We start from the raw sequence: 54,018 nt of genomic DNA, 5'->3' as shown, positions 1-54,018 counted from the left end.
TCACCCACCTGGGGCTGATGCTGTTCATCGCCGCCCAGAGCTGGCTCGGCCAGCTCTGCCCCCTGACCGTGTGGGAACAGGGCCTGCGGCGCATGGCCGGACAAGCCGCCTACCGGGAGAGCTTCATCGAACACTGGCTCTCGCGCCTGCTGTACTGGGACCTGCCGTGGTGGGTGTTCGTGGCGGCGTACACGGTGTTTGCGGCGCTGGTGGCGGGGGTCTGGTGGTGGGTGCGGCCGGTGGCGCGCACCCGTGACCGTGGCTGAACCGGCCCGGGCTCAGGGGCCTTCCATCAGCCCCTGCGCCAGCGCCTCGAACACCACCCGCATCGGTCGCGAGGTGCGCAACTCTCGGTGGGTGACCAGCCAGATCGGGAAGCGCACCGCCGGCACCTCGTCGAGCACGCGCACGATGCCCGGTGTGTCGCGTGCGATCTCTTCCATCATGGCGCCGATGCCCATGCCCTGGCGCACCAGCGCCCAGTGCGCCACGGTGTGGTCGCAATAGCAGCTGAAGTTCGCTTCGCTCACGGGCAGGCCGTGCGCCCGCAGGTAGCCCAGGTACTGGCCGGAACGGTCGGAGCCGACGAAGGGCAGCTGGGCGGCGTCTTCGCTGTTGCGCGGGTGACCGTGGGTCTTCACCCAGGCCTCTGACGCGTAGAAGTGGGCCGTGGCCTCGCGGATGAACCGGGCGATCAGGTCCGGCTGTTCGGGCTTGACGTGGCGGATCGCGATGTCGGCCTCGCGCCGCAGCAGGTCGCTCAGCGCGTTGGACGGGATCACCTCGATGGTGATGCCCGGCTCCTGCTCGCGCAGCTGCTGTACCAGCGGGGGCAGCAGGAAGGCGGCGACCGCATCGGTGGCCGAGACCGAGACCACGCCGCCCACCGCCTGCGAACGGCCGGTGGCGGCAAGCCCAAGGGCCTCGGCGGCCGCGCCCATGGCGCGCGCGTGTTCCAGCAGGTCCAGCCCGGTGGGGGTGAGCGCCATGGCCTTGCCCACGCGCTCGAACAGGGTCACGCCCATCTGCCGCTCGATGGCGGCCACCTGGCGGCTCAGCGTGGGCTGGGTCAGGCCCAGCTTGCGCGCGGCCGCCGAGAGCGAGCCGGTTTCCGCGGTTTCGAGAAACGCCTTGAGCTGGTTCCAGTCGAGTTGATTCATGCAAAAACGTATATGTTCACTGCAATTTAGCGCAATTCCCTGCGGCGATGTGCATGGATAGCATCCCACCCATGCCGCTGTCCACCGCCACCCCGACCCCCGACGCCACCCGCCCGCCGCAGGCCGGCGACCCGGCCGCCCGCAAGGCCCGCTTCTGGGACCGCATCGCCCGCAAGTACGCGGCCGACCCGATCGCCGACATGGCGGGCTACGAGGTCACGCTGCGGCGCGTGCAGGGCCTGCTGACCATGGAGCAGAACGTGTTGGAGATCGGCTGCGGCACCGGCAGCACCGCGCTGCGCCTGGCGCCGTTCACCGGGCGGCTGCTGGCCACCGACGTGTCGTCCGAAATGATCACCATCGCCCGCGAGAAGCTGGCGGCGAAGCCGGTGCCGCAGCTGGTCTTTGCCGTGGCCGACGCCGACGCGCTGGTGGCCCGGCCCGGCGAGCACGACGCGGTGCTGGCGTTCAACCTGCTGCACCTGGTGAGCGACCTGGACCAGACCCTGGCGCTTGCGGTGCAGGCCTTGCGGCCGGGTGGCCTGCTGATCTCCAAGACGGCCTGCATCTCGGAGATGAACCCGCTGATTCCCTGGCTGGCGATTCCCCTGATGCGCGCCATCGGCAAGGCGCCCCATGTGCTGTGTTTGGACGCCGAAACGCTGCAGGCCGCCATGGTCCGACAGGGCCTGGAGATCGAGGCGGTCGAGCGGCACGGCACCAGGGGCAAGGACATCCGCGTCTTCATCGTGGCCCGCAAGCCGGGCTGAGTTTCCCCTTCCCTTCCACCGACCGGGTACCGACCCAGGCGGGGCGCCGTTCGCCCTGCCGGCCGGCGCTCGCCCGCGTTTTCATCCCGACCAACACAGGAGTTTTTCATGCCACGCATTCGCACGCTGCCCGGCCTTGCACGCCGCCCCGCCGCCACCCTCACGGTGGTCGCCGCACTGGCCCTGGGGGCCTGCGGTGGCGGGGGCGACGACGCGCCCGACGGCGGCTCCGGCGGGCCCACGCCGTCAGCGTCCATCGAGGCGCTGGCGGGCGACTGGGTGCAGAAAGGCTGCGTGAAGACCGGCGGCCAGTCGTTCAAGAAGATGCTGCGCGCCCGCGTCACGGGGGCGAACACGCTCGACTACTCAGAGGGCGTGCTGAGCTTCGGCGGCAACGGATGCGAAGGCGCGTCGGTGCTGGCCGGTCCGTCCAAGCTGGGGACCGTGAGCTTCGACCGCTCGGAGGCGAGCGGTGGGCTGGCCGCGCACTGGGGCGTGTTCCGCACCGTCACCGGCACCCGCTTCGGCGCCATCTGGACGCTGCGCTCACCGCCGCTGCTGTGCCTACTGGGCGACGAGATCCCGAGCATCCAGCCCTCGCTGTCGGCGGTGTCCGCCAGCCTGGGCACCGTGCCCACCGACAACTGCTTTGTCCGATGAACCCCATGAACCCCACGGAGCCTTTCATGCCCCTTCGATCCTTCGTCACACACTGTGCCCCCCTGGCGGCGGTCCTGGCCCTCGTGGCCGGGTGCGCCGCCACCATCGACCAGGACGGCCTGGAGCAACGCACCGCGCAGGCCATTGGCCGGTCCGTCGGCCAGTTCACCGTCACCGACCGCTCGGAAGAGACTGGCGGCCGCATCAACTACACCGCCAGCACCCGCGACGGCAAGACCTACCGCTGCTACCTCTACGGAGCCACCGGTTTCCAGAAGGCGATGAGCTTCGGGCAGACCCCGCATTCCGACGCCATCTGCACCGCCATGGTGGGGGGATCGGGCAAGGCCCTGCCGGCCCAGCCCGCTGCCGGACCCAAGGGCGCCAGCGCGGAGTGCAACGCCTTGCTGCGCGCGGCCGGGCGCTGCTGAAGCTGCCACAGGAGCAACCGATGAACCTCAAAACACTCACCACCCTGGCCCTGCTCGCGCTGGCCAGCGCATCTGCCGTGTCCGCCGAGCCGGACGCCGGGGAACGCAAGTTCATCCGCAAGGGCATGGGCGAAGGGGAGGTGGTGCTGAAGATCGGCCCGCCCGACCACGAAGCCCTGCACCGCGCCGTCAGGGGCCAACCCGAAGAGAAGAGCTGGACCTACTTCCCCCACGCCCGGGACCCTCAGACGCTGACGATCCTCCGCTTCCACGCGGGCCGGGTCGCCGAGATCGAACGCAAGATCGCCCGTTGATGCCGATGTGGGGGAATGTCTCTGTTTGGTGGATCGTCCCGTTCACGAGAAGGAGTCGACTGGAAGTGCGTCGGCGGCCTGCGCGGCTGGAGCTGGGTGCTGGATTCGGTTGGCGGACCACCACACGGTTGGATCGGTACCCGATCCGGATGGCGGTTCGCGGCCAAAGGCCGACATTGCGTTGTCAGATCCTAGGACGCGCAGCAGCCGTCTCCGCCTTGCCGAGCTCTTTGCGCTTGGTCCGCTGGAATGGCCAAGTTTTCGAGGATCGTGCAATCGACTGCGGGTCCGCCAACGCATGCCGATTCGCAACTGCACACGAAGGCGCAAAGGCTGGCTTCCAGCGCCTTGAGTTCGTCCAGCTTGCGCCGCACCTCGAAGAGGTGCAGCGCCGCGATATCACGCACCTCTGCGCAGGGCCGATCAGGCTCATCGACAAGACCCACCAATTCGCGCACCTGATCGATCGAGAAGCCGAAGTCCCGGCACCGCCGGATGAACGCAAGGCGGCGAATCGTCCCCTCATCGAACTGCCGCTGACCAGCCTCTGTCCGGTCGGCCGGCTGCAGAAGCCCAATGTCCTCGTAGTAGCGGATGGTGGGTACCGTGCAACCGGCCTGGCGGGCAACAAAGCCAATCGAAAGTCTTGCGTTCATGACGCCATCCTAGTCATCTGCATGCGCCGGGTGCGCAGCCGCAAGTCTTCGGCGCGGCATCCTGCGTGGGGCCGATGGGTAAAGCGCAGACTGCAGCTTGCCTGGCATGCCCCTCAGCAACCCGATGCGATGGTTCTGCGCGTTGCTGGCGCCTGCGCCAAAAAATGACGCCACCGCCCACCGCCGCGAGCGCCAGCAGCACGAACGCCAGAGGCGCGAACTCGTGGGTGGAGGCCAGCAACGCAGATCCCGCCGCACCCAAGGTGGCAGAGCCGATGGTCAGGGCAGCAGCACCGCCGAGAAGAGGAACAGCACAGCAGGCAGCACATGCTGCACCAACGCCAAGAGCCGCTTTCCAAGGTTTCATGTCGAATCTCCGATGCGTGGGCACAACGCCCACACCGACACGGTAGGACCTCAAGTGGCTTGAGGGTCAAGTGGCCATTGACAATCTCCGCATGGATCTTCTCAAGACATTCTTCTTGTTCGTCTTTACCGCAGTGGCCGAAATCGTCGGCTGTTACCTGCCGTATCTCTGGCTCAAGCAGGACAAGTCGGCGTGGCTGCTCGTTCCGGCGGCATTCAGTCTGGCGCTGTTTGCATGGCTGCTTACGCTGCATCCGACCGCAGCCGGTCGCGTCTACGCGGCCTATGGCGGCGTTTACATCGGCGTCGCGATGGTTTGGCTGATGCTTGTGGACAAAGTACGCCCCACCCCATTGGACTGGGTCGGCGTGGCGGTCAGCTTGTTGGGGATGATGATCATCGTGCTCGGGCGGCAACCTGAGTGAGTAATGACTGAGCGACAGATGTCTTGAAATTTCTTGGCCAATCGAAGTCAAAGACTGCTATGGGTCGAAATCAGCCTGTCAGCCCCCACCAACCCGCCGCGCCTCCACCTCAAACGGGTTGTCCCAATAAGCCCGTCTTCCGCGCGCCCACTGCCACGCCCCCGCCAGCAGGTACGCCGGCAGAAACAGCGGCCCCCAGCGCTCGCACTGCTTCACATGCACTAGTTCATGCGCGCGCAAGCGCTCCAGTTCCTGCGCGTGGGTGCCCACGATCACGTGGCCGAAGGTGATGGCGGCGAAGGGCCAGCGGCGCCGGGGCCGCTGGCGCAGGGCGGCGATTTCGAGCACGCCGTCCACGCGCCGGAAACGGGCGCCCAACGGGAGCAGCAACACCCCGAACAGCAGACCGATGAGCGAGTTGGGCGAGGCCCAGAGCACACGGGCCCAGCGCAGCAGGCGCGGGGTTTGCCGGGGCGTCGACAGGCCCAGTTCGAACGGCTGCGGTCTCACGACACGATGTAGGCGCCCGAACCGCAGGACAGCAGCTTGCCGTCCGCCCCGCGGAACTCCATGCGCGTGGACGCGACGCGCGAGCCCAGGCGCAGCACCTCGGCGCTGAGTTCGAAAAACTCGCCGATGCCGGGGCGCAGGTAGTCGATGCGCAGGTCGATGGTGCCGAGCTTGCCGAAGCGGTGCAGGCGCTGCTCGGGCGTTTCGTCCATGTGGCGCGCGCCGATGGCGGCCATGCAGGCCAGGCCGCCCATGGCGTCGAGCCCGGCGCTGATGACACCGCCGTGGATGCGGTTGTGGCTGTAGTGGCCGATCAGCTCGTGCCGCATGTCGATGCGCGCGGTCACGCGGTCGGGCAAGAGGCGGGTGATCTTCAGGCCGAGCACCTGGTTGAAGACGATTTTTTCCTCAAAGATGGCCTTGAGGCCGGCGATGAATTCGGGCTCGAATTCGGCGGGAACGGGGGGTGTGTTTCGCATCGGCCTATTGTGGTCGATGCGCCCGCTGCGCGGGCGTTCAGGCCGTCTGCGGCCCCAGGGTGAAACCGATCTGCGTCACGCGGTCTTGCGAGCGCGCGATGGTGTCGCCGGCGTGCATGCGGGCGATGGCCGCGACGATGGCCAGGCCCAGGCCGTGGTGGTTTTCGCTGGGGCAGACGCGCGAGGCCTCGGCGCGGAAGAAGCGGTCAAACAGGTGCGGCAGGTGCTGGGCTTCGATGGCGGGGCCGGTGTTTTCCACCACCACCTGCGCGCCGCTGCCGGCGACGCCGGTGCCCGGCTCGATCTTCACCTGCACGGTGGAACCGGGGTCGGCGAAGCGGGAGGCGTTGCCCATGAGGTTGGACAGGGCGCGCTTGACGAGCGAGGCGTCCACCGCCACGCGGGCGTCGCCCACCACCGAGAGCCGCAGGCCCGCTTCGTCCAGCACGCCTTCGTGGAACTCGGCCACCTGGTGGGCCAGCTCGGCCAGGCTGACGGATTCGCTGCGCCGGGCCACGGCGCCGCGGTCGGCCCGCGAGAGGAAGAGCATGTCGTTGACGATGGCCGAGAGGCGCTGCATTTCTTCCAGGTTGGAGGCCAGCGTGTCGCGCAGCGAGTCGGCGCTGCGCTCGCGCGAGAGCGCCACCTCGGTCTGGCCGATCAGGGCCGTGAGCGGCGTGCGCAGCTCGTGCGCCACGTCGGCGTTGAAGGCTTCGAGCTGCGCATAGGCGCGCTGCACCCGGTCCATCAGGGCGTTGAACTGAGCCACCCATGGGTCCAGCTCTTCGGACGAGCGCTCGACCACCAGCCGCTGGTCGAGCCGCTGCGGCGAAATGCCGTTCATCTGCCGCGCCAGCGACAGCAGGGGGCGCAGCTCACGGCGCACCAGCCACTGGATCGCAAAGCCCGCGACCGCCGCCCCGAACAGGGTGGTGACGAACAGCGTGATCGCCGCCTCGCGCATGATCTTGCGGTCATGGGTGGTGTCCATCTCCAGCGCGACGCGCACCTTGCCGCCGGCCACGCGCTCGGCCGGCACCTCGAACGCAAGGCCGCGGCTGTGCGCGAACGGCGGCATGTCGTCGCGGAAGAGCACGGTGCCGTCACCGCGCCACATCTGCAGGCGGGTGGACGAACGCACCGGATCGAACAGGGTCATGCGCTGGAGCAGACCGGCCTCGCCGTTCTCGCAGGCGACCCCGATCGCGTGCGCCAGGTACTGGCGCTTGTCTTCCAGCGTGGTCTGCTGGTCCACGTCCATGCGCATGGCAATGGCGGAGTACTTGGCCACGCTGAGCAGGCCCAGGCCCACCAGCATGAACAGGGCCATGGCGCGCGAGAGGCGGCGCGCGATCGACGGCCCGCACGGCAGGGGCAGGCACCGCTCGGCGGGCGCGGTGGCGGCGGGGGTGGGCGGGGTGCGGGGCTTCATTCGGCGCGCTCCTCCAGCACATAGCCCATGCCGCGCACGGTGTGCAGCAAGCGGGTGGGGAACGGGTCGTCGAGCTTGGCGCGCAGGCGGCGCACCGCCACCTCGACCACGTTGGTGTCGGAGTCGAAATGCATGTCCCAGACCTGCTCGGCCAGCGTGGTGCGCGACAGGATCTGGCCGCGCCGGCGGGTCAGCAGCGCCAGCAGGTTGAACTCCTTGACGGTCAGGTCCAGGCGCTGCTGGTCGCGCGTGCAGCGGCGCGACACGAGGTCCACCTCCAGGTCGGCGAGGCGCAGCACGGTGGCCGACTGCGGGCTGGCGAAGGCGCCACGCCGCAGCAGGGCGCCCATGCGCGCGAGCAGCTCGGAGAAGGCAAAGGGTTTGACGAGGTAGTCGTCGGCGCCGCCTTCAAGGCCCTTGACGCGGTCTTCGATCTTGTCCCTCGCGGTCAGCATCAGCACCGGGGTCTTGTTGCCCTCGGCACGCAGGGCCGACAGCACGCCGTAGCCGTCCACGCCGGGCAGCATCACGTCGAGCAGCATGAGGTCGTAGCTGCCGCCCGTGGCCAGGCGGCGGCCTTCGATGCCGTCGCGCGCCACGTCCACGACATAGCCGTTTTCGCTGAGGCCCTGGTGCAGGTACTGGGCCAGTTTGGGTTCGTCTTCGACGACAAGGACACGCATCGCTGAGCTCGTGGGGTGAAACCGATCAGGTGGGAATGGTCTCACACAGGCCGGCGGGGCTGGATGACATATTTGTAATCTGGCGGTTCGGAAAACGTGATTTTGGGTCTTGAGAATTCATCCCCAGGGAAGGCACAACGGCTTTCCCGTCGAAGCCACCCCGGATTCGATCCAACCCGTTTCACCGCCCTCCAAGGAGTTTCACCATGAACCGCAAGCACATCACCGCCATCGCCGCCGCCCTCATCGCCCTGTCCGCCACCCAGGTGTTCGCCGCCGACGGCCCCAAGACCCGCGAACAAGTGAAGGCCGAGCTGGCCGAAGCCGTGCGCACCGGCAACGTCCCCGCCGACAACGAAAGCGGCCTGATGCTCAACCAGGTGCGCCCGGACCTGTTCCCCAGCCAGGACCGCTCGGCCGGCAAGACCCGCGCCGAAGTGAAGGCCGAGCTGAACGAAGCCGTTCGCACCGGCAATATCGTGGCCGACGGCGAGTCGGGCAAGAAGCTCAACGAGCTGTACCCCCGCCGCTACGCCGCCAAGGCCGCCGTCGACGCGCTCACGGCCTCGCGCTGATCTCCCCGCCAAGGGCCCACCGCCCTTTGCCCAGCAAGCCCCGCCCCACCGCGGGGCTTTGGTCGTTCAGAGGCCCAGCTGCCGGGCCGCCAGCTCTTTCATGATCTCTTCGGCCCCGCCGCCGATCATCATCACCTTGACCTCGCGGTAGACCCGCTCGCTCACGGTGCCGCGCATGTAGCCCATGCCGCCGAGGGTCTGCACCGCGGCGTCGGCGCAGAACTGCATGGTCTGGGTCGAGTGGTTTTTCAAAAGACAAACCTGCGCCACCCAGTCCGACCCCTGATCGCCCGCGTCAGCGCGCGCGGCCAGCGCGTCCACCCAGGCCTGGGTGGAGCCGATGCGCATCTGCATGTCCATCAGCCTGTGGCGGATCACTTGGCGTTCGATCAGCGGCGCGCCGAAGGTCTGGCGCTGGCGTGCCCAGGCCAGCGCTTCGTCCCAGCAGGCCTGGGCAAAGCCCAGCGCCATGGCCGACATCGCGAGCCGCTCGCCGTTGAAGTTGCCCATGATGATGCGAAAGCCCGCGCCCTCTTCGCCCAGCAGGCAACGCGCCGGCACGCGCACGCCGTCGAAGCGCAGCTGCGCGGTGTCGGAGCAGTGCCAGCCCATTTTCTGCAGCGGGCTGCGCGAGAGGCCGGCGGCATCGCCCGGCACCACGATCATGGAGATGCCGCTGGCGCCCTTGCTCGCCAAGCCTGTTCGGACGGCGAGCGTGATCCAGTCGGCCCGCATGCCGGAGGTGATGAACACCTTTTCGCCGTCGATCACGTAGTCGCCGCCGTCGCGCCGCGCGGTGCAACGCAGGGCGGCCACGTCGGAGCCGCCGCCGGGCTCGGTGATGGCCAGCGCCGCGATGCGCTCGCCGCGCAAGACCGGGGGAATCACCTCGGCCTGCAGCTCGGGCGAGCCGTGGGCCAGCACGGGCGGCAGGCCGATGTTGAGCGAAAACAGGCTGGCCATCACGCCGCCGCTGCCGCCGTACCGCGCCAGCGTTTGCGAGAGCGCGTTGCGCGCGCGCCAGGGCGCGGGCGTGCCGCCCAGGTGCTCGGGGTAGCCCAGGCCCAGCAGGCCCAGTTCGGCGGCCTGGCGGTAGAGCGCGCGCGGGAACTCGCCCGCCGCGTCCCACGCGTCCACGTGCGGGCGCACCTGTTCGGTGGCGAAGCGGCGCACCGTGTCGTTCAGGGCTTCGACGTCGGCGTCGGTGAAGCCGTGGTCTGTGGCGCTCATGCTGCGGCACCCGCTTCGACCGCGAAGGTGACGAGCCGCTGGCCGGGCGCGAGCTGCTGGCCCACGGACACATCGACGCTCTCGATCACCCCGTCGCGCGGCGCGGTGAGCGTGTGCTCCAGCTTCATCGATTCGATCACCAGCAACGCCGCGCCGCGCTGCACCGCCTGGCCCAGCGCGGCGTGCACGGCGACCAGCTTGCCGTTGAACGGGGCGCGCAGCTCGCGCGCGGCCGCCGCCCCGCCCGCGCGCTCGCGCGGCGCGAAGCTGCGGTCTTCCCGCTGCAGCTCAAAGCCGCCCTCGGGTCCGCTCAACTGCACCTGCCAGTGGCCGGGCAACGCCAGCCGCTGCGCGCGGGCGCGCCAGACGCTGCCGTCGAACACGATGCGGCGCTGCCCATCGGCGTCGGCGCTCACGCTGGCGGCGTGTGTCAACCCGTCAACCGCCAGCACCACGGCACCCTGGCCGGTTTCGCGCACGCTGGCGACCCACACCGGGTCCCCGGTCTGCAGCGCACCACACAGGCGCACGCTGCGCGCGAACGGCGACGGCAGGGCCATCGCGGGCAGGCGCTCGGCGAAGGCGATGGCCAGCGCCGCCACGCACTCGGCGGCGGCCGTGGCCCGCAGCCCGGCCCGCAGCGCGTCGCCCTGCTCGGCGAGAAACGGGATCGTGGCCTCGCCCGCGCGGAACACGGGGTGGCGCAGGCAGGCGGCGAGAAAGGCGCGGTTGGTGGGCAGGCCCAGCACCTGGGTGTGGTCCAGCACCTGGGCCAGCCGGTCCATCGCTTCGCTGCGCGTGGGGGCGTGGGCGATCAGCTTGCCCAGCATCGCGTCGTAGTGCGGGCTGACCTCGGTGCCGGTGGCCAGCGCGTGGTCGAAACGCAGGCCGGGGCCACGCACGTCCGGCTCGCTGAAGTGCGCGACCCGGCCGGTGTGGGGCGTGAACTGCTCGTCTTCGGCGCAGAGGCGCACCTCGATGGCGTGGCCGTTCAGCCGCACCTGGTCCTGCGTGAGCGGCAGGGGCTCGCCGCGCGCCACGCGGATCTGCCACTCGACCAGATCGAGCCCGGTGAGCATTTCCGTCACCGGATGCTCGACCTGCAGGCGCGTGTTCATCTCCATGAGGAAAAAGCGCCCCCACGCTCCGCCGCTTCGCAGGTCGCTGCCCCCCGAGGGGGCTGTTTCGCCTTGGGGCGGCCCGGCGGCGAATCCATGCCCCCACGCTCCGCCGCTTCGCGGGTCGCTGCCCCCCGAGGGGGCTGTTTCGCCTTGGGGCGGCCCGGCGGCGAAACGGTCCTGCGCTCCCTCCAGCAGAAACTCCACCGTGCCCGCCCCCACATACCCTGCCCCTTGCGCCAGCGCCACCGCGCAGCGGCCGAGCTCGGCGCGCAAGGCGGGCGACACGGCTGGGCTGGGCGATTCTTCGATGATCTTCTGGTGGCGGCGCTGCACCGAGCAGTCGCGCTCGCCGAGGTGGATGCAGTGGCCGTGCGCGTCGGCAAACACCTGCACCTCCACATGGCGCGGCGCCAGCAGGGCGCGCTCGATCAGCAGGTCGCCGCGGCCAAAGCCGGACAGCGCCTCCGAGCGCGCGCTCCGCAGCGCGGGCAGCAGCTGCTCCGCGCTGTGCACCAGGCGCATGCCGCGCCCGCCGCCACCGGCCACGGCCTTGACCATGAGCGGGAAGCCGATGCGCTGCGCCTCGGCGGCGAAGGTCGCGTCGGATTGGTCCGCGCCGAAGTAGCCGGGCAACACCGGCACACCCTGCCGCAGGGCCAGCGCCTTGGCGGCCGACTTGCTGCCCAGCGCGTGGATCGCGGCGGGCGGCGGGCCGACCCAGATCAGGCCCGCGTCGATCACGGCCTGGGCGAAGTGGGCGTTCTCGCTCAGGAAGCCGTAACCCGGGTGCACCGCGTCGGCGCCACTGGCGCGCGCGGCGGCGATCAGCTTGTCGACGCGCAGGTAGCTGTCGGCCGAGGCCGTGCCACCCAGCGCCACGGCAGTGGTGGCCTCGCGCACGTGCAGGGCGTCGCGGTCGGCGTCGGAGTACACCGCCACGGTCGCGATGCCCATGCGCTGCGCGGTGCGGACGATGCGGCGGGCGATCTCCCCGCGGTTGGCAATGAGCAGCCGGTTCATCGCGCGGCGTTGTTCTTGACCCAGGGCGCGATCTGCTTGCGGGCGAACGCCATCAGGCCGGTCGCGGCCTCGTTGCCGCGCAGGGCGCTGGCGAAGGCGATGGCCGCTTCGTCCCGCAGGTCGGGCACCGGGCCGCGCAGGCGCTGCAGCAGGCGCTTGGTGGTCGCCGTGGCGCCGGGCGCGGCGCGGCTGAACTTCAGCAAGGTGTCGTGCAGGGCCTCCTCCAGCTCGCCGTCGGCCACCACGTGATTCACCAGCCCGAACTCGCGCGCTTCGGCCGCCCGGTAGTGGCGCCCCGAGAGCAGGCACTCGCGCGCCGCGCGATCGCCCAGGCGCTGCCAGACGAAGGGCGCGATCTGCGCCGGCGGCAGGCCCAGCGTGACCTCGGGCGTGGCGAACACCGAGCGCTGCGTGGCGAGCACGACGTCGGCGCAGCAGACCAGCCCGAAGCCGCCGCCCATGGCCGGGCCATCCACCGCCGCGATCAGCAGCTGGGGCAGCTCGGTGAGCGCGTGCAGCACGTCGCCAAACCCCCGGTTGAGGGCGATCAGCGGGTCGGTCTCACCGGGCGGCAGCAGCTGGCCGATGGCGCTGGCGAAGCTGCCCAGGCTGCCGCCGGCGCAGAAGGCGCCCGCCGCGCCCGTGAGCACCACCGTGCGCAAACCCTTGTCGTCCTTCGCGCGCAGGCAGGCCTCGAACAGCGCGATCACCATGCTGTCGGACAAGGCGTTGCGCGAGGCCGGCTCGTTGAGCGTCCAGCGCTCGGTGTCCCCTTGTCGAACCACCAGAAAGTTGCTCATGATCACCTGCAAAGTTGGAGTGAAGTGTCTGGCTCAGTGGTCGCCGAAGATCCGGCTCTGCCGGTCCAAGGGCGACGCCCCCCTGGGGGGAAGCCGCGTCAGCGGCGCAGGGGGGCTTTCTGTACCCCCATCATCTTGGTGAGGATGCCCAGCATCACCTCGTCCGCCCCACCGCCGATCGACGCCAGCCGCCCGTCGCGGAACATGCGCGAGACCTTGTTCTCCCAGGTGTAGCCCATGCCGCCCCAGAACTGCAGGCAGGTGTCGGGCACCAGGCGGTTCAGGCGCCCGGCTTTCAGCTTGGCCATGGTCGCCCACTCGGTCACGTCCTCGCCGGCCAGGTAATGCTCGCAGGCCATGTAGGTGAGCGCGCGCAGGCTCTCGACCTCGGTCTTGAGCTCGGCCAGCTTGAACTGCACCCACTGCTGGTCGGCCAGCGTGGCGCCGAACAGCTGCCGTTCCTGCGCGTAGTCCACGGTCCACTGGATGCAGTTGGTCAGGCTCTGCAGGCAGCTCGCCGCGCACCACAGGCGCTCCTCCTGGAACTGCTGCATCTGGTAGATGAAGCCCGCGCCCTCGGCGCCGATGCGGTAGCGCTGCGGCACGCGCACCTCGTCGAAGAACAGCAGGCCGGTGTCGCTGCTGTTCATGCCGATCTTCCTGATCTTCTGGCCGACCTCGAAGCCTTTGACCGGCTTGCCGTTCTCGCGCAGCGGCACCATGACCAGGCTCTTGTTCTTGTGCGCGGGGCCGTCGCTGGTGTTGACCAGCATGCACATCCAGTCGGCCTGCAGGCTGTTGGTGATCCACATCTTCTGGCCGCTGATGACGTAGTCGTCGCCGTCCTTGCGCGCCGTGGTCTTGATGGCCGAGACGTCGCTGCCCGCGCCGGGTTCGCTCACGCCGATGCAGCCCACCGCGTCGCCCGCGATGGCCGGCGCCAGGAACTGGGCGCGCAGCTCCTCGCTGCCGAATCGGGCCAGTGCGGGGGTGCACATGTCGGTCTGCACGCCGATGGCCATGGGCACGCCGCCGCAGTGGATGTGGCCCAGGGTCTCGGCCATGGCCACGCTGTAGGAGTAGTCCAGCCCCATGCCGCCGTCCGCCTCGGGCTTGGTCAGGCCGAGCAGGCCCAGATTGCCCATCTGCTTGAAGACCTCGTGCGCCGGGAAGATCTCGGCCGCCTCCCATTCGTCCACGTGCGGGTTGATCTGCTCGTCAATGAAGCGCTTGAGGGTCTTCTGGATCTCGCGGTGTTCGTGGGTGAACTGCATGGGGGGTCTCCTGTCTTTTGGGGGTCTGTTGGGATCACATTCGCGCGACGCCGAACTGCATGCGTCTGGGCTGGCGTTGAGCGGCCTCTGCGATGGTGTCGAGGCAGAAGCTCAGCACGGCTCGGGTATCGCGCGGGTCGATCACGCCGTCGTCCAGCACCAGGCCGCTGGTGCTGAAGGCGTCGGCCTGCGACTCGAACTTCTGCACGATGGCGTCGAACTGGTTTTTCATCTGCGCCTGCACCTCGGGCGTGTCGGTGGCGATGCCTTTGCGCGCCAAACCTGCCTCGGCCACGATCTGCATGGTTTTGGCCGCCTGCTCGCCGCCCATGACGGCGGTGCGAGCGTTGGGCCAGGTGAAGAGAAAACGCGGTGCGTAGCCGCGGCCGCACATGCCGTAGTTGCCCGCGCCGAACGACGCCCCGCACTGGAGGGTGATCTGCGGCACGGTGGCGTTGGTCACGGCCTGGATCATCTTGCTGCCGTGCTTGATCATCCCGCCCTGCTCGCTGTCCTTGCCCACCATGTAGCCGGTGGTGTTCTGCAAATAGACGATGGGGTGGCCGAGCTGGCACATCCACTGGATGAAGTGCGTGGCCTTGTTGGCGCCGGCCACGTCGATGGGACCGTTGTTGCTGATGAGGCCGACCGCGTGGCCGCCGATGTGCGCCTGGGCGCAGACCGTGGCGGCGCCGTAGAGCGGCTTGAATTCGAGGAGGTCGGATGCGTCGGTGATGCGCAGCATGACCTCGCGCATGTCCACCGGCTCGCGGTGGTGCGGGGGCATGAGGGCGAGCAGGTCGTCGGCATCGAAGCGCGGGGGTTCGGCGGGTGTGGCGGGCCTTGCCTGCCAGCCCGTCTGGTCCACCACACGCCGGGCGATGCCCAGCGCCTCCCGGTCGTCTTCGGCCAGGTATTCACCGAGGCCGGAGATGCCGGTGTGCATCTCCGCGCCACCCAGTTCTTCTTCCGTCGCCACCTCGCCGGTGGCGGCCATGAGCAGCGGCGGCCCGGCCAGGAAAGCCCGCGAGCGGCCGCGCACCATGATCACCACGTCGCTCAGGCCCGGCATGTAGGCGCCGCCCGCCGTGCCCGAGCCGTGCTGCACCGTGATGACCGGCAGGCCCGCGGCCGACAGGCGCGCGAGGTTGCGGAACAGGCCGCCACCGAGCACGAAACCCTCGACCTGGTACTTCATGAGGTTCGCGCCTGCGCTCTCGACCAGGTGCACGAAGGGCAGCTGGTTCTCCAGCGCCATCTCCTGCACGCGCAGGATCTTCTCCAGCCCGCGCGGCTGGATGGCGCCGGCCTCGATGCCCGAGTCGCTCGCGACCACCATGCAGCGCACGCCGCTGATGAAGCCGATGCCGGCCAGCATGCCGCCGCCGGGCACCGACTTCTCCGGGTCTTTGCTGTCCTGCAGGAAGCCGGCCAGCGAACACAGCGGCAGCCAGGGCGCGCCCGGGTCCAGCAGCAGGCCGATGCGTTCGCGCGGCAGCAGCTGACCGCGCTGGTGGAACACCGGCGCGGACCGGGCCGAGGCCTGGGCGGCGCGGTCTTCGAGCGCGCGCAGCTGGGCGATGCGAGCGAGCATGGCGTCGCGGCGTTGCGCGGCCTGTTCGCTGTGCGGGTTGAACGTCGTTTCAAAGCTCATGACTGGAACACCTTGGGCGTCACAGATCGGTGAAAGCCATCAAACGGCTTCACCGCATCGCGCTGCTGCACGTCCTCAGGCGCCGCCACCGGGCCCCAGCCCATGCGCACCTGCGGCCGCGCGCCGTCCACGCGCAGCACCGTGCCGCTGATGAAACTGGCCGCGGGCGAGAGCAGGAACACGATGGCGGCCGAGGTTTCGGCCTCGTTGCCGAAGCGGCCCAGCGGCACGGTCTGGCGCATCTCGCGCAGCATCGGCCCGGCCTCGGCGGGATAGTGGTCCATGCCGCTGGAGGCGATGTAGCCGGGTGCCACGGCGTTCACGCGCACGCCGCTTTTCGCCCATTCCATCGCGGCCGTTTCGGTGAAGCTGACCATGCCCGCGCGCGCCGCGCCGCTGTGGCCCATGCCGGGCATGGAGCCCCAGATGTCGGCCACGATGTTGACCACCGCGCCGCCGTGCTGCGCCATGCTCTGCAGGTAACACTCGCGCGACACCAGGAAGCCGCCGGTGAGGTTGGTGTCGATCACCGCCTGCCAGCCCTTGGCGCTGATTTTTTCCAGCGGCGTGAGGTACTGGCCACCCGCGTTGTTGACCAGCGCGTCGATGCGGCCGTGGGCACGCACCGCGTCGGCCACCATGGCCTTCACGCCCTCTTCGTGGCGGATGTCGCAGACGTGGAAACTCGCGCGGCCACCGTCCTCCGCGATCTCGACCGCGGTGGCCTGCAGCTTGTCGGGGTTGCGGCCCACCAGCACCACCATCGCGCCCAGGCTGGCGAGCTCGTGCGCGGTGCAGCGGCCGATGCCCGAGCCGCCACCGGTCACCATCACCACACGGCCCGCGAACAGGCCGTCGCGAAAGGCCGACCTGTATTGATCGCTCATGCCGGTTCCTTCAAAAACAGGTGCAACGCCGCTTCTGTGAGGTCGTCGAGCGAGGCGTTGCGGCGCGGGTCGTACCACTGCACCGACCAGTTGAGCGCGCCGAAAATCATCAGCCGTGACAACGCGGGGTCGCCCTGCAGCTCGCCGCTGTCTCGCAACGCCTGCAGCACCGGCACCCACACCGCCTCGTAGGCGTCTTTCAGGCGTTTCACCTCGATGCGCTCGGCCTCCGACAGCGAGCGCCACTCGTACAGCATCACCGGGATGAAGTCGCTGTCGGGCCCGAGCAGCACCTCGAAGTGGCTGCGCACCAGCACCCGCAGCGCCTCGCGCGCCGTCAACGTCTGGCCGCGCTTGAGTGGCGCCGTGGCACGCTGCATCGCCTCGGCCTGGCGCGCCGCGGCGCTCACCATGCCCTCCTGCATCACGGCCGCGAGCAGGGCTTCCTTGTTGTCGAAGTGATAGAAGGGAGAGCCCGAGCGCATGCCGGCGGCGGTGGCGATGTCGCGCGTGCTGGTGGCGGCGAAACCCTGGGTGCGGAACAGACGGGCCGCAGCCCGCAGCAGGTCCTGGCGCCGGTTGCCGTCGTCGCGCTCGTCGGCGGTTTTTCGGGGACGGCCGCGGGCGCGGCGCGGCTCGTCGGCCGTCGTTTTGGGAGGCAAGTCATCGCTCATGGGCAATGACCTTATCAGCGCCTGATATTTTTAGCAAGCAGATGCTTTGTAAAAATAAAACCGCCTGTCACCGGCCGGACACCGGCCCCGCCCCGCTCACTGGGGCGCGCTCACCCGCCAGACCACGTTGCCCACGTCGTCGGCCACCAGCAGCGCCCCCCGCGCGTCCAGCGCCACGCCCACCGGCCGGCCGAAGGCCTCGCCGTCGGCGCTGAGGAATCCGCCCAGCACCTCGCGCGCCGGTCCCGAGGGCTGCCCACCGCTGAATGGCACGAACACCACCTTGTAGCCGCTGTGCGGGCGGCGGTTCCACGAACCGTGTTGCCCGATGAACATGCCGTGGGTGAAGGGCCGGGGCAGCCGGCTGCCGACGGACGACGCGAGCCCCAGGGGCGCCACGTGGGGACCGAGCGCAAAGTCGGGCACCAAGGCCGTGGCCACCCGGTCGGTTGCGGGTGGCGTGACGCGCGTGTCCACCCGCTGGCCGTAGTAGCTGTAAGGCCAGCCATAGAAGGCGCTGTCGCGCACCGAGGTCAGATAGTCGGGCACCAGGTCGCTGCCGAGTTCATCGCGCTCATTGACCACCGCCCAGAGCGTGCGTCCGCTGGCGTCCCAGGCCAGGCCGACCGGGTTGCGCAGGCCCGAGGCAAAAACGCGGTGGGCACCGCTGCGCAGGTCCACCTCCCAGACCGACGCCCGGCCGGCTTCGGCCGCCATGCCGTTCTCGCCGATGTTGCTGTTGGACCCGACACCCACGTAGAGGCGCTGGCCGTCGGGGCTGGCGAGCAGGCTCTTGGTCCAGTGGTGGTTGATCGGCCCGCCGGGCAGGTCCAGCAGCTTCGTGCCGGCGGTGTGGATGACCGTGTCGCCCCGTCGGTACGGGAAGACCAGCACCGCGTCGGCGTTGGCCACGAACAGGCGCTCGCCCACCAGCGCCATGCCGAACGGCGAATGCAAGCCGCTCAGCAACACCGAGCGCACATCGGCCACGCCGTCGCCATCGGTGTCGCGCAGCAGGGTGATGCGGTTGGCGCTGGGCACGGCCGCGCCCGCGCGCTGCATCACCAGGCCCATCACCAGCCCCGTGACCCAGGCCTTGAGGCCGGTGGGCCGGTCCGCCTTGGGCGGCGCGTTGCTTTCGGCCACCAGCACGTCGCCGTTGGGCAGCACCAGCAGCCAGCGCGGGTGGTCCAGGTCGCGGGCGAAGGCCTGCACCTGCAGGCCGGGCGCCGGGGTGGGCATGGCGCCCTCGGGCCAGCCCCGCGCCGGCGCGATGTTCACGGTCGGGATCAACGCCCGGCTGGGCGCGGGCAGCGCCGGGTTGTTGCCGGAGCCTTCGGCCACGGTGAAACGCGCGGGCTCGGCGCAGGCGCCCAGCGCCAGCAGGACGGTGGCGCACGCGGCGCGAACGGTGAACGCGGCCGGGGTGGGGGTGGGGGTCATGCGGTCCATCTGCTCAAGCGCCCCAATGGCGGTGCTGGCCCATGGCGGTGACCAGGGCCGCCGTGAACGCGGCGCTCACCGCGTCCGAGGTGTCCACCAGCACACCGGGCCGTGCCGGGTCCACGCCCGCTGCGGCGATCAGGCGCGCGCCCGATCCCGACGCCGCCACGGTCTTGCCGTGCCGGCAGGCCTGCTCCACGGCGCGCAGCGCCCGCGGATCACCGGCCAGCCCCTCGGCCCCCGCCGCCATGGGCGGCATGTAGAGCGCGTCGAACAGCACCGAAGGCGCGTTGTCCAGCGTGGCGGCCACGGCCAGCGGCTCACCGTCGGCGCACCGCACGGGGCACAGCGTCGGCCCGACCAGCGTGGACGTCGCGCCTTCGGCCGCCAGCGCCTGTTGCACGGCCCGCACCGCCGCGCCGTGCACGCCGTCGGCCACCAGGATCGCGAGCTTGCGCGTGGCGATGCCGGCGCTCTGCGCGACGGCCATGCTGAGCGACGGTGAGGGCGCCAGGTCGGCCACGGCCGGGCCCTCCCGGAAGCCGGGCCAGGCCGTGGCCGCGGCCTTGTCGGGCGGCTTCGTGTCCAGCGGGGCGGCGACGCGCTGGGCGAGATCGGCGTCCACATGGGCCAGCGTGTCCACCATGCGCTGGCGGATCGCGGGCGTCTGCAACTTGGAGAGTTCAAACTGGAACGCCGCCACCAGATGCTCCTGCTCGGGTGCCGACTGGCTGACCCAGAACAGCCGCGCCTGCGAGTAGTGCTCGTCGAACGACGCGCTGCGCCCGCGTTGCTTGGGCGGCTCCAGCGCTTCGGGATAACTGGTGAAGCCGGCCGGGCCGACCGGATCGAAGCTGCGGCCATCGACGCGTAACTCCTCGCCGTTGGCCAGGGTGTTGGGCTCGTAGGCCACGCGCCCGCGGCCGATGGACTGGCGGTGCAGGCCGTCGCGCTGGAAGTTGTGCACCGGGCACACGCCCTTGTTGATCGGCAGCTCGCGGAAGTTGGCGCCGCCCAGGCGCGAGAGCTGGGTGTCGGTGTACGAGAACAAACGCCCCTGCAGCAGCGGGTCGTTGGAGAAATCGATGCCCGGCACCAGGTGCCCGGGGTGGAAGGCCACCTGCTCGGTTTCGGCAAAGAAGTTGTCGGGGTTGCGGTTGAGCACCATGCGACCGATGCGCCGCACCGGCACCAGCTCTTCGGGGATCAGCTTGGTGGGGTCGAGCAGGTCGAAGGCGAAGCGGTGCTCGTCGGCCTCGGGCACCACCTGCACGCCCAGCTCCCATTCGGGGAACTGGCCGCTGGCGATCGCTTCCCAGAGGTCGCGGCGGTGGAAGTCGGCGTCCTGCCCGGCGAGCGCCTGCGCTTCGTCCCAGGTCAGCGCGTGCACGCCAAGCTTGGGCTTCCATTGGAACTTGACGAAGCTGGATTCTCCGTGCGCGTTCACGAAGCGGAAGGTGTGAACGCCGAAGCCTTCTATCATGCGCAGGCTGCGCGGAATGCCGCGGTCCGACATCACCCACATCAGCATGTGCGTGGTCTCGGGCATGAGCGTGACGAAGTCCCAGAAGGTGTCGTGCGCACTGGCCGCCTGCGGCATCTCGCCGTCGGGCTCGGGCTTGACGGCGTGGATCAGGTCGGGGAACTTGATCGCGTCCTGGATGAAGAACACCGGGATGTTGTTGCCCACCAGGTCGTAATTCCCCTCGGGCGTGTAGAACTTCACCGCGAAGCCGCGCGCATCGCGCACCGTGTCGGCCGAGCCGCGCGAGCCGGCCACGGTGGAGAAGCGCACGAACACCGGCGTCCGCACCGTCGGGTCGCACAGGAAGCCGGCGCGGGTGATCGCAGCCTCGCTCTGGTAGACCTCGAAGAAGCCGTGGGCGCCCGCGCCGCGCGCGTGCACCGCGCGCTCGGGGATGCGCTCGTGGTCGAAGTGCGTGATCTTCTCGCGCAGGATGAAGTCTTCCAGCAGCGTGGGCCCGCGCGCGCCGGCCTTGAGCGAGTTGTGGTTGTCGCTCAGCAAGAGGCCCTGGTTGGTGGTGAGGCGGTCGAGCGGTGGCGTCAGTGCCTGCGCCATCGCCTGCTGCTTCACGCCCTCGCGGGGCACGGGAACGGACGGTTTGGACATGAAAACCCTCGGGTTGGTGGGCAGCGCGGTGGCGCCACCGAGAAAACAATTTCCCACCCGGGATGCCGCACGTCGGTGCGGTACCGAACACGCGACGGCTTGGAATGTTCGTCAGCAGACAGACGCTGACCGCGCGCCTGACAACACTGCGGTTTTTCCACCGTGAAAGGCCCTGCCATGAACACCGTCGAAACCACCGACAAAACCCGCCTCTACGTCAAGGACTGGGGCGAAGGCCCGCCCGTGATCCTGATCCACGGCTGGCCGCTCTCGGCCGACAGCTGGGACGACCAGGCCATGGCCATCGCCGAGGCGGGGCACCGCGTGATCGCCTACGACCGGCGCGGCTTCGGCCGCTCCACCCAGCCCTGGAGCGGTTACGACTACGACACGCTGGCCGACGACCTGGCGGCGGTGATCCAGCAGAGCGGCGCCGAGAACGCGACCCTGATCGGCTTCTCCATGGGCGGCGGCGAGGTGGCGCGCTACATGGCGCGCCACGGCGGGCAGTCGGTGGCGAAGTGCGCGCTGATCTCGTCCATCCTGCCCTTCCGCCTGAAGACCGGCGACAACCCGGGCGGCACCGAGCAGGCGGCCTTTGACGAGACGGCCGAGGCCCTGGGCGCCGACCGCGCCCTGTTTTTCACCGGCTTCTTCAAGACCTTCTTTGGCGAAGATTCGGCAGAGCGCCCCGTCAGCGCCGAGCTCCTGGAGTGGGCACGCGGCATCGCCCTGCAGGCCAGCCTGAAGGCCACCATCGCGTGCATGCGCTCGTTCTCGTCCACCGACTTCCGGGGCGACCTGGCGGCCATCACGGTGCCCACGCTGCTGATCCACGGCACCGCCGACAAGACCGTGCCCATCGCCGCGTCCAGCCGGATCGCGGCGCAAGGCATCGCGCAGAGCACCCTGATCGAATACGACGGCGCACCGCACGGCCTGTTCGCCACCGACAAGGAGCGCCTGAACGGCGACCTGCTGGCGTTTCTGGCGCGCGCCGCCTGAGCGCGGTCGGGGCAGGAGCGGTTCTGGTGAACCGCTCCTGCCCCGACGTGCCAAAGGGCTGCAACCTCTCGGCCGCAGCCCTTCTTTCATTCAGCGACGCGGGTCAGACTTTTCCGTCCGAATAGGGTGTCACGCCGTAGTAGTCGTGGATCTCCTTGTTCCAGCTCGCATCGGCCATGTCGGGCCACTGGTCCTTGTCGAAGCCGGGCGCGTTTTCAAGGCGGTCCTTGGACACGTCCAGCACGAAGCGCTTGTTGTCGGTGTCCAGCGTCAGCGCGCTCCATGGCACGGCGAACAGCTTGTCGCCCATGCCCAGGAAGCCGCCGTACGACAACACCGCGTACGCGACCCGGCCGTTGCTCATGTCGAGCATGATTTCCTTGATGTCGCCCAGGTCTTCGTCCTGGCGGTTGAAGACGTCGTTGCCGTCGAGCGTGTTCGCGCCCATCAGTCCGGGGCCAGGGCCGCCGCCGGCCCGGCTCTTGTACATGCCGTAGGTGTCTTGCTCTTGGTAATTCATGGTGAATCCTTTGTGACGCCAGCACGACCGTCGGTGGGTGCAGGGTGCACGCCACCCGGTGCTGGAGCCTCACCATAGGCGGCGCGTTCGCCCCAGTCTGTGCAACAGCGCACACGCCGCACAAGACGGCCCCGTCGTCAGTCGCCGAAACCGAACAGCCGGCGCGGCGTGTCCCACAGGATGGCGCGGCGTGCCGTGGCGTTGGGCACCTGCTGCGCCAGCAAGGCCAGCAGGGGGCCGTAGTCCACCCGCGAGGGCGCGCGCAGGAACGGCCAGTCCGACGCCCACACCAGGGACTGCGGCGTGAAGGCGTCCACGAGGGCCTGCACATGCGGACGCAGGTCGGCGTGCGGGTAGGCCTGCTGCGACACCTTGACGCAGCCCGAGAGCTTGACGCAGGCGCGGCCGGTGCCGGCCAGCGACAGCAGGGCCGCGAAACCCGCCTGGCCCACCCCGGCGGCCGGCGCCGGGCGGCCCAGGTGGTCGAACAGCAGGCGCGCGCCGCTCTCGCGCAGCAGCGGCAGCAGCGGCACGAGCTGGTCGTCCTGCACCTGCACCTGCGCCCACAGGCCGAGCTCACGCAGGCGCTCCAGCAGCGGCCCGGTGTCTCGGTAGAAATCCACGCCCAGCAGCGCCACGTTGAACGCGATGCCCACCACGCCCGCCGCCTGCAGGTCCTGCAGCTCGGCGCGGCTGGCGTCGTTGCGCACCACCGCCACGCCCTTGTAGCGGCCCTGGCCGCGGGCGATGGTGTCGAGCAGGCAGCGGTTGTCCAGCCCGTAGCCCGAGTTGGGGCCGACCAGCAGCGCGTGCCGCACGCCGTGCGCGTCGAGCACATGGCCGAGCTGTTCTGGCGTGCCGGTTTCGGCCGGGACGGGCGTGTACCAGGCGTCGGGCGCGTAGGGAAAGCGCACCGGGTCGAAGACGTGCACGTGGCAGTCGATCAGGGCGGGGGGTGTCGGGGCGGCGGTGGTCATGCGGGGTCGGGGCGTTGTCGTGGGCCATGTGCGCGGCGGTCGGCACAGGCGCTCACCCTATCATCGACACAGGTTGGGCACACCCCGCCCGGGGGAAACCACCGCAGGGCGCAGACTGCGGGATGCCGGTCAGAGACCGGGGGCGGTCTGCGCGGCACCCTGCGGTTTTCAAGCCCTCGAATACAACCGAAAAACAAGAACAATGCTCATTGAATATCTGCTTTTTAAAGCAACTCAATGCGGGTATCTTGTCCAGTCCTTCCCTGTCCACATGATGGAGACTTCCATGAAAAAACTGCTTTCCCTGCTGGCCGTCGTTCTGACGCTCGGCCTGACCACCGTCGCGATGGACGCTGAAGCCAAGCGCCTGGGCGGCGGCAAGTCGCTCGGCATGCAGCGCCAGTCGGCGCCGCCGGCCAAGGCGCCCGACGCCACCCCCAACGCCGCGCCCGCCGCGGGTGCCGCTGCCGGCGCCGCCGCACCCAAGCGCAACTGGATGGGCCCGATCGCCGGTCTCGCCGCCGGCCTGGGGCTGGCCGCGCTGGCCTCGCACCTGGGCTTTGGTGAAGGTCTGGCCAACATGCTGATGATCGGCCTGCTGCTGATGGTCGCGTTCGCCGCCTTCCGCTTCTTCATGGCCAAACGCGCCGCCTCGCAAGGCGGTGGCGGCGCCTTGGCCGGAGCGGCCGCTGGCGCCGGCAACGCGGGTAACAACACCTTCCGCATGCCCACCACCCCGGCCAGCAACGGCAGCACCGGCTTCAGCCAGGGCGGCTCCATGATCGGCGCCAACCTGCAGCAGCCCGCCAGCCGCATCCCGGCCGACTTCGACGTGCCCGCCTTCGTGCGCAACGCCAAGGTCAACTACATGCGCCTGCAGGCCGCCAACGACGCGGGCAACCTCGACGACATCCGCGAATTCACCTCGCCCGAGATGTTTGCCGAGATCCAGATGGACATCCGCGAACGCAACGGCGCCACGCAGGAAACCCGCGTGCTCGACCTCGATGCCGACGTGCGCGAAGTGGCCGAAGAAGACCACCGCTACATCGTGAGCGTGCACTTCAGCGGCCGCGTGCAGGAAGACGGCGCAGCGCCCGAAGACATCAACGAAACCTGGCACATGACGAAGTCGCGCCAGGGCAGCGGTGGTTGGGTGTTGGCTGGTATTCAGCAAGGCTGAACACCTCCCCCCGCGCCGCCTGCGGCGTCACCCCCCTGAGGGGGGCAATGCGAGCGGCCCGGCAAAGCCGGTTCCGCCGCATTCCCGGCGTCGGACACGGGCTTCGGATATGGAATTGGTTGAACCAACTCCCTTCAGATTGTTCTCACGGAGAACTCCTCTTGCCCCGGTCGAAAGCCGGGGTTCTTTTCGCCTCGACTTTTCCGGCGCGCGAGCCGCGAACCGGGAATGCGGCGGAACCGGCTTTGCCGGGCCGCTCGCATTGCCCCCTTGGGGGTGACGCAGTAGGCGGCGCGGGGGGGGTTACAACTTATAGCGGCGCAAGCGCGCCGCTATGGCCGAGTGAGAGGTGCCCAGCCGCTCCGCCAGCTTGCGCGTGCTCGGGTACTGCGGCAGCAGGCGCTGCAGCAGCGCGCGCTCGAAGCCGGCGACCGCGTCGTCCAGGCTGCTGACCTCGTCGCTGAGCGCGGCGGGGCCGGCGCTGACGTCGGCGCCGGCCAGCTCCAGCGCGGCGGTGTCGATCACCGGGGCTTCGTTGAGCGTGACGGCGCGGAAGATCACGTTCTGCAGCTGACGCACATTGCCCAGCCAGCGGTTGGCCAGCAGGGCTTCGCCGGCCGCGCGGCTCAGGCGCGCCTTGGGGCGGCCGGTCTGCGCGCAGGCGCGCTCCAGGAACACCTGGGCCAGCGGCAGGATGTCTTCGGTGCGGTCGCGCAGCGGCGGCAGGTTGAGCTGCAGCACGTCGAGGCGGAACAGCAAATCCTGCCGGAAGGCACCGGTGGACACCATGTCTTCGAGCGAGCGGTGGGTCGCGCTGATGATGCGCACGTTCACCTTCAGGTCGCGCTCGCCGCCCACGCGCCGGAAGCTGCCATCGTTCAGGAAGCGCAGCAGTTTCGCCTGCAGGTAGGGCGACATCTCGCCCACCTCGTCCAGGAACAGCGTGCCGCCGTCGGTCAGCTCCAGCAGGCCCGGGCGGCCGTTGCGCAGCGCGCCGGTGAAGGCGCCGGGCGCGTAACCAAACAGCTCGCTCTCGGCCAGGCTCTCGGGCAGGGCCGCACAGTTGAGCGCAAAAAACGGCTGGTCGCGGCGCAGGCTGCCAGCGTGGCAGGCGTGGGCCACCAGCTCCTTGCCGGTGCCCGTCTCGCCGCGGATCAGCAGCGGCGCATCGACCTGCGCCATGCGCGCCGCGCGCTGCTTGAGCTGGCGGATCGCGGGCGACTGGCCAAGGATGGCCTCGAAACCGCCGGCGCTGTAGTTCTGCAGCGCGCTGATGCGCTCGCCCAGGCGTTGCGGCGCGTGCAGCGTGAGCACCGCGCCGGCCACGCTGCCGCCCGCCTCGTGCAGCGCCACCGTCTCCATCAGGAAGCGTTGCCCGCCCACCTGCACCTCGCTCACCGGCAGCCGGTAGGCCTGCGCGATCAGCGCGTCCACCAGCTGCGGGTCGCCCGTCAGGTCTTTCAGTGAGCGCCCACTCAGCTGCGCCTCCGTCACGCCGCACACCACCACCGCCGCCGCGTTGGCCAGCACCACGGCCCCGCGCGCGTCCACCGCCAGCACCGGGTCGGTCTGCGAGGCCAGCAGCGCGTCGAGGTAGAGGCGGCGCCGCGCGCCGGGCAGCATCTCCAGCTCGGCCACCGACAGCACGCCCGCCACGCGCAGCAGCTCGGCCTGCAAAGCCGCCAAGTCCAGCGCACCGAGCGCGGGCGCCTCGATGTAGATGTGGGGCGGCTCGACCTCGACCGCCGACACGCTGAGCGCCCGGCTGGCGAGCTGGGCCAGGATTTCCTGGGCGATGCCGACCCGGTCGGTGAAATGGACGTCGATGCGCATGGTGAATCCGTCACGTTTTCATGCCATTGTATGAATTTCATTACAACCTCCATCGACCTTTGTTTCACAACGGTTTTCCGTGGTTGTGCGACGGATCACCACCAAGTCGTATCGAATTCAATACAAAACGGCCCGACACCTTTCCCTTACTCCCGGGAAAAGCCTTGTCAAATCAAGCACTTACCGGGTGCAGACCGGTGGCACAGGCCTTGCAATCCGCAGCCCAGGCCCCGACCGCAGCGCACCCGCGCCGCAGGGCCTCCAACCGAGAGCAACAACATGCGGGTTCTGATTCTGGGCAGCGGCGTCATCGGCACCACGATGGCGTATTACCTGGCGCGCGACGGCCACGAGGTCGAGGTGATCGACCGCCAGCCCGGCCCCGCGCTGGAAACCAGCTACGCCAACGCGGGCGAGGTGTCGCCCGGCTACTCGGCGCCATGGGCCGGCCCGGGCGTGCCGCGCAAGGCCATCACCTGGCTGCTCATGCACCACAGCCCGCTGGTGATCAAGCCCATGCTCGACCCGGCCATGTGGCGCTGGGGCCTCTCGATGCTGCGCAACTGCACCGAAGCGCGTTACCAGGTCAACAAAGGCCGCATGGTGCGCCTGGCCGAATACAGCCGCGACTGCCTCAAAGAACTGCGCGCCGAGATCGGCATTGAGTACGACCACCGCGAGCAAGGCACGCTGCAGCTCTTTCGCACGCAGAAGCAGCTCGACGGCACGGCCAAGGACATCGACATCCTGAAGGAATACGGCGTGCCCTACCAGGTGCTCGACCGCGCCGGCTACCTGCAGTACGAGCCCGCGCTGGCCGACGTGAAAGAGAAGTTCGTCGGCGCGCTGCGCCTGCCCGGCGACGAAACCGGCGACTGCTTCAAGTTCACCAACGACCTCGCCGAGAAGGCCAAGGCGCTGGGCGTGAAGTTCCACTTCGGCGTCGCCATCGAATCGCTGGAGCGCGAAGGCCAGCGCATCACCGGCGTGCGCACCGCCAACGGCCTGATGAAGGCGGACCGCTACGTGCTCGCGCTCGGCAGCTACTCGACCGCCATGCTCGCGCCGCTGGGCATTGACATCCCGGTCTACCCGGTCAAGGGTTTCTCGATCACGGTGCCGATCACGGACGCGTCCAAGGCGCCCGAATCGACCATCATGGACGAGACCCACAAGGTCGCCGTCACGCGCCTGGGCGACCGCATCCGCGTCGGCGGCACGGCACAGCTCTCGGGCTTCGACCTGCAGTTGAACGAAGGCCGGCGCAAGACGCTGGAGTTCGTCGTGACCGACCTGTTCCCCAAAGGCGGCGATGTGGCCAAGGCCGAGTTCTGGACCGGCCTGCGCCCCATGACCCCCGACGGCACGCCCATCCTCGGCGCCTGCCGCTACGACAACCTCATGCTCTCCACCGGCCACGGCACGCTGGGCTGGACCATGGCCGCCGGCACCGGCCGCGTCATGGCCGACCTCATCAGCGGCCGCACGCCCGAGATCAGCATGGAAGGGCTCAGCGTCGCGCGCTACGGCTGAGCGCCGTTCACCACTCCCCCGAACGGGGGATGTTGCGGGCGGGGCGTCGGCGTACAAATGGACGCCGTGGCGCCTGCGCCCGCGTCCGTCGGGCAGCGTCCTCATGGGAGGCCACCGTGAGCACCCGTTCCACCGCCCAGAACACCCCCTCGGGCGCGGCCGCCGCCAGCCAGCCCCCGCGCAGCACCGCCCCCCAAACGCCCGCCAGGAAAAAGCCGGCCAGGCCCCGCGCCAAGCGCCCATGGCTGACCGCCCACCAGTTTGATGCCCGGCCCGACCGGCTCGACTTCCGCGATCTGCGTTACGAGCCGCCGCTGCGCTCCTTGCCGCCCCACTTCCCCACCAACGCCCACCTCGCCCAGGCGGTGCCTTCTTACGTCGCGGCCCAGCTGGTGCTGGACCAGGGGCGCGAGGGCGCCTGCACGGGCTTTGGCCTCGCCGCGGTGGTCAACTACCTGATGTGGCTGCGCGAGCTCGGCCAGCCCGGCACCAACCACGCGGTCCGGGTCAGCCCCCACATGTTCTACGAGCTCGCCCGCCGCTACGACGAGTGGGAAGGCGAAAACTACGAAGGCTCCTCGTGCCGCGGCGCGCTCAAGGGCTTTCACAAACACGGCGTCTGCCAGGAACGCTACTGGCCCAGGAGCGGGCAAGGCGCCCGCGCCGAAACGGAATGGGACGTGGACGCGCTCCGGCACCCGCTGGGCGTCTACTACCGCATCAACAAGAGCTCGGTGGTCGAGATGCAATCGGCCATCGCCGACATCGGCGCCATCTACGTCAGCGCGCAGGTGCACGACGGCTGGGACCGCGTCGACCACCGCCCGCAAGCGCCGGGTTCCCACGACGAGGCCGAGCTGCCGACCATCCCCGAGCGCCAAGGCCCCGGGCTCGGCGGTCACGCCTTCGCCCTCGTGGGCTACAACGACCGCGGCTTCATCGTGCAGAACTCCTGGGGCGGCGGCTGGGGCGCAGCGGGGTTTGCGGTGATGCCCTACAGCGACTGGGTGCAATACGGCACCGACGCCTGGGCGATGGGCATGGGCGTCCCCCAGCGCCACGAGGTGTCGCCCGAGCGCATCGCCGCCCAGCGCTGGCCGAACCGCAGCGCGCGCTCGCTGAGCCAGGCGAGCCGCCAGTGCCAGAACCCCGACAACCCGCTGGACGACCCCTGGCCGATCGACCGCGAGTTCGATCACAGGCCCTACCAGCCCTGGTCCACCGCCAAGGCCTATGAGCACACGCTGGTGACCGGCAACAACGGCCATGTCGAACTCACCGACCTCACCGCCGGCATCGACGGCGATGTCGCGCGCTTCGTGCAGGCCCAGGTGGACCGGGCCCTGGGGTTCTTCCAGACACAGCCGCAGGCCCACCTCATGGTCTATGCCCACGGTGGCCTCAACAGCGAAGCCGAGTCCATCGATCGCATCCGGGTGCTGGCCCCGTACTTCGAGGCCAACGGCGTCTACCCGCTGTTTCTGACCTGGCGCACCGGCCCGCTGGAAACCCTGATGCACACGCTGGAGGACAAGTTGCGCCAGGCCTTCGGCATCGACGACGAGCGCTCGCGCGGCATGCTGGCGAGCCTGGGCGAGGCGCGCGACCGCAGCGTCGAGGCGATCGCGGGCAAGGCCTTCAAAGGCCTGTGGAGCGAGATGCGGCAGAACGCCCGGCTCGCCGCGCTGAAAGGCCGGGGCAGCCACCTGCTGGCCGAGGCGCTCGCGGCGCTGCAAACCCGGCTCGGCCACCAGCCCTTGCGGCTGCACCTGGTCGGCCACTCCGCGGGGTCCATCGTGCTGGGCCACCTGGTCGAGCGGCTCGCGGCCAGCCAGGTCACGGCCACCAGCTGCTCGCTGTACGCCCCCGCCTGCACCGTCGCCTTTGCCAACGAGAAATACCTGAAAACGGGCGCGCCGGTGATCCAGCCCCGGCAGATGCACCTGCACTTCCTCACGGACCGACAGGAAAAAGACGACGACATGGTCCAGCTCGGCCCCGTCACGCTCTACGGCAAATCGCTGCTCTACCTCGTGAGCCGGGCGCTGGACGACGCGCGCAAGATGCCCCTGCTCGGCATGGAGCGCGCCCACGACCCCCAGCACTTCAACGACGACCAGTGGGCGAGCAGCCAGCTCGCATCGCTCGCGCAGTGGCGCGCCGCCTTCCCCGCCGCCAACCTCCACCCGGTGCCCACGCCCTACATCCGGGTCAACAAACAAGGCAAGACCGAACGGGCCACACACGGCTCGTTCGACAACAACATCGACGTGATCGAGGCGACCCTGCACCGCATCACGGGGCAGGCGCCGGTGAGCCCTGTCGAGTGGCTGGACTACTGAGCAACCGAACCGAAGGAGCACACACCATGAGCGAACCGAACAAACAGGATGTCTGGGTCGAGCTGCTCAAGTACCCGGTCACCATCTTCTCCCTGCTGCTCGCCCTTCTGGTCGCCAAGTCCTTGCTGGGTGTCCAGTTCGGCCAGGTCACCGAACTCGGTCCGGGCGGCATCAAGTTCGTGCAACAGGCCAGCGGTGAAATCGCCAGCCTCGACGGCAAGCTCAACGGCGTGCTGGCCGAAATCGAGGCGCTGAAAAAGGCGGCGCCTGCCGTGACCACGGCGACCTCCACCGAGACCCAGGCCGAGGTCTTCGCGGCCTCCCAGACCGTGTCGGACCAGACCGCCCAGTTCGCCAGCGTGGCACGCGAGGTGGCGCCCAGCGCACCCTTGACCCGCAAGGGCTACATCTGGATCGGCGACTACCAGGGCGACTGGGGCAAGACCATGCTCGGCACCGGCGGCAACGACACCCCCGTCCGGGGCAAGCCCGAGACGCTGCCGCTGGGCGCCACCTACACCGCGCTGGGCAACATGGTCGTGCGCGACGGCCTGCCGTCCAACGACGCGGAGTACTTCCGCGCCCGCAGCAGCCTGGGCGTGATCCCCAAAGGCACCGCGCTCAAGCTGCTCGGCACCCCCGTCGCCATCGACCGTGAGTACGCCGTCCAGTACTGGGCCCAGATCGAGTGGAAATGAAGGCCCGAAGGCCCCCGCAGGCCAGCGCCGGCACGCACCACCACGGACTCCCTTGAACAGGGGATGCCAAGCGGGCGGGGCCGGCGTACAACCCGGCTTGCAGCGCGCGCGGGCCTGAACCCCACCGACCCGGCCCCTGCAGGCGCCGGTCACGGGCAGCCCGCTCCTGAACGGCACACCCCCTCTGCCCCACAGGAGCCCGCCATGCCCAAAACCTCATCAAAATCTGCCGCAAAAGCCCTTGCGGCAACATCCTCCAAAGCCAAGGGCCCCGCCGCCAGGAAGCCGCGCCCCGCCCGCTCCGACCCACCCGGCGCCCCGTTGCGCTACTGCCGCCAGCCGGTGACCGACATGCGCCAGTTCGGCGCCGACGTCGCCTCGCCGCGCGCGTTTTCCATCATCAGCTTCGGCAAGCAGTGGGTCAAAGGCACCTCGCTGACCTACCACTGCTACGACGGCAGCGACACCGGCGTGCCCGCCGCGCGGCGCGGCGACCCCACCGACATCGCCGAGGTGCGCAAGGCCTTCGCCCAGTGGGCCGCGCTGGGCATCGGCATCGAGTTCCGCGAGGTGCCCCACCCGCAGGACGCCACCGTGCGCATCGGCTTCGACCAGAGCGACGGCTCGTGGTCTTACGTGGGCCGCGACGTGCTCTCCGTGCGCGACCCGCAGCACAGCACCATGAACTTCGGCTGGCCGCTCACCACCAGCCACGGCCGCGACACCGCCCTGCACGAAATCGGCCACACGCTCGGCCTCGAACACGAGCACCAGAACCCGCACGCCGGCATCGTCTGGAACGAGACCGCCGTGCGCAACCACTTCCGCGCCGCGCCCAACAGCTGGGACGACGCCACCATCGAACAGAACATCCTGCGCAAGATCGCCACCGACTCCATCAAGGGCAGCCAGTGGGACCCGGACTCGGTGATGGAATACGCCTTCGCCCCCGGCCTGATCGCCGAGCCCGCGCAGTACTCCGCCACCGGCCTGCACCCGGCCGGCGGCCTCTCGCAGCTCGACATCGCCTGGGTGCGCGTCGCCTACCCCAAAGACCCGGCCACACCCGGCCTGCCGCAGCTCAAGGTCGGTCTCTCGCAACTGCTGCAGCTCGACCGCGGCCAGACCCGCGTGTTCGAGTTCGTCGCGCCGCGCACCCGCACCTACAACGTCGGCACCTTCGGCACCTCCGACACGGTGGTCGTGCTGTTCGAGGTGACGCCGCAGGGCAATGTGCAGATCGGCGGCGACGACGACAGCGGCGTGGACCGCAACGCGCTGATCAAGATGCGACTCACCAAGGGCCGCACCTACCAGATCGGCCTGCGCCTCTACTACGCCGACGCCCAGGCCGAGACCTCCGTGATGGTGTGGTGAGCCGCGAAGTGAAAGGCCGCTGACGAGGGGCTCAGCTGGACAGGGTCACGCCGTCGCACACGAACTCGACCAACGCCACCGCCACCTCGTCATCGCCGAACGTGCCTTCGACGCGGGTGACCTGGGTCGGCCACGCGTTGGTCAGCGTCCACACCGTCGTCGGGCGACCGGTCTCGTCGAGCAGGCTCACCCGGACCAGCTTGCGCTGGATGGTGTTCGCGGTGATCTGACCGAACCAGTCCCACAGCGTGCTGTTGGCCTTCAACACGCCCTTCATCAGGGAGACGTTGCCGACCTTCTTCAGCCCGGGCATCGTGAACGGCGAACTCGCCTCGCTGCTGCCAGCGCGGTACGAAATCGACGGCGACTCGGTGTCGAGCCCCAAGGCCTCCTGGCACCGCATCTCTTCCGCGTCCCACTGGACCCGGAACGGGAACCGGGGCAGGGCCCCCAGGGGGCGGGAGGGCGGGGAGTCATCGTCTGCCATGAGCCATCTCCAGGGGAAAGACCGCGGTGTGCCGATCGCGCTGGGCGGGGCCTGGTCACGGCGGGGGCGTCTGTGGCGGGAAGGCGGGCGGGCTCGGTGGAGGGAGGATACGCCGTTCAATGGGCAGCGCCAAGGCGGAGGCAGAGGCGGATGATGGTCGGCGGTGGGTTGGGTGCCCGGTGGAGAGACACTGGCAATGGGAGCCGGGCTGGCATTTGCTGGTTTTCAGTCAGAAACTGTCATTGATCAGGCTGTGAAGCCGCCGTTCAACGTTTGACATGAGGGGCGGCCAAGGGGCGATAGCCCTTGGCCGCCCCTCTCGATGGAAGGGTTAGGCGGCTGGTAGCAAAGAACCTGCTTCATTGTGATGAGCGTTCGTTAAACGCGCTCAAGTATGCGGTGTGGCTGTGCAGGCAGCTTGACCGTGATTGAGTCGCCAGGTTGTACAACGCCGCTCGCGACGACTACACCCATGACCCCTGCCTTGCGAACCAACTTTCCCTCCGGCGTGCGGCCAAGTACCGCTGCCGTAAGGCCAGCTTGAAACTGATTCAGTTGCTCGCATGGATTGCGCAGGCCTGTAAGTTTGACGATTGCTGACGGGCCTATGTGTAGCTCGGTATCGACCGGCAGTGCCAGCAGATTGAGATTGCGTGTAGCAATGTTTTCGCCAATTTGGCCGGGAGCGACCTTGAACCCTTGTGCCTCCAACTCTTCGAACAGCTCGGCATGAATGAGGTGTACTTGCCGCAGGTTTGGTTGCGTTGGATCTCGCGCGACACGTGAGCGGTGCTTCACTGTGACTCCGCAATGAGCATCTCCTTCGACCCCGAGGCCGGCGAGCAGATTAATCTGCAAGGCTGTGCCTTTCGAAAAGGCGTGTATTGCGCTCGTGCTGACGGCTATGACGTGCGGATTCATTCGAGAGCTGCCTAACGATTGAGATGAGAGGCATGACCCGGCCTGCCGGGGCATGCCCTCTCGATTGAAGGGTTAGGCGGCTCTTGACACCGAGCGGACGAATTCGGCCTTTGCATCGGTGTACGCATCTCTGTCAGTCGGGTGTTTCTCAGCAGACTCGGCTTTGAGCTCGGCATAGCGGGCTGCGAGAACTGGATTTGAACAAAGCGCATCGCGGAAGCGTAGCCGTTCATGCCAAACCTGACCACCATGGACCACCACATGCAGGTGATGCGTGCGGTGGCCATTGGCCCAACGCATGAACCATTTGCGATCCCTCAGTGTTTCGTTGAACTCGGCCGACGTGGTGTAGCCGGAGGCGCAAAGTAAAGCTGTGACTGACTCTGCTACCGCCATGGACTCGACTCCGGCGAGGATGTCAATGATTGGCTTGGCTGCTAAGCCTGGAACTGCGGTGCTTCCGATGTGTTGCACATCGAGGAATACGCCGGGAAGAACTGACAGCAAGCGTTCCCGTTCAGTAGCGTATGCCACAGGCCACGAAGGGTCGTACGCGTGCAGCTTTACCTCTTCGTAGATCGCCGCAACAAGTGATTCATGCTCGTTCATTGCGCTAGACGCCTAACGTTCGAGGTGAGCCGAAAAGGGCAGCTTGCTGCACTTTGTCGACTCGACTGAGGCGTTGTCTTAGCGGAGGCGCGAAGCATGATTTTCAACGGCGAGAAAAAGCGGGCCGTTTAGCTCCCAGAGAAAGTACAGGTAGAAGAACACTCCGCCAACAAGGGCAAATGCGGTTCCACCCCAAGACGGAATGCCCCACGAAGCGGGCATGAGGCCTATGCTGCCAGATCCAATGACTTCGATGACAAAGGCGAGCAGTAGGCGCCTGCCGATCCATGGATCTCCCTGTCTTATTGACTCTGCGACAGTCCTTCGTCGCTCCGCTGGTGAAAGCGGCGCCAACTTCGGATATTGACGAGCAGCGAAGTACATCTTGTTGATCGAGATTGCCTGGTTGGAACTGCGTTACGTTTGCTGTTGGTGTGTTTACGGAAAGTGCCGTCTTGGAGTCACCGAATGGACTGCGACGCCTAACGTTTGCCTCTCGTTTGCCTCTCGATTGAATGGTTAGGCATCACTCGCGTTGCCCCGGTCTTTCCATGGCGACTTCGGATACGTTGAAGCCCAATTTCTCGTAGAACGCTGAGACGCCTGTTCGTCCGGCTCGAAGCACCCAGGTCATTTCTTTGTTTTCGCCCATGACACTTTTTACCAGGGCAGTTCCGACACCAGTACCTCGGTGCTTCTCGGCGACCACCACCATTGAGATGTAGCCATTGAAGATTCCGTCAGTTAGGGCTCGGAGGAAGCCAATGACTTCCTCTCCTTCCAGCGCCACGATGGCAATCTGCGATCGGCCGACCAACTCGGCGAATGTCTTTGGATCGGCAACGCGCTTACCCCAGTTGCTTGCCTGGAGCAGCAAGCGTGCGGCTTCAATCTCGGTAGGACGAATGGCGCGAATCTGCATTTTTGTGATGCCTAACGTAATGCATCCCGCAGAACTTGCGGGATAAGCTGGACGGTGCGGGATATCCCGGACATCCAATCCTCCAAAAATACAACCAGATCAACGCCTTACGCGCGACACCTTGATTTTTGTACAGATATAAGTAAACCACGAAACCCGGCAACCGCCCTCACTCCAGAGCGGGCCAAAACGACGGTGCCCCGGGGTATGGCAGGTAAGCGGCACGAAGTCGAAATCCCGAAACCGGTCAAACCCGGGCACGACAACGTCCGCCTGTCCTACCGCTCCAAAAGCTCCGCTGCGTGGGTCACGTTGCAGGGGGTCATTGAATACGCATGGCGTGCCCTCGGCCGATCCCCACCTCTGTGTGGCGCCGCACAGATGCCCGGCCGCCACTTTGAGAACATGCGCCCACCCGGCCACCTGTGGCGAACGGCGAACCCTGTGACCACCCACCCAACCCACCTTGAACTGGAGAAATGACGATGCAACTGCTCAAAGACGTGATGAGCCCCGACGTGCAGGTGATCAGCCCCGAGGCAACGCTGCAGGACGCCGCCGCCCGCATGCGGGACGAGGGCTTCGGCATGCTGCCCGTGGGCGAGAACGACCGGATGATCGGCGCGGTGACGGACCGCGACATTGCCGTGCGCGCCGTGGCCGAAGGCAAGGGCAGCGACACGCGGGTTCGCGACGTGATGTCGAACGACGTGATCTGGTGCTATGAGAACGACACCGTGGAGACCGCCGCCGACATGATGAGCAAGTTCCAGGTCCGGCGCCTGCCGGTGGTGAACAGCGACAAGCGCCTGGTGGGCATCGTGTCGCTGGGCGATTTCGCGGTGGCGGCCGACGACTTCCAGTCCACCGCGGACGCCCTGGTCGGCATCTCGCAACCGTAGGCCCGGCCGCGTGCTGGACATCGTTGCGAGCACCTTGCGGGCCGAGTTCTCCGACCTGCTGCAGGTCGAGCAGGTCACGCGCGTGACCGCGCGCATGACGGTCGCCCTGCTGCTGGGGGCGGTGATCGGCTGGGACCGCGAGCGCCGCGATGCCGACGCAGGGCTGCGCACCCACATGCTGGTGTCGCTGGGGGCCGCGCTCTTCGTGCTGGTGCCCGCCGAAGCGGGCATGGGCCCGGCCGAGTTGAGCCGCGTGGTGCAGGGCCTCGTCTCCGGCATCGGGTTTCTCGGCGCGGGCGCGGTGCTGAAGATGGGTCACGAGGGCCGCATCCACGGCCTGACCACGGCGGCCACCATCTGGGCCACGGCGGCGGTGGGCATGTCGGCCGGGCTGGGGCGCGAAGGCACCGCCATCCTGGCCACCACCTTCGTCCTGCTGGTGCTGGTCTGGCTCAGGGGCCTGGAGGTGCGCAAGGCGAACAACGCGTCCCGCCTGATCGCCACGCCGGACGATGGCCTGGAGCCCACGTTCGAGACCGGACGGAAGATCGATCCCGGCTCGCCGTGACCCCGGGGCGGCGCGGGGCCAGCGCTCAGCCCGACCGCTGCGGGATCGCCGGTGCCGGGGTGGCGCCCTCGGGCTCGCCGCGCTGCGCGAACACCCAGGTGAACTCCGCCCCGAGCAGGAAGATCTGCGCCGAGTAGTACACCCAGAGCAGCAGCACCACCAGGGACGATGCGGCGCCGAACACCGAGGCCACCGCGCTGCGGCCGATGTAGAGGCCGATCAGCGTCTTGCCGACGGTGAACAACAAGGCGGTGAAGAGCGCGCCGATCCACACGTCGCCCCAGGCGACATGGGTCCGGGGCATCCACTTGTAGATCATCGCGAACACCGCGGTGATGAAGGCCAGCGTCACCCCGAAGTTGACGGCGTCGGCCACGACCGCGAATTCGCCGAACCAGGGCGCCCACCATTTGCCCAGCGCGGCCATCAGGGCACTGAGCACGAGCGACACCATGAGCAGGAAGCCGATGCCCAGCACCAGCCCGAGCGAGAGCAGCCGCACGCGAAAGAAATCGCGCACGCCACTGAAGTCGGGGCGGGGCGGCACCTGCCAGATGCGGTCCATGGCGTTCTGCAGTTCGACGAACACGGAGGTGGCGCCGACCAGCAGCGTGCCCAGGCCCACGAGCATGCCCACCGCGCTGGCGGCGGGCTGGTCCAGGCTCACGAGCACCGTGTCCAGGGTGGTGGCGCTGTCTTCACCCACGAGCTGGGAGATCTGCGCAAAGATCTCCATCCGCGCGGCCGCCTCGCCAAAAAAGAACCCGGCCACCGAGATGACGATCAGCAGCAGGGGCGCGATCGAGAACAGCGTGTAGAACGCGAGCGCCGCCCCCATGCTGGGCGCGTAGTCGTCAAGCCACGCATTCACCGTGGACTTGAGCAGCCGCCAGATCGTCGCGTCCTGGACCTGTTGCATGTGGTCTCCTTGAAGGTGGCGGCCCGTTCGGACGGGCGCTGGGACATGCGCCGTGGGTGGCGATGCGGGCCACGGCCCATGGGGTGTGAAGCATGCCCGCGCGCGGCGTTCGCGTCGGTGCGATGGCGCTCAGAACAGGCCCGGGACCGACGCGGCGCGAACGGCGGGCCGCCCCGCCTCCGTGGCCAGGCTCAGGCGCTCTGCGGCGCCCCCGGCAAGGCCGCCTTGTAAACCGATTGCTTCGGCGCGGCCATCAGCCGCCGCACCATCGGCTCAAAGAAGCTCAGCGGCAGCGCCTCCATCGCCGGGTCGAAGGCCGGGTTGTCGTAGCGCTCGACGAACTCGGCCGCGCGGTCGCGGTGCGGGTGGTCCTTGAACAGGTCGCGCATGTTGCGGTCCAGGCCGATGTGGTGGAAGAAGTTGTAGCCCTGAAAAATGCCGTGGTGCTGCACCATCCACAGGTTGGCTTCGCTCACGAAGGGCTTGAGGATGGCGGCGGCGATGTCGGGGTGGTTGAAGCTGCCCAGGGTGTCGCCGATGTCGTGCAGCAGCGCGCACACCACGTACTCCTCGTCGCGCCCGTCCTGGTGGGCGAGCGTGGCGGTCTGCAGGCTGTGGGTGAGCCGGTCCACGGGAAAACCGCCGTGGTCGCCGTCGAGCAGTTGCAGGTGGGCGAGCACGCGGTCGGGCAGCGCTTTCGCCATGGCCATGGCTTCGGGGAGGATGCAGGCCCAGTCTTGCTGGGTGCTTTGTTCCATGCGCTTGAAGGTGGCGCGGGGTTTCTCTTGCATGGTGTCTCCTGGGGTGGGTGGGCCATGCTGTCTGAAACCCCGTTGTCCCACAAGAGCGGTGTCCCGGCTTTCAGTCGCGCCGGGAACAGCCGTTCAGTCCATCGGCCAGGGCAGGTCACCCGGTGTGCGGGTGCCGTGTGGCTCGGCCTCGGGGGCCGCAGCGCCCCGCCCCGCCCCCACCCCGCGCCACCAGGGCAGCACCGCCCGCTGCTGCGCCGGCTCGACCGCTTCGCCCAGCCGGGGCATGAGCAGCAGCTCGCGCGACGGAGCGAGTTTGAGCAGGGTTTCGGCGGGCTGGTCCCAGGCGTGCAGGGCGAGGCTGAAGGTGCCCCAGTGCACCGGCAGGAAGGCGCCGCCGCCGAGCAGCTGGTGGGCCTTGAGCGCGTTCTCGGGGCCGAGGTGGATGTCGCCCCACGAGGGGTGGAAGGCGCCGACTTCGAGCATCACGAGGTCGAAGGGGCCGAGGCGTTCGCGGATCAGCGCGTACTCGCTGGTGAGGCCGGTGTCGCCGCTGAAGAACACGGCGTGGCGCTCGCTGCGCATGACCATGGACGACCAGAGCGTGGCGTTGCGGTCTTTGAGGCTGCGCCCGGAGAAGTGCTGCGAGGGCGCGGCGGTGACGGTGAGGCCGGTGCCGGGCACGCGGTGGGTTTCCCACCAGTCGAGCTCGGTGATGCGCTCGGGCGCGATGCCCCAGGCCTGCAGGTGCGCGCCGACACCGAGCGAGGTGACGAAGGGCACCTTGCTGCGTTTGGCCAGGGCGTGGATGGTGGGGTAGTCGAGGTGGTCGTAGTGGTCGTGCGAGATCACGACCACGTCCACCTCGGGCATGTCGCGCAGGCGCAGGGGCACGGGCTGGAAGCGCTTGGGGCCGAGCAGGCGAAACGGCGAGGCGCGTGTGCCCCAGACCGGGTCGGTGAGCACGCGGTGGCCGTCCATCTCCAGCAGCACGGTGGAGTGGCCCAGCCAGGTGGCGCGCAGGCCGCTGGCGCTGGGGCGGCCCCAGGCCTCGCGTGGGTCCACCGAGGGCAGCGGCGCGCCGGGCACGCGGCGGTTGCCGTTGGACAGGAACTCGCGCAGCGTGGGCCGGGGCGCGGTCAAATCGCGCAGACCGGGTGCGATGGGGTGAACGTTGCGAAAGCCCTCGCCGACCCAGCGCGGCGAAGCCTGCATGCGTTCGAGGCGGGCGCCCTGGGCGCGTTTGCCGAAAGTGTTCATGGGCGGGGTCTACAGAAGCAGGCGCGGCGCGCCGGTTCAAACAGGGTACACGCAGGCCGCCGCCGAGGTGCCCGGTCGGGTCTTGTGAAGGTTTTGCCGGGTGGGGCATTCGGGGCCGCGCCGCAGAAATGCCCCGGTCGCGCAGGGTCAAAGATTGCACGGACACACGCATGGTCGCAAACTGGAGAACGACCAGCGGCATGCCCCGTGCAGCAACCGCACCCGCGCGTTCCCTTTCTCGACGACGAGGAGTTTTCATGTCCCCGACACCAACGCCCTTTGTGCTGAGCGCGCTTCGACCACTGGCTGTGGCCGCGCTGGCGATCGCGGTGGCCCTGCCCGCGGCGGCCCACCATGGCTGGACCTGGGCCGAGGACGTCAACGCCGAGCTCACCGGCACCATCGTCGCGGCCAAGCTCGGCAACCCCCACGGCGAACTGACGCTGGCCGCAGACGGCGCCAACTGGATCGTCGAGGTCGGCCAGCCGTGGCGCAACGAGCAGGCCGGGCTGAAAGACGCGATGCTGGTCAAGGGCGTGAAGCTCACCGTGTCGGGCCACCGGCACAGCGACCCCAGGAAGAAGGTGTTCAAGGCCGAGCGCCTGCTCATCGACGGCAAGACCTTCAACCTCTACCCCGACCGCAACTGATGCGCGCCCTGCCCGGCCGCGGGGGCGGTTGATGCCGCTGGAGACCCTGGCCACGGCGCTGCAGGCCAGCGGGCTGTCGGCACTGCTGCGCTCGTCGATCTGGCTCTACCCGCTGGTCAACACCGGGCACGTGGTGGGCATCGCGCTGCTGTTCGGCGCCATCGTGCCGCTCGACCTGCGCCTGATCGGCTGCTTCGGGCGCACGCCGCTCGAACACCTCGCCGGCACCCTGGTGCCCGTCGCCGTCACCGGGCTGCTGCTCGCGCTGTGCACCGGTTTCCTGCTCTTCGCGACGCGGCCGCTCGACTATGTGGTGGAACCGCTGTTCGGCATCAAGCTGGCGCTGGTGGGCGCGGCCGTGCTCAACGCGCTGTGGCTGCGCCGTGGGTCGGCCTGGCGGCGGGTGGGCGTCACCCCGGGCGCGCCGCCGCAGCGGGCCTGGCGCCTGCACGGGCTGCTGTCGATCGTGCTCTGGCTGGGGGTGATCACGGCCGGCCGACTGATCGGCTACCGATAGGCCCCTCAGCTCGCGGACACCGGCCCCTGCGCCCGCGCCTGCAACAGCGTTCGTTCGCGGTGATTGCTGGACAGCGCCGCGGCGCGCAGGAACGCGGCACGCGCCGCGTCCCGCCGGCCCAGCCGGTCCAGCAGGTCGCCCTGCACCGCGCACAGCCAGGGGTAGCGCTGCAGGGCCTTGTCCTGCAGCAGCGTCTCGACGATGGCGAGGCCGGCCGCCGGGCCCTCGGCCATGCCCACCGCGACCGCGCGGTTGAGCTCGACCACGGGCGACGGCGCCACCCGCATGAGCTGGGCGTAGAGCGCGGCGATGCGGTGCCAGTCGGTGGCCTCGGCGCTGGGCGCGCGGGCGTGGCAGGCGGCGATCTGGGCCTGCAGGCGGTAGCTGCCCAGGGGCTGGTTCAGCGCCTCGGCGCGCGTCAACGCGGCCAAGCCCCGGCGGATCAGCAGGTGGTCCCAGCGCGCGCGGTTCTGCTGGTTGAGCAGCACGGGGTTGCCCTCGCGGTCGGTGCGCGCGGCGGTGCGCGAGGCCTGGATCTCCATCAGCGCCACCAGGCCGTGCACCTCGGCCTGCCCGGGGGCGAGTTCGGCCAGCATGCGGCCCAGGCGCAGGGCCTCGTTGCAGAGCTCGGGGCGCATCCAGTCGCCGCCGCTGGTGGCGGTGTAGCCCTCGTTGAACACGAGGTAGACCACCTCCAGCACCGAGCCGAGGCGCTCGGTCAGCTGCGCGCCCTGCGGCACCTCGAAGGGCACCTGGGCCTCGGCGAGGCTGCGTTTGGCGCGCACGATGCGCTGGCCGATGGTGGCCTCGGGCACGAGGAAGGCGCGCGCGATCTCGTGCGTGGTGAGGCCGCCGAGCAGCTTGAGCGTGAGCGCCACGCGCGCGTCGGTGCCGAGCACCGGGTGGCAGGCGGTGAAGATCAGGCGCAGCAGGTCGTCGCCGATGGCCGCGCGCTCGCGGGCCGTGTCCAGCGCGTCGGTGAAATCGGGCACCACATGGGCCTCCATCGCTTCGAGGTCGCTGGCGATGTCACCGTGCCGCGCGTCGGCCATCAGGCGGTGGCGCAGGTGGTCGAGGGCGCGGTGCTTCGCCGTCGTCATGAGCCAGGCGCCGGGGTTGTTCGGCACGCCGTCGCTCGGCCAGTGTTCCAGCGCGGCCACCAGCGCGTCCTGCGCCAGCTCCTCGGCCACCCCCAGGTCGCGCACGCGCCGCGCCACCGCCGCCACGATGCGGGCGGACTCGATGCGCCAGACGGCGGCGATGGTGTCGTGGACAGCGGAGTGCACGCGCTGTTTCTACACCCGGGCGCGCGACCGTTGGGGGGCCATGTTCACATCTGCGCCGGGGCGGCGGACTCGTCCATCCAGAACACCTCCCACTGGTGGCCGTCGAGGTCGGCGAAACCGTGCTGGAACATGAAGCCGTGGTCCTGCGGCGGGTTGGGCGTGGTGGCGCCGGCGGCCACGGCCTTGGCAACCACCTCCTCCGCCTCGGCGCGGCTGTCCACCGACAGGGCGATCAGCACCTCGGTGGCCTTGTGCGCGTCGCTGACGGGCTTCTTGGTGAAGCCCTGGAAGAAGGGCTCGACCAGCAGCATGGCGTAGAAGTTCTCGCCGATCTCCAGGCAGGCACCCTGCTCGTTGGTGAAGCGCTGGTTGAACGTGAGGCCCAGGGCCTTGAAGAAGGCCTGCGAACGGGCCATGTCCTGGATGGGCAGGTTGACGAAGATCTGGCGAAACATGGTGTGCTCCTTGGTGGGTGGGGTCAGGGTTTTTCGGCGAGCTGCCGGAGGTTGGTGAGGCCGGCTTCGAAGTCTTTGCCGATCATCTGGTCCATGTTGAAAAAGATACCCATCAGCTTGGTGATGAAGGCACTCGGGCCGCTCATAGCCCAGGTCACCCGCGTGCCCGCGCCGTCGGGCACCAGCGTGAAGCGGACCTCGTTGTGGCCCTCGAAGGGTTCCCACATGTCGAGCTGCATGGTGACCTGCGACGGCTCGGTGGCACCGGTGACCGAGATGCGGCCCTTGCCCACGTCCTTGTTGCCCTCGAAGTCGAACACTGCGCCCGGCCCGGCCGCCGGCCCGCTGTACGCCGCCTTCATGGCCGGGTCTTTTCGCGCGTAGGGGTTCCAGGTGTTGAACTGGCGCATGTCGTTGATCAGCGGAAAGAGCTTCGAGGCGGGCGCGGCGATGGTGGCCGAGCGCTCGACGGCGAAGGTGTCGGGACGGGTGGCGGCAAAGATCAGCAACAGCGCGATGGCAGCGACCCCGATCAGCAGAACGGTCTTGAGCATGGGGTCTCCTTTCAGGCTTTGCCGAGGGCGTCGAGGGCCTTCATCTGCTCCAGCGCCTCGCTGGGCGGGAACTCGTCGAGCTCGATGAGCTGGCGCAGCTCGATCACGGCCTCCTGGCCTTTGCCAGCGGGGTTGGGGAAACGGCGGCTCCATTCCATGGCCTCTTCGCGCGAGCGCACCTGGATCAGGGTGTAGCCGGCGATCAGCTCCTTGGCCTCGGCGAACGGGCCGTCCACGACACGCTGCCCGGCAGCGTCGTACTGGATGCGCCAGCCGGTGCGGCTGGGGTGCAGGCCGCTGCCGTCAAGCAGCACGCCGGCGCGCGCCAGTTCCTCGTGGTAGGCCGCCATCTCGGCCATCAGTTCTTCGGGCGCCTCGGGCGTGACCTCGGCCTCGAACGCGGCGCAGCTTTTGACGATGATCATGAATCGCATGGCAATTGTTCTCCTGTGTTCAGTTCCAGAACACCGCGGAACCGGCTTCTCCGGGCCGCTGGTGTGGCCCCTTGAGGGGGTTGCGCGCAGCGCGGCGGGGGTGGTCACATCAACGGCTGCATCATGCTGTTGTGGTTGCCCTCGGTGTCACGGAACACGACGTACTCACCCACGCCGGGGATCGTCATCGGCGCACCGATCACCTCGCCGCCCGCACCGCGCACGCGCTGCATCGCCGCCTGGATGTCGGGCACGCCGACCACCACCGACGGGTGCTGCATCGGCCAGTCGGCCTTGAAGGGGAACAGGCCGCCGTTGATGGACCCCAGCGCGGCCTCGGGCGGCATGGGCGGGCGGGCGCCGGGCGGCGCGGTGCTGACCAGCACGTAGTCGCCCATCTGGGGGCCGAGGAACTGGTGGGTCCAGCCGAAGGCGGCGGCGTAGAAGCGCTCGGCGCGCTCGCGGTCCTTGTAGGGCATCTCGAAGTGCACGACGGCACACATGGGAACGGTGGTGGTGCTCATGGGGGCTCTCCTCAGGTGGGGGTTTCACAAACCGCTTTCAGCGCCAGCAAGGCCTCGGGCCAGGTCTGCGCCATCCAGTCTTCGTGGGTGCCAAACACGTCGACGTCGACGCGCACGCGCGTGCCGCCGGCCTCGTCGGAAAACGTGTAGTTCTCGAAACACGGCGTCCACGCACGCACGGCCTCGCTGGTGGTGTCTTCGACGCCGTTGGTGACCATGCCGAGGTGGCGGATGGACACGAACTCGGCCGGCCGGTGTTCGGCGATCTCGGCGACCATGCCGTCGCCGTTCGGGCCACAGAAACGGATGGGCGTGCCGGCCTCCCAGCTGCCCTCGTAGCGCGAGCCTTCGCTGAACGTCGCGGTCCAGCGCTCATAGGTGGGCGAAAACAGCGTGCTGCGCCAGACGTGTTCGCGCGGCGCATGGATCAGGATGTCGAAGTGCAGGGTTTTCATGGGGGTCTCCTGTGAGGATTCAGGGTTCGCCTGCGTAGGCGCGCTCCAGTGCGGCGATGTCGAGCTTGCGCATCTGGCGCATGGCGGCGGTCATGCGCTGCACGCCCGGGCCGGGCGGGCCGGCCAGACGCTCCATGACGAAGCTGGGCACGATCTGCCACGACACGCCGTACCGGTCCACCAGCCAGCCGCACATCTCGGCCTCGGGCACGGCCGACAGCGCGGCCCAGCAGCGGTCGACCTCGGCCTGGTCCGCGCAGCGCACGGCCAGCGACGCGGAGGGCGAGTGGCGGTACTGCGGGCCGCCGTTGAGCAGCGAGAGCGCATGGCCGTCGAGCTCCAGGCTCACCAGCAGGGCCGAGCCCTCGGGCATCGGCTCGCCAGGACCGTAGCGCAACACGCCGGTGATGCGCGAACCCGGAAACACCGAGCCGTAGAAGGCCGCGGCCTCTTCGGCCTGGGTGTCGAACCAGAGACAGGTGTGGATGTGGGGTGTCATGGCTGGGCTCCTTGTCGTGCGCTTGTGGGGACGACGAAGCAGCCTGCCGGCTTTCGACACGACAGGATTAAGGGAAAACCCGCATCAATGGTTCATGTCGCGGGAGCGCCACCCAGACGCCCGAAGCGGTGCAACCCAGGGCACCGCCGGGCCGGCTCCGCCGGACGGCCAGTGCCGCCCCCTGGAGGGGGTCGCGCAAGGCGCGGCAGGGGTGCACCATGTCAAGCGTGGCTCTCGTCGAAACACGGTGCAAGCGGGCGCACTTCGACGGTGCACCACTGCGCCGCGGGGCAGCGCTGGGCGATGGCGATGGCCTCTTCGCGGCCCACGTTTTGCAACAGAAAGAAACCGCCGATCATTTCCTTGGCCTCGGCGAACGGGCCGTCGAGCACCTGCGGACGCCCCCCGGCGTGGCTCACACGCACCGCGCTGGACAGGCCGGCGAGCGACTCCACCGCCTTGAGCTTGCCCTCGGCCGCCAGTCCCTCGCCAAAACGCTGCATCTGCGCGTAGGCCTCGCGGCCCTCGGCCTCGGTGCGGGTGGCGCGCTGGCCTTCGGGTTCGATGATGAGGAGCATGTAAGACATGAGGGGCCTTTCGGAGGGCGGGCATCAATATTGCGATCGTACACAGGGTGTTTCCAGCAAACCCCCGAGCGCGGCAGGGCTTGCACCTGCGTGATGCAATGGATGCCCACCTCTCCAAGGAGATCGCCATGCCCAAGTCGTTTGATTCGTTCAAGAGTGCGGCCCTGGCCGAGGGCTTTGACGAGGTGCTGGAGCGCGTCTGGGCGCCCGACACCGTGCTGGACACGCACAGCCACCCGTTCGCGGTGAAGGCCCTGGTGGTGCAGGGCGAGATGTGGCTCACCGTGGGCGACGAGACCCAGCACCTGGTGCCGGGCGAGCTGTTCGAGCTCGAACACGGCGTGCCACACGCCGAGCGCTACGGCCCGGAAGGTGCGACGTACTGGGTGGCCCGGCTGAACGCTTGAGGACGGCCCCAACGCTCCGCCTTGGGGCGGCCCGGCGGGGGAGCCACGGAAGGCCGCGAAGACCCTGGCTGCAAGCCGGAAGATGGCGCGTGTCAAGATCGCGCCTCGCGCATTTCCCCTCATCCCACACCCCCAACCGACCATGAGCCTCACCCTCGATCAAGCCCAGCAGATCATCACCGCCGCCCTCGCGAAATCGAAAGAGATGGGCCACCAGCCCATGGGCATCGCCGTGCTCGACGCGTCCGGCAACCTGAAAGCCTTCGCCAGCGAAGACGGCGCCAGCATGTTCCGCTTCGACATCGCGCGGGCCAAAGCCTGGGGCGCCGTCGGCATGGGTGTGTCCAGCCGCACGCTGGGCGAACGCGCCAAAGGCAACCCCAATTTCTTCGTTTCCCTGGCGGCCACGTCGGATGGCAAGTTCCTGCCGCAGACCGGCGCGGTGGTGATCAAGGATGCGCAGGGCCAAGTCATCGGCGCGGTGGGTGCCAGTGGCGGCACCGGCGACGAAGACGAGCTGATCTGCATCGCGGGCGTGACGGCCGTCGGCCTGGCCCACGGCTGATCGCCGCGCGACGCAGCGTCAGGAGTCCATGCCCACGTTCGCATCCCGCCGGTTCACCTCGTGAAAAAGGCCGCGCAACCAGCGATTGGCCGGATCGTTCTGCATGCGGCGGTGCCAGTACAGCTGCACGTCGATCACCGGCACGGCAAAGGGCAATCCGATGCGCCGGATGGCGATGTGGCGCTCCATCACGGTAGCGATGTCCTCCGGCACGGTGGCGATCAGATCTGTGCCGGGCAGCAGTGAGAGCAGGCTCATGAAGTGCGAGAGCTCGAGCGTCACGTGGCGGCGCCAGCCTTTGTCGTCGAGAAAGCGGTCGATCAGATGCTCGCGCCCGTCCGGCCGCACCACCACGTGCCGCGCCGCGAGGTACTGGCGCTGCGTCATGCGCGTCACGGCCGGCCCGGCTTGCGCGCAGGCGATGCACACGTACGAGGTCTTGAAGAGCGCCTGCTGAAAAAACCCGGCTTTCCGCAGGTCGGGGAAGAAGCCCACGGCGAGATCGGCCTCGCCGGACTCCAGCGCCTCGGCCGCCACATGGCGCGGCCGCGAAGTCGCCAGCAGCCGCACCTGCGGTGCCTCCTGGCGCAGCCGCCGCATCACGCCGGGCAGGAAGGCGACCTCGCCGATGTCGGGTGTGAGCAGGGTGAAGCTGCGGTCCGAGCGCGCGGGATCGAAAGCCGCCTTCTGCAGGATCTCGGCGTTGATCGCCTCGACCACCCGGTGCACCGCGGGCGCGAGCTCCAGTGCGCGCGGCGTGGGCTTCATGCGCGTGCCCGCGCGCAGGAACAGGGCGTCATCGAAAACGACGCGCAATCGCGCGAGCGCCGCGCTGGTGGCGGGCTGGCTCAGGCCCAGGGCCTCGCCGGCCCGGCCCACGCTGCAATGCCGGGCCATGGCGTCGAACACCACGAGCAGGTTCAGGTCGACATTTCGGATATCCATGCCATGGATTCTATGAATCCACGAGATCGTCTGGTCAGATTGGCCGCCGCTGCCTAGCATCCGCCTTGCATTCGCCTCAACCACGACGGCGCCGCACGCACGGCACCGCATCTTTACAGGAGACAAACCATGCAACGCCGAGACTTTGCCCGCGCAGCCGTGCTGCTGCCTTTCGCCAGCCCGCTGCTGGCACAGACCCCGGCCTGGCCGCAGCGCCCGGTGAAATTCATCCTCTCGCAGCCCGCAGGCGCGGGTCCCGACATCCTGGCGCGATTCGTCGGCGAGCAGCTGGCGCGCCTGTGGACCCCGGGCGTGGTGATCGAGAACCGGCCGGGCGGCCAGAACGTGATCGGAGCCCAGGCGGCGGCACGCTCGGCGCCCGACGGCTACACCTTTTATTACGCGACCACGGCGGCCATGGTGACCAACGCCTTCACCTTCAAGACCCTGCCCTACGACCCGGTGAAAGACTTCGCCCCGGTGCGCCTGGTCGGCCGCAGCCCCTTCGTGATCGCCACCACCGCCGCGTCCCCGTTCAAGGACCTGGCGCAGGCCCTGGCCGCCGCGAAGGCGCAGCCGGGCACGGTGACCATGGGCACCGAGGGGCCGAAGACCTTCTCCGGCATGCTGGCCGACAGCGTGGCCGGCAAGGCCGGCGGCAAGTTCAACCACGTTTCGTACACCAAGGGCTCCGAGGCGATCCAGGATCTGATCGGTGGCCGCATCCAGCTCGTCTGCCTGCCCGATGCCGCGCTCACCGCGTTCATCAAGAGCGGCCAGGTGCGCGCGCTGGCGACGAGCACCGCGCAGCGCCAGGCCGACATGCCCACGGTGCCGTCACTCGCCGAAACCTTCCCCGGCTTCGAGTACACCGGCTGGAACGGCGTGTTCGCACCGGCCGGCACGCCGCCCGAGGTGATCGCGCGCGTGAACCGCGATCTGGAAACTGTGTTGCGCCAGCCCGAGGTCGTGCAACGCATGCAGGCCCTGGGCTCGCTGGCCGAGCAGAAGATGTCGGTGGCGGAGTTCGAGGCCTTCATGCGCGGTGAGCACGAGCGCTGGCGCGAGGTCGTCAAGACCCTGGGCATCACGGCGGAGTGATCGCGCGTGGCGACGCTGGCCCCCTGCACCTGCGGCATCGACGTGCACGCGCACGTCGTGCCGGAGAACTTTCCCGCCTACATCGGCCGCAGCCTGCCGGCCGACTGGCCGTCGATGGCACCGGCGCAGCCCTGCCACCGCCACGTGACGATCGCGGGCAAGAACTACCGCACGGTATCCGACAAGTGCTGGGACCCTGCCAAGCGCCTGGAAGATCTGCCCGGCATGGGCCTGGCGCTGCAGGTGATGTCGCCCATGCCCGAGCTGCTGTCGCACTGGATGGCGCCGGCCGACGCGCAACAGCTGCTGCGTTTCCTCAATGACCAGATCGCGGGCATGGTGGTCGACGGCGCCGGTCACCTTGCGGGGCTGGGCGCGGTGCCGATGCAGGACATGGACCTGGCGATCCGCGAACTGGAGCACGTGGTCAAGGTGCTTGGTTTTCCCGGCGTGGAGGTGGGCAGCAACATCAACGGCGTGCCCATCGGCGCGCCACAGTTCGACCCCTTCTTCGAGGCGTGCGAGGCGCTGGACGCGGCGGTGTTCGTGCACGCCATCCGGCCCGCCGGCATGGAGCGCCTGGTGGGGCCTCCGCCGCTGCAGCAGGTGCTGGGCTACCCCGGTGACGTGGGCCTGGCGGCCGCGTCCGTGATCACCACCAACCTGCTGGTGCGCCGGCCCAAACTGCGCATCGCCTTCAGCCACGGCGGCGGCACCCTGGCCTCGCTGCTGCCGCGCCTGCAGCAGGGCTGGGGCGTGTTCCCGGCGCTGCGCGATGCGGTGCAGCAAGCCCCGGCCGAGCAGGCGCGCCGTCTGTTCTACGACACGCTGGTGTTCGATACGCCGACGCTGCGCCACCTGGTGGCCAGCTTCGGCGACACACAGCTGATGGTGGGCACGGACTACCCCTTCAACTTCCACGACCACACCCCGGTGCAGCGCATCGAGACAGCCGGCTTCGACGCCGACACCGTTGCGCGCCTGGTGCAACACAACGCCGAGCGTTTCCTCGGCCTGCAGAAAGCGATCACCCCATGAGTTCCCCCTGGATCGAAGCGGTGCGCAGCGTGGCGCTCAACGTGCCCGACCTCGCACAGGCCGAAACCTTCTACACCGAGGTGTGGCGCCTCGACGTGGCACACCGCAGCGAGCACGCGCTCTACCTGCGCGGCACCGGCAGCGACCACCACCTGCTGGCGCTCTACGCCGGTGGGCCGGTGCCGCAAATCCGGCAGGTGACCTTGCGCGCGCGCAGCGCCCAGGCGCTGCAGGCGGTGGCCGAGGCCGTGCCGCGCGCGGGCGGCCAGATCGTCTCGCCCGTCGGCCCGCTCACGAGGAACCCGGCCGGTGGCACAGGCCTCACGTTGCGCGACCCCCATGGCCGGATGTTCCAGGTGGTGCACGGCGACGCTCGCCAGCCCGATCTCGGCCCGCAGCGCGACCGGCCGCAGCGCCTCACGCACGTGGTGCTCAACAGCCACGCGGTGGACGACACGCAGCGCTTCCTGACCGAGGCGCTGGGCTTCTCGCTGGCCGACCGCACCGTGGCCATCGCCTTCATGAACTGCAACCACGACCACCACACGCTGGCCGTGGGCGTGAGCGACAACGACGCGCTCAACCACATCGCTTTCCTGATGCCCGACGCCGACTCGGTGATGCGCGGCGGCGGCCGCATGAAGGACGCAGGCCACCCCATTCAGTGGGGCCCCGGGCGCCACGGCCCGGGCAACAACCTCTTCAACTACTTCATCGACCCCTTCGGCGTCGTCATCGAGTACACGGCCGAGGTCGAGCAGGTCGACGAAAGCTACCGGCCGCGTGGCCCCGCCGACTGGGCGTGGCCGCCCGGCCGGGTCGACCAGTGGGGCATCTCGCCACCGCCTGGTCCCACCTTGAAGGCAGCGCAGCGCCGTGTGCTGTTCGTGCCCGCTCCCTGAATCCGTTCCCTGAAAGCAACCCGCACCATGAAATTCACCACCTACCTGCGCCAAGGCGCGCCCCGCCTCGCCGTGGTTGACGGCACCGACCTGATCGACCTCAACGACGCCCAGCCCCAGGTGCCCAGCGACCTGCGCGAGGCCCTCCAGGCCGGCGTGGACCTGCACGCCGCTGCAGGCGCCGCGCTGGCCGGACATTTCGAGCGACAGCCGCTTGCCAGCGCGATGCTCGCCCCCCTGGTGCCCGAACCCGGCAAGACCGTGTGCCTGGGCCTCAACTACTTCGACCACGCCAAGGAAGGCGGGCGCGAGAAGCCCGACTACCCGTGGTTCTTCTTCCGTGGCGCGTCCTCGCTGATCGCGCACAACGACGCCGGCGTGGTGCCCACCGTGTCGTCGAAGTTCGACTACGAAGCAGAACTCGCGGTGGTGATCGGCCGGCGCGTGCCCCGTCACACAAAAGAGGCCGACGCGCTGCCCTACGTGTTCGGCTACAGCTGCTTCAACGACATGAGCGTGCGCGACTACCAGAAGCGCACACCGCAGTGGACCATCGGTAAGAACTTCGACGGCACCGGCGGCTTCGGCCCGGTGCTGGTGACGGCCGACGAGCTGCCGCCCGGTGCGAAGGGCCTGAAGATCCAGGGCCGCCTCAACGGCCAGGTGATGCAGGACGCGAACACCAGCGACATGATCTTCAGCGTCGCGGAAACCATCGCGTTGCTGGCCGACGTGCTCACGCTGGCGCCGGGCGACGTGATCGTGATGGGCACGCCCGCCGGCGTGGGCCAGGCGCGCACGCCACCGGTGTGGATGAAGGCCGGCGACAGCTTCGAGGTGGAGATCGAGCGCATCGGCACCTTGGTCAACCCCATCGTCAATGAGCGGACGTGAGCATGGAACGCTTGTTCGATGTGGCGATCGTGGGCTATGGACCCTCTGGGGTGGTGGCGGCCGGCCTGCTCGGTCAGGCAGGCCTGAGCGTGCACGTGTGCGACCGCCTCACCGAGGTCTACGAGATCCCGCGCGCCATCGCGCTGGACCACGAGATCATGCGGGTGTTCCAGCAGCTGGGCGTGGCCGACGCGGTGCTGCCGTTCTGCGAGCCTTTCACGCCCTCCGAGTACTTCGGCGTGGACGGCCAGCTGATCCGCCGCATGACGATGGTGGCGCCGCCCTACCCGCAGGGCCACACGCCCTCGATGGTGTTCACCCAGCCAGAGGTCGAGCGCATCCTGCGCGAGCGCGTGGCCCAACTGCCCAACGTGGTGGTGGAGCTGGGCGTGGAGATGACGGGTCTGACGCAGGACGCTGAGGGCGTCGAACTGTCGATCCGTTCGGCACCGGGTGCCGACAAGACCGTGCGCGCGCGTTACGCCATCGCCTGCGACGGCGGCTCCAGCGGGGTGCGCACCCAGCTCGACATGCCCCTCGACGACCTCGATTTCGACGAGCCCTGGCTGGTGGTGGACGTGCGGGTGAATCAACGCGGGCTGGCCAAACTGCCCCAGGTGAGCGTGCAGTACTGCGAGCCCGAGCGGCCGTGCACGATGGTGATCGGCCCGAAGAACCACCGCCGCTGGGAGATCTCGCTCAAGCCCGGCGAAGACCCGAAGCAGGCCGCCACCCCGGAGGCCACCTGGAAGCTGCTCGCGCGCTGGCTCACGCCCGAGGACGGCACGCTGTGGCGCCAGTCGAGCTACCGCTTCCACGCGCTGGTGGCGCGGGACTGGCGCCAAGGGCGGGTGTTCCTTGCGGGCGACGCGGCGCACATGCAGCCGCCCTTCCTGGGGCAGGGCATGTGCCAGGGCGTGCGCGACGTGAGCAACCTGGCCTGGAAGCTGGCCGCCGTGTTGCGCGGCGAGGTCACGGGCGCGCACGCCGAGGCGCTGCTCGACAGCTACGGCGCCGAGCGCAAGGCCCATGTGCGCGAGCTGACCAGCCGCATCAAACACGTGGGTTCGGTGATCTGCGAGCGCGACCCGGTGAAGGCCCGCGCGCGCGACGCCCAGCTGCTGGCGGCCTGCGACGGCGTGGTCCAGGACACGCCGCGCCAGGACATCCTGCCCGCGCTGGAGACCGGCCTGCTGGCCCCCCAGACCCATGCCGCGCGCGGCAGCCTGTTCCCTCAGCCGTGGCTCGCCGCCGGGGAGCATGCCCAGCGCATGGACGCGGTGGCAGGCAACGGCTGGCGCTGCGTGCTGGCGCCGTCGCTCGCCCTCACCGGCGGGGTGCCCACGCCGCCGTGGTTGCGCACGGTGGCATTGGGCAGCCGCGACGCGCAGGAGCTGGATGGGGTGGCCGAGGCCTGGTTCCAGCGCCACCAGTGCGTGGCGGCCCTGGTTCGCCCCGACAACCTCGTCTATGGCGTGGCCGGCTCCGCGCAGGAAACCGCCACGCTGATCCAGGGGCTGGCCACGCAGCTGGGCCGGGTGGGCGCCTGAACCCGAGCCCGGCGGCCGGGTTCAGAGGCCAGAGAAATCCGGCTTGCGGCGCTCCATGAAAGCGCCGAAGGCTTCCTTCGCCGCCGGCTCGCCGAGCATGCGGCCGAAGCTCGCGCCCTCTTCCGCCATGGCCGCCATGACCTGTGCGGCATTGCCCTTCTTCATCAGGCGCTTGGTCTCGATCAGCGAGGCCAGCGGCTTGGCGGCGAGGCGGCGCGCCACGGCCTGGGCGTAGACCGTGGTCTCGCTCGGCGCCAGCACGCGGTTGACCAGGCCCACTTCGAGCGCGGCCTCGGCCATGAAAGGCTCGCCCAGCAGCAGCGCCTCGGCGGCGCGGTGGTAACCCATCATCTGCGGCACCAGCAGGCTCGACGCCGCTTCGGGGCACAGGCCCAGGTTGACGAAGGGCATGGAGAAGGCGGCGTTGTCGCCCGCGTAGACCAGGTCGCAATGCAGCAGCAGCGTGGTGCCGATGCCCACGGCCGGGCCGCACACCGCTGCCAGCACCGGCTTGCGGAACTGCGCGATGCCGCGCAGGAAGCGGAACACCGGCGAGTCCTCGGTGGCGGGCGGGTTGTTGAGGAAATCGCCGATGTCGTTGCCGGCGCTGAAGGTGGTTTCGTTGCCCTGGAACACCACCACGCGCACGGCCGGGTCGACCTCGGCCGCGGCCAGCGCATCGGCCAGCGCGCCGTACATGGCCGCGGTGATGGAGTTCTTCTTGTCGGGGCGGTTGAAGGTGAGCGTGGTGACGCCGGCTTCGGTGTGGACGAGGATGTCGCTCATGGTCAATCGGTGTTGGGCAGATGGGGCGCGCGCCACAGGGAACGGGGCACGCGAAGAAGGGCGCCAAATTAACATGAAAGCGGCGCGCCGTCTGGAGCACCGTGCCCAATCGGCGACACGGCGCCGAGGCCCCTACACTGCGACTCACCCGAGCTTCTGCGAGTGCCGCCCATGCCACTTCACCCCCTTGTCTCGCTGGCCCGCACCCTGTCGGTGGGCCTGCTGTCGCTGCTGCTCGCCAGCCCCGTCCTCGCACAGACCACGACGGCCCCCGCCACGGTCGTGAGCAAGCCGCGCGTGGCCCTGGTGCTCTCGGGCGGCGGGGCGCGCGGCATCTCGCACGTGGGCGTGCTCAAGGTGCTGGAAGAA

Annotated in this window: 60 protein-coding genes (2 of these 60 running past the window's edge); 25 read left to right on the top strand and 35 right to left on the bottom strand. The window is 69.0% G+C overall.

Translation table 11 applies throughout. The features are described from left to right. Positions 1–266, top strand: partial view of a DUF2784 domain-containing protein gene (locus tag IV088_RS17735; RefSeq protein WP_291104919.1) — the 3' portion only. The gene continues 145 nt to the left of window position 1, outside the view; 266 of the gene's 411 nt are visible here — the last part of the coding sequence; the start codon falls outside the window, past its left edge; its stop codon occupies positions 264–266. Between the two features lie 12 nt (positions 267–278). Here IV088_RS17735 and IV088_RS17730 read toward each other — a convergent pair whose 3' ends face one another. Continuing rightward, on the bottom strand, positions 279–1,160 hold the full coding sequence (locus tag IV088_RS17730) for a LysR family transcriptional regulator (protein ID WP_291104917.1): 882 nt from the start codon (positions 1,158–1,160) through the stop codon (positions 279–281). 53 nt (positions 1,161–1,213) lie between these two features. Here IV088_RS17730 and IV088_RS17725 point away from each other — a divergent pair, with 53 nt between their 5' ends. The 4 genes from IV088_RS17725 (at position 1,214) to IV088_RS17710 (ending at position 3,335) form a co-directional block, all read left to right on the top strand. Continuing rightward, entirely contained in the window at positions 1,214–1,930 is a 717-nt protein-coding gene (locus IV088_RS17725) for a methyltransferase domain-containing protein (protein ID WP_291104915.1), read from the top strand. Positions 1,931–2,038: 108 nt separating this feature from the next. Beyond that, a complete protein-coding gene (locus IV088_RS17720; RefSeq protein ID WP_291104913.1) occupies positions 2,039–2,590 on the top strand; it encodes a hypothetical protein in 552 nt (183 codons plus the stop codon). 26 nt (positions 2,591–2,616) lie between these two features. Then, on the top strand, positions 2,617–3,021 hold the full coding sequence (locus IV088_RS17715; RefSeq protein ID WP_291104910.1) for a hypothetical protein: 405 nt from the start codon (positions 2,617–2,619) through the stop codon (positions 3,019–3,021). A gap of 20 nt (positions 3,022–3,041) precedes the next feature. After that, positions 3,042–3,335 (top strand): hypothetical protein, encoded by a 294-nt coding sequence (locus IV088_RS17710; RefSeq protein WP_291104907.1) that lies wholly within the window; start codon positions 3,042–3,044, stop codon positions 3,333–3,335. Between the two features lie 191 nt (positions 3,336–3,526). On the opposite strand, the gene IV088_RS17705 is transcribed toward IV088_RS17710, so the two are convergent. After that, positions 3,527–3,991: a helix-turn-helix domain-containing protein gene (locus tag IV088_RS17705; protein WP_291104904.1), complete on the bottom strand. Its 465-nt coding sequence runs from the start codon at positions 3,989–3,991 to the stop codon at positions 3,527–3,529. A 458-nt stretch (positions 3,992–4,449) separates the two neighbouring features. On the opposite strand from IV088_RS17705, the gene IV088_RS17700 reads away from it, so the two are divergent. Then, positions 4,450–4,782, top strand: a complete 333-nt coding sequence (locus tag IV088_RS17700; RefSeq protein ID WP_291104901.1) for a YnfA family protein — start codon at positions 4,450–4,452, stop codon at positions 4,780–4,782. 78 nt (positions 4,783–4,860) lie between these two features. On the opposite strand, the gene IV088_RS17695 is transcribed toward IV088_RS17700, so the two are convergent. Genes IV088_RS17695 through IV088_RS17680 form a run of 4 tightly spaced genes read right to left on the bottom strand, consistent with a single transcriptional unit; the run spans position 4,861 to position 7,886 of the window. Beyond that, a complete protein-coding gene (locus IV088_RS17695; protein ID WP_291104899.1) occupies positions 4,861–5,292 on the bottom strand; it encodes a signal peptide prediction in 432 nt (143 codons plus the stop codon). After that, positions 5,289–5,771 (bottom strand): thioesterase family protein, encoded by a 483-nt coding sequence (locus tag IV088_RS17690; RefSeq protein ID WP_291104897.1) that lies wholly within the window; start codon positions 5,769–5,771, stop codon positions 5,289–5,291. Before IV088_RS17690 ends, IV088_RS17695 begins: the two co-directional genes overlap by 4 nt. A 37-nt stretch (positions 5,772–5,808) precedes the next feature. Next, entirely contained in the window at positions 5,809–7,203 is a 1,395-nt protein-coding gene (locus IV088_RS17685; RefSeq protein WP_291104894.1) for a heavy metal sensor histidine kinase, read from the bottom strand. Continuing rightward, positions 7,200–7,886 carry a heavy metal response regulator transcription factor gene (locus IV088_RS17680; RefSeq protein WP_291104892.1) on the bottom strand — a complete coding sequence of 229 codons (687 nt, stop codon included), beginning with the start codon at positions 7,884–7,886 and terminating at the stop codon, positions 7,200–7,202. The genes IV088_RS17685 and IV088_RS17680 overlap by 4 nt, the downstream gene beginning before the upstream one ends. A gap of 206 nt (positions 7,887–8,092) precedes the next feature. Between IV088_RS17680 and IV088_RS17675 the strand changes: the two genes are divergently transcribed. Further along, positions 8,093–8,461, top strand: coding sequence for a DUF4148 domain-containing protein (locus IV088_RS17675; RefSeq protein WP_291104890.1), 369 nt, complete (start codon positions 8,093–8,095; stop codon positions 8,459–8,461). A gap of 66 nt (positions 8,462–8,527) precedes the next feature. Here the strand turns inward: IV088_RS17675 and IV088_RS17670 are convergent, their stop codons facing one another. The 9 genes from IV088_RS17670 to IV088_RS17630 form a co-directional block, all read right to left on the bottom strand. Next, complete coding sequence (locus IV088_RS17670) at positions 8,528–9,691, bottom strand: acyl-CoA dehydrogenase family protein (RefSeq protein WP_291104888.1); 1,164 nt, start codon at positions 9,689–9,691, stop codon at positions 8,528–8,530. Beyond that, the gene (locus IV088_RS17665; RefSeq protein WP_291104886.1) at positions 9,688–11,832 is read right to left on the bottom strand and encodes a biotin carboxylase N-terminal domain-containing protein; all 2,145 of its coding nucleotides are present in this window, start codon (positions 11,830–11,832) and stop codon (positions 9,688–9,690) included. Before IV088_RS17665 ends, IV088_RS17670 begins: the two co-directional genes overlap by 4 nt. Beyond that, a complete protein-coding gene (locus IV088_RS17660; protein ID WP_291104884.1) occupies positions 11,829–12,632 on the bottom strand; it encodes an enoyl-CoA hydratase/isomerase family protein in 804 nt (267 codons plus the stop codon). The genes IV088_RS17665 and IV088_RS17660 overlap by 4 nt, the downstream gene beginning before the upstream one ends. A 98-nt stretch (positions 12,633–12,730) precedes the next feature. Further along, the gene (locus tag IV088_RS17655; RefSeq protein WP_291104882.1) at positions 12,731–13,906 is read right to left on the bottom strand and encodes an acyl-CoA dehydrogenase family protein; all 1,176 of its coding nucleotides are present in this window, start codon (positions 13,904–13,906) and stop codon (positions 12,731–12,733) included. Between the two features lie 34 nt (positions 13,907–13,940). Next, positions 13,941–15,560, bottom strand: coding sequence for an acyl-CoA carboxylase subunit beta (locus tag IV088_RS17650; RefSeq protein ID WP_291104879.1), 1,620 nt, complete (start codon positions 15,558–15,560; stop codon positions 13,941–13,943). Further along, positions 15,557–16,447, bottom strand: a complete 891-nt coding sequence (locus tag IV088_RS17645; RefSeq protein WP_291104876.1) for an SDR family oxidoreductase — start codon at positions 16,445–16,447, stop codon at positions 15,557–15,559. Before IV088_RS17645 ends, IV088_RS17650 begins: the two co-directional genes overlap by 4 nt. After that, entirely contained in the window at positions 16,444–17,121 is a 678-nt protein-coding gene (locus IV088_RS17640) for a TetR/AcrR family transcriptional regulator (RefSeq protein WP_291104874.1), read from the bottom strand. Before IV088_RS17640 ends, IV088_RS17645 begins: the two co-directional genes overlap by 4 nt. A gap of 96 nt (positions 17,122–17,217) precedes the next feature. Beyond that, positions 17,218–18,564 carry a sorbosone dehydrogenase family protein gene (locus IV088_RS17635; RefSeq protein ID WP_291104872.1) on the bottom strand — a complete coding sequence of 449 codons (1,347 nt, stop codon included), beginning with the start codon at positions 18,562–18,564 and terminating at the stop codon, positions 17,218–17,220. A gap of 13 nt (positions 18,565–18,577) precedes the next feature. Further along, on the bottom strand, positions 18,578–20,644 hold the full coding sequence (locus IV088_RS17630) for a catalase (protein WP_291104968.1): 2,067 nt from the start codon (positions 20,642–20,644) through the stop codon (positions 18,578–18,580). Positions 20,645–20,872: 228 nt separating this feature from the next. On the opposite strand from IV088_RS17630, the gene IV088_RS17625 reads away from it, so the two are divergent. Then, complete coding sequence (locus IV088_RS17625; RefSeq protein WP_291104870.1) at positions 20,873–21,700, top strand: alpha/beta hydrolase; 828 nt, start codon at positions 20,873–20,875, stop codon at positions 21,698–21,700. Positions 21,701–21,803: 103 nt separating this feature from the next. Here the strand turns inward: IV088_RS17625 and IV088_RS17620 are convergent, their stop codons facing one another. Both IV088_RS17620 and IV088_RS17615 read right to left on the bottom strand, forming a co-directional pair. Further along, positions 21,804–22,220: a PRC-barrel domain-containing protein gene (locus tag IV088_RS17620; protein WP_291104867.1), complete on the bottom strand. Its 417-nt coding sequence runs from the start codon at positions 22,218–22,220 to the stop codon at positions 21,804–21,806. Between the two features lie 137 nt (positions 22,221–22,357). Beyond that, positions 22,358–23,197, bottom strand: coding sequence for an amidohydrolase (locus IV088_RS17615; protein ID WP_291104865.1), 840 nt, complete (start codon positions 23,195–23,197; stop codon positions 22,358–22,360). 286 nt (positions 23,198–23,483) lie between these two features. Between IV088_RS17615 and IV088_RS17610 the strand changes: the two genes are divergently transcribed. Further along, on the top strand, positions 23,484–24,380 hold the full coding sequence (locus IV088_RS17610; protein WP_291104862.1) for a Tim44-like domain-containing protein: 897 nt from the start codon (positions 23,484–23,486) through the stop codon (positions 24,378–24,380). Between the two features lie 303 nt (positions 24,381–24,683). Here the strand turns inward: IV088_RS17610 and IV088_RS17605 are convergent, their stop codons facing one another. Then, positions 24,684–26,213 carry a sigma 54-interacting transcriptional regulator gene (locus tag IV088_RS17605; protein WP_291104860.1) on the bottom strand — a complete coding sequence of 510 codons (1,530 nt, stop codon included), beginning with the start codon at positions 26,211–26,213 and terminating at the stop codon, positions 24,684–24,686. A 279-nt stretch (positions 26,214–26,492) separates the two neighbouring features. Between IV088_RS17605 and IV088_RS17600 the strand changes: the two genes are divergently transcribed. The 4 genes from IV088_RS17600 (at position 26,493) to IV088_RS17585 (ending at position 32,163) form a co-directional block, all read left to right on the top strand. After that, on the top strand, positions 26,493–27,746 hold the full coding sequence (locus IV088_RS17600) for a D-amino acid dehydrogenase (RefSeq protein ID WP_291104858.1): 1,254 nt from the start codon (positions 26,493–26,495) through the stop codon (positions 27,744–27,746). A 116-nt stretch (positions 27,747–27,862) separates the two neighbouring features. Further along, complete coding sequence (locus IV088_RS17595; protein WP_291104856.1) at positions 27,863–30,088, top strand: C1 family peptidase; 2,226 nt, start codon at positions 27,863–27,865, stop codon at positions 30,086–30,088. Positions 30,089–30,114: 26 nt separating this feature from the next. Further along, positions 30,115–30,786 carry a hypothetical protein gene (locus tag IV088_RS17590; RefSeq protein ID WP_291104854.1) on the top strand — a complete coding sequence of 224 codons (672 nt, stop codon included), beginning with the start codon at positions 30,115–30,117 and terminating at the stop codon, positions 30,784–30,786. A 204-nt stretch (positions 30,787–30,990) separates the two neighbouring features. After that, the gene (locus tag IV088_RS17585) at positions 30,991–32,163 is read left to right on the top strand and encodes a M12 family metallopeptidase (protein ID WP_291104852.1); all 1,173 of its coding nucleotides are present in this window, start codon (positions 30,991–30,993) and stop codon (positions 32,161–32,163) included. Between the two features lie 31 nt (positions 32,164–32,194). Here the strand turns inward: IV088_RS17585 and IV088_RS17580 are convergent, their stop codons facing one another. The 4 genes from IV088_RS17580 to IV088_RS17565 all read right to left on the bottom strand — a co-directional run bounded on the left by IV088_RS17580 (position 32,195) and on the right by IV088_RS17565 (position 35,102). Beyond that, positions 32,195–32,650, bottom strand: coding sequence for a phage tail protein (locus IV088_RS17580; protein ID WP_291104849.1), 456 nt, complete (start codon positions 32,648–32,650; stop codon positions 32,195–32,197). A gap of 378 nt (positions 32,651–33,028) precedes the next feature. Beyond that, positions 33,029–33,571, bottom strand: coding sequence for an MOSC domain-containing protein (locus IV088_RS17575; RefSeq protein WP_291104847.1), 543 nt, complete (start codon positions 33,569–33,571; stop codon positions 33,029–33,031). Positions 33,572–33,643: 72 nt separating this feature from the next. After that, positions 33,644–34,180, bottom strand: coding sequence for a GrpB family protein (locus IV088_RS17570; RefSeq protein WP_291104844.1), 537 nt, complete (start codon positions 34,178–34,180; stop codon positions 33,644–33,646). Positions 34,181–34,706: 526 nt separating this feature from the next. Beyond that, positions 34,707–35,102 carry a GNAT family N-acetyltransferase gene (locus IV088_RS17565; RefSeq protein WP_291104841.1) on the bottom strand — a complete coding sequence of 132 codons (396 nt, stop codon included), beginning with the start codon at positions 35,100–35,102 and terminating at the stop codon, positions 34,707–34,709. A 485-nt stretch (positions 35,103–35,587) separates the two neighbouring features. Here IV088_RS17565 and IV088_RS17560 point away from each other — a divergent pair, with 485 nt between their 5' ends. Both IV088_RS17560 and IV088_RS17555 read left to right on the top strand, forming a co-directional pair. Then, a complete protein-coding gene (locus tag IV088_RS17560; protein WP_291104839.1) occupies positions 35,588–36,004 on the top strand; it encodes a CBS domain-containing protein in 417 nt (138 codons plus the stop codon). Between the two features lie 10 nt (positions 36,005–36,014). Continuing rightward, positions 36,015–36,572 carry an MgtC/SapB family protein gene (locus tag IV088_RS17555; protein WP_291104837.1) on the top strand — a complete coding sequence of 186 codons (558 nt, stop codon included), beginning with the start codon at positions 36,015–36,017 and terminating at the stop codon, positions 36,570–36,572. 25 nt (positions 36,573–36,597) lie between these two features. Here the strand turns inward: IV088_RS17555 and IV088_RS17550 are convergent, their stop codons facing one another. The 3 genes from IV088_RS17550 to IV088_RS17540 all read right to left on the bottom strand — a co-directional run bounded on the left by IV088_RS17550 (position 36,598) and on the right by IV088_RS17540 (position 39,500). After that, entirely contained in the window at positions 36,598–37,491 is an 894-nt protein-coding gene (locus tag IV088_RS17550) for a YihY/virulence factor BrkB family protein (protein ID WP_291104834.1), read from the bottom strand. Positions 37,492–37,682: 191 nt separating this feature from the next. Continuing rightward, a complete protein-coding gene (locus IV088_RS17545; RefSeq protein ID WP_291104832.1) occupies positions 37,683–38,282 on the bottom strand; it encodes an HD domain-containing protein in 600 nt (199 codons plus the stop codon). Between the two features lie 93 nt (positions 38,283–38,375). Continuing rightward, complete coding sequence (locus tag IV088_RS17540) at positions 38,376–39,500, bottom strand: MBL fold metallo-hydrolase (RefSeq protein WP_291104829.1); 1,125 nt, start codon at positions 39,498–39,500, stop codon at positions 38,376–38,378. Between the two features lie 257 nt (positions 39,501–39,757). Here IV088_RS17540 and IV088_RS17535 point away from each other — a divergent pair, with 257 nt between their 5' ends. Next, positions 39,758–40,150, top strand: coding sequence for a DUF6152 family protein (locus IV088_RS17535; protein WP_291104827.1), 393 nt, complete (start codon positions 39,758–39,760; stop codon positions 40,148–40,150). A gap of 31 nt (positions 40,151–40,181) precedes the next feature. Beyond that, positions 40,182–40,667: a hypothetical protein gene (locus IV088_RS17530; protein ID WP_291104825.1), complete on the top strand. Its 486-nt coding sequence runs from the start codon at positions 40,182–40,184 to the stop codon at positions 40,665–40,667. A 5-nt stretch (positions 40,668–40,672) separates the two neighbouring features. Here the strand turns inward: IV088_RS17530 and IV088_RS17525 are convergent, their stop codons facing one another. The 8 genes from IV088_RS17525 to IV088_RS17490 form a co-directional block, all read right to left on the bottom strand. Beyond that, complete coding sequence (locus IV088_RS17525) at positions 40,673–41,953, bottom strand: RNA polymerase sigma factor (RefSeq protein WP_291104823.1); 1,281 nt, start codon at positions 41,951–41,953, stop codon at positions 40,673–40,675. A gap of 44 nt (positions 41,954–41,997) precedes the next feature. Next, positions 41,998–42,408: a VOC family protein gene (locus IV088_RS17520; protein WP_291104820.1), complete on the bottom strand. Its 411-nt coding sequence runs from the start codon at positions 42,406–42,408 to the stop codon at positions 41,998–42,000. 23 nt (positions 42,409–42,431) lie between these two features. Beyond that, positions 42,432–42,962, bottom strand: coding sequence for an SRPBCC family protein (locus IV088_RS17515; RefSeq protein ID WP_291104818.1), 531 nt, complete (start codon positions 42,960–42,962; stop codon positions 42,432–42,434). Between the two features lie 11 nt (positions 42,963–42,973). Then, positions 42,974–43,396, bottom strand: a complete 423-nt coding sequence (locus IV088_RS17510; protein ID WP_291104815.1) for a YciI family protein — start codon at positions 43,394–43,396, stop codon at positions 42,974–42,976. A gap of 104 nt (positions 43,397–43,500) precedes the next feature. Next, positions 43,501–43,920 carry a VOC family protein gene (locus tag IV088_RS17505; protein WP_291104813.1) on the bottom strand — a complete coding sequence of 140 codons (420 nt, stop codon included), beginning with the start codon at positions 43,918–43,920 and terminating at the stop codon, positions 43,501–43,503. Between the two features lie 11 nt (positions 43,921–43,931). Then, on the bottom strand, positions 43,932–44,375 hold the full coding sequence (locus tag IV088_RS17500; RefSeq protein ID WP_291104811.1) for an SRPBCC domain-containing protein: 444 nt from the start codon (positions 44,373–44,375) through the stop codon (positions 43,932–43,934). Positions 44,376–44,394: 19 nt separating this feature from the next. Next, positions 44,395–44,874, bottom strand: coding sequence for a VOC family protein (locus tag IV088_RS17495; protein ID WP_291104809.1), 480 nt, complete (start codon positions 44,872–44,874; stop codon positions 44,395–44,397). A 221-nt stretch (positions 44,875–45,095) separates the two neighbouring features. After that, positions 45,096–45,461 (bottom strand): YciI family protein, encoded by a 366-nt coding sequence (locus tag IV088_RS17490; protein ID WP_291104806.1) that lies wholly within the window; start codon positions 45,459–45,461, stop codon positions 45,096–45,098. A gap of 128 nt (positions 45,462–45,589) precedes the next feature. On the opposite strand from IV088_RS17490, the gene IV088_RS17485 reads away from it, so the two are divergent. Then, entirely contained in the window at positions 45,590–45,868 is a 279-nt protein-coding gene (locus IV088_RS17485) for a cupin domain-containing protein (protein ID WP_291104804.1), read from the top strand. Positions 45,869–46,010: 142 nt separating this feature from the next. Beyond that, entirely contained in the window at positions 46,011–46,433 is a 423-nt protein-coding gene (locus IV088_RS17480; protein ID WP_291104802.1) for a heme-binding protein, read from the top strand. 18 nt (positions 46,434–46,451) lie between these two features. On the opposite strand, the gene IV088_RS17475 is transcribed toward IV088_RS17480, so the two are convergent. Further along, positions 46,452–47,378, bottom strand: a complete 927-nt coding sequence (locus IV088_RS17475) for a LysR family transcriptional regulator (protein ID WP_291104800.1) — start codon at positions 47,376–47,378, stop codon at positions 46,452–46,454. A 129-nt stretch (positions 47,379–47,507) separates the two neighbouring features. Here IV088_RS17475 and IV088_RS17470 point away from each other — a divergent pair, with 129 nt between their 5' ends. Genes IV088_RS17470 through IV088_RS17450 form a run of 5 tightly spaced genes read left to right on the top strand, consistent with a single transcriptional unit; the run spans position 47,508 to position 52,863 of the window. Further along, the gene (locus IV088_RS17470; protein WP_291104798.1) at positions 47,508–48,479 is read left to right on the top strand and encodes a tripartite tricarboxylate transporter substrate binding protein; all 972 of its coding nucleotides are present in this window, start codon (positions 47,508–47,510) and stop codon (positions 48,477–48,479) included. Positions 48,480–48,485: 6 nt separating this feature from the next. Continuing rightward, positions 48,486–49,517, top strand: a complete 1,032-nt coding sequence (locus IV088_RS17465; protein WP_291104795.1) for an amidohydrolase family protein — start codon at positions 48,486–48,488, stop codon at positions 49,515–49,517. Then, entirely contained in the window at positions 49,514–50,419 is a 906-nt protein-coding gene (locus IV088_RS17460) for a VOC family protein (protein ID WP_291104794.1), read from the top strand. Before IV088_RS17465 ends, IV088_RS17460 begins: the two co-directional genes overlap by 4 nt. A gap of 27 nt (positions 50,420–50,446) precedes the next feature. Further along, a complete protein-coding gene (locus tag IV088_RS17455) occupies positions 50,447–51,313 on the top strand; it encodes a fumarylacetoacetate hydrolase family protein (protein ID WP_291104792.1) in 867 nt (288 codons plus the stop codon). A gap of 2 nt (positions 51,314–51,315) precedes the next feature. Continuing rightward, the gene (locus IV088_RS17450) at positions 51,316–52,863 is read left to right on the top strand and encodes a bifunctional 3-(3-hydroxy-phenyl)propionate/3-hydroxycinnamic acid hydroxylase (protein ID WP_291104790.1); all 1,548 of its coding nucleotides are present in this window, start codon (positions 51,316–51,318) and stop codon (positions 52,861–52,863) included. A 21-nt stretch (positions 52,864–52,884) separates the two neighbouring features. Here the strand turns inward: IV088_RS17450 and IV088_RS17445 are convergent, their stop codons facing one another. Then, positions 52,885–53,649: an enoyl-CoA hydratase gene (locus tag IV088_RS17445; protein WP_291104788.1), complete on the bottom strand. Its 765-nt coding sequence runs from the start codon at positions 53,647–53,649 to the stop codon at positions 52,885–52,887. Between the two features lie 171 nt (positions 53,650–53,820). Between IV088_RS17445 and IV088_RS17440 the strand changes: the two genes are divergently transcribed. Then, positions 53,821–54,018: the 5' portion of a patatin-like phospholipase family protein gene (locus IV088_RS17440; protein WP_291104786.1), read on the top strand. It continues 2,091 nt past the right edge of the window; only the first 198 of its 2,289 coding nucleotides appear in the window; the start codon lies at positions 53,821–53,823; the stop codon falls past the right edge of the window.

The organism is Hydrogenophaga sp. (assembly GCF_018780075.1).
In the GTDB taxonomy this organism is placed as follows: domain Bacteria; phylum Pseudomonadota; class Gammaproteobacteria; order Burkholderiales; family Burkholderiaceae_C; genus Hydrogenophaga.
This window is presented reverse-complemented; position numbering and strand designations above follow the sequence as displayed.

Bases quoted from the DNA above. Each gene is read 5' to 3' on its own strand.
- IV088_RS17730 (WP_291104917.1), bottom strand. From the start codon at position 1,160: ATGAATCAACTCGACTGGAACCAGCTCAAGGCGTTTCTCGAAACCGCG.
- IV088_RS17725 (WP_291104915.1), top strand. From the start codon at position 1,214: ATGGATAGCATCCCACCCATGCCGCTGTCCACCGCCACCCCGACCCCC.
- IV088_RS17720 (WP_291104913.1), top strand. From the start codon at position 2,039: ATGCCACGCATTCGCACGCTGCCCGGCCTTGCACGCCGCCCCGCCGCC.
- IV088_RS17715 (WP_291104910.1), top strand. From the start codon at position 2,617: ATGCCCCTTCGATCCTTCGTCACACACTGTGCCCCCCTGGCGGCGGTC.
- IV088_RS17710 (WP_291104907.1), top strand. From the start codon at position 3,042: ATGAACCTCAAAACACTCACCACCCTGGCCCTGCTCGCGCTGGCCAGC.
- IV088_RS17705 (WP_291104904.1), bottom strand. From the start codon at position 3,991: ATGAACGCAAGACTTTCGATTGGCTTTGTTGCCCGCCAGGCCGGTTGC.
- IV088_RS17700 (WP_291104901.1), top strand. From the start codon at position 4,450: ATGGATCTTCTCAAGACATTCTTCTTGTTCGTCTTTACCGCAGTGGCC.
- IV088_RS17690 (WP_291104897.1), bottom strand. From the start codon at position 5,771: ATGCGAAACACACCCCCCGTTCCCGCCGAATTCGAGCCCGAATTCATC.
- IV088_RS17685 (WP_291104894.1), bottom strand. From the start codon at position 7,203: ATGAAGCCCCGCACCCCGCCCACCCCCGCCGCCACCGCGCCCGCCGAG.
- IV088_RS17680 (WP_291104892.1), bottom strand. From the start codon at position 7,886: ATGCGTGTCCTTGTCGTCGAAGACGAACCCAAACTGGCCCAGTACCTG.
- IV088_RS17675 (WP_291104890.1), top strand. From the start codon at position 8,093: ATGAACCGCAAGCACATCACCGCCATCGCCGCCGCCCTCATCGCCCTG.
- IV088_RS17670 (WP_291104888.1), bottom strand. From the start codon at position 9,691: ATGAGCGCCACAGACCACGGCTTCACCGACGCCGACGTCGAAGCCCTG.
- IV088_RS17665 (WP_291104886.1), bottom strand. From the start codon at position 11,832: ATGAACCGGCTGCTCATTGCCAACCGCGGGGAGATCGCCCGCCGCATC.
- IV088_RS17660 (WP_291104884.1), bottom strand. From the start codon at position 12,632: ATGAGCAACTTTCTGGTGGTTCGACAAGGGGACACCGAGCGCTGGACG.
- IV088_RS17655 (WP_291104882.1), bottom strand. From the start codon at position 13,906: ATGCAGTTCACCCACGAACACCGCGAGATCCAGAAGACCCTCAAGCGC.
- IV088_RS17650 (WP_291104879.1), bottom strand. From the start codon at position 15,560: ATGAGCTTTGAAACGACGTTCAACCCGCACAGCGAACAGGCCGCGCAA.
- IV088_RS17645 (WP_291104876.1), bottom strand. From the start codon at position 16,447: ATGAGCGATCAATACAGGTCGGCCTTTCGCGACGGCCTGTTCGCGGGC.
- IV088_RS17640 (WP_291104874.1), bottom strand. From the start codon at position 17,121: ATGAGCGATGACTTGCCTCCCAAAACGACGGCCGACGAGCCGCGCCGC.
- IV088_RS17635 (WP_291104872.1), bottom strand. From the start codon at position 18,564: ATGACCCCCACCCCCACCCCGGCCGCGTTCACCGTTCGCGCCGCGTGC.
- IV088_RS17630 (WP_291104968.1), bottom strand. From the start codon at position 20,644: ATGGCGCAGGCACTGACGCCACCGCTCGACCGCCTCACCACCAACCAG.
- IV088_RS17625 (WP_291104870.1), top strand. From the start codon at position 20,873: ATGAACACCGTCGAAACCACCGACAAAACCCGCCTCTACGTCAAGGAC.
- IV088_RS17620 (WP_291104867.1), bottom strand. From the start codon at position 22,220: ATGAATTACCAAGAGCAAGACACCTACGGCATGTACAAGAGCCGGGCC.
- IV088_RS17615 (WP_291104865.1), bottom strand. From the start codon at position 23,197: ATGACCACCGCCGCCCCGACACCCCCCGCCCTGATCGACTGCCACGTG.
- IV088_RS17610 (WP_291104862.1), top strand. From the start codon at position 23,484: ATGAAAAAACTGCTTTCCCTGCTGGCCGTCGTTCTGACGCTCGGCCTG.
- IV088_RS17605 (WP_291104860.1), bottom strand. From the start codon at position 26,213: ATGCGCATCGACGTCCATTTCACCGACCGGGTCGGCATCGCCCAGGAA.
- IV088_RS17600 (WP_291104858.1), top strand. From the start codon at position 26,493: ATGCGGGTTCTGATTCTGGGCAGCGGCGTCATCGGCACCACGATGGCG.
- IV088_RS17590 (WP_291104854.1), top strand. From the start codon at position 30,115: ATGAGCGAACCGAACAAACAGGATGTCTGGGTCGAGCTGCTCAAGTAC.
- IV088_RS17585 (WP_291104852.1), top strand. From the start codon at position 30,991: ATGCCCAAAACCTCATCAAAATCTGCCGCAAAAGCCCTTGCGGCAACA.
- IV088_RS17580 (WP_291104849.1), bottom strand. From the start codon at position 32,650: ATGGCAGACGATGACTCCCCGCCCTCCCGCCCCCTGGGGGCCCTGCCC.
- IV088_RS17575 (WP_291104847.1), bottom strand. From the start codon at position 33,571: ATGAATCCGCACGTCATAGCCGTCAGCACGAGCGCAATACACGCCTTT.
- IV088_RS17570 (WP_291104844.1), bottom strand. From the start codon at position 34,180: ATGAACGAGCATGAATCACTTGTTGCGGCGATCTACGAAGAGGTAAAG.
- IV088_RS17565 (WP_291104841.1), bottom strand. From the start codon at position 35,102: ATGCAGATTCGCGCCATTCGTCCTACCGAGATTGAAGCCGCACGCTTG.
- IV088_RS17560 (WP_291104839.1), top strand. From the start codon at position 35,588: ATGCAACTGCTCAAAGACGTGATGAGCCCCGACGTGCAGGTGATCAGC.
- IV088_RS17550 (WP_291104834.1), bottom strand. From the start codon at position 37,491: ATGCAACAGGTCCAGGACGCGACGATCTGGCGGCTGCTCAAGTCCACG.
- IV088_RS17545 (WP_291104832.1), bottom strand. From the start codon at position 38,282: ATGCAAGAGAAACCCCGCGCCACCTTCAAGCGCATGGAACAAAGCACC.
- IV088_RS17540 (WP_291104829.1), bottom strand. From the start codon at position 39,500: ATGAACACTTTCGGCAAACGCGCCCAGGGCGCCCGCCTCGAACGCATG.
- IV088_RS17535 (WP_291104827.1), top strand. From the start codon at position 39,758: ATGTCCCCGACACCAACGCCCTTTGTGCTGAGCGCGCTTCGACCACTG.
- IV088_RS17530 (WP_291104825.1), top strand. From the start codon at position 40,182: ATGCCGCTGGAGACCCTGGCCACGGCGCTGCAGGCCAGCGGGCTGTCG.
- IV088_RS17520 (WP_291104820.1), bottom strand. From the start codon at position 42,408: ATGTTTCGCCAGATCTTCGTCAACCTGCCCATCCAGGACATGGCCCGT.
- IV088_RS17515 (WP_291104818.1), bottom strand. From the start codon at position 42,962: ATGCTCAAGACCGTTCTGCTGATCGGGGTCGCTGCCATCGCGCTGTTG.
- IV088_RS17510 (WP_291104815.1), bottom strand. From the start codon at position 43,396: ATGCGATTCATGATCATCGTCAAAAGCTGCGCCGCGTTCGAGGCCGAG.
- IV088_RS17505 (WP_291104813.1), bottom strand. From the start codon at position 43,920: ATGAGCACCACCACCGTTCCCATGTGTGCCGTCGTGCACTTCGAGATG.
- IV088_RS17500 (WP_291104811.1), bottom strand. From the start codon at position 44,375: ATGAAAACCCTGCACTTCGACATCCTGATCCATGCGCCGCGCGAACAC.
- IV088_RS17495 (WP_291104809.1), bottom strand. From the start codon at position 44,874: ATGACACCCCACATCCACACCTGTCTCTGGTTCGACACCCAGGCCGAA.
- IV088_RS17490 (WP_291104806.1), bottom strand. From the start codon at position 45,461: ATGTCTTACATGCTCCTCATCATCGAACCCGAAGGCCAGCGCGCCACC.
- IV088_RS17485 (WP_291104804.1), top strand. From the start codon at position 45,590: ATGCCCAAGTCGTTTGATTCGTTCAAGAGTGCGGCCCTGGCCGAGGGC.
- IV088_RS17480 (WP_291104802.1), top strand. From the start codon at position 46,011: ATGAGCCTCACCCTCGATCAAGCCCAGCAGATCATCACCGCCGCCCTC.
- IV088_RS17475 (WP_291104800.1), bottom strand. From the start codon at position 47,378: ATGGATATCCGAAATGTCGACCTGAACCTGCTCGTGGTGTTCGACGCC.
- IV088_RS17470 (WP_291104798.1), top strand. From the start codon at position 47,508: ATGCAACGCCGAGACTTTGCCCGCGCAGCCGTGCTGCTGCCTTTCGCC.
- IV088_RS17460 (WP_291104794.1), top strand. From the start codon at position 49,514: ATGAGTTCCCCCTGGATCGAAGCGGTGCGCAGCGTGGCGCTCAACGTG.
- IV088_RS17455 (WP_291104792.1), top strand. From the start codon at position 50,447: ATGAAATTCACCACCTACCTGCGCCAAGGCGCGCCCCGCCTCGCCGTG.
- IV088_RS17450 (WP_291104790.1), top strand. From the start codon at position 51,316: ATGGAACGCTTGTTCGATGTGGCGATCGTGGGCTATGGACCCTCTGGG.
- IV088_RS17445 (WP_291104788.1), bottom strand. From the start codon at position 53,649: ATGAGCGACATCCTCGTCCACACCGAAGCCGGCGTCACCACGCTCACC.